Here is a 57671-nt window from a genome sequence, read left to right as displayed (position 1 = left end):
CGTAGCCGAGGATTTCCTCGTGCGGTTCCAGCAGGATGGCGATGACATTCGTCCGGCCGGTCTTCAGGCGCTGGGCGGCGCGATCAGGGGAGTACCCGACCTCAATCGCGATCTCGCGGACGCGCTTGCGGGTTTCGTGATTGATCACCGGGTCGTCGGACAACGCCCGCGATACCGTGGTTACGGCAAGGCCAGCCATATCGGCGATGGTGCGCAGCGTCGGCTTGCCGCTCCTGCGGGTCGATGTGGTCGTGGGCGGCATTGCGACGCGAGGCACGCTCGGCATTCCTCCAAAGGGCTCGAATGGCGGGACACTAACGCGACGGCGAAGCCGATGCAATGCTGGACTGGAAACGTTTTAAATTTCGGCGTCTATTCGGTTCGTCTTCTAGCTACTTCTAAAAATGAAGTAAAAACAGGTGTTAACGTGCCGTTGTGCTGACGTGGAAAGGTAACGCGGGTGACTTGACTTGGTCAAGTTTATAACGTTTTAAATAACTTACGCGGCGTTCGCGCCGTGGTAACCAAAGCCTTCGTGCGGGGAGTGTGCGCGGGCTTTTGAACGCGGATATTCCGCTTTTGTAAACTTGCAATCCGGGAGGAAAACGATGCGCAAGTTTTTGATGACGACTGCATTGGTGACGATGACCGTTGCCGGCCTTGGTGCTGCCAAGGCTGCTGACGTGAAGGAAGTACAGATGCTGCATTGGTGGACGTCGGGCGGCGAAGCTGCGGCCCTCAACGTCCTCAAGGAAGATCTGTCCAAGGAAGGATTTGCCTGGAAAGACGTGCCGGTCGCCGGCGGTGGTGGTGATGCGGCAATGACCGCGCTCAAGGCCATGGTTGCTGCGGGCACCTATCCGACGGCTTCGCAGATGCTCGGCTACACCGTTCTCGACTATGCGCAGGCTGGCGTCATGGGCGACCTAACGGAGACGGCAAAGAAGGAAGGCTGGGACAAGTCCGTTCCGGCAGCGCTGCAGAAGTTCTCCGTCTACGACGGCAAGTGGGTTGCTGCCCCTGTTAACGTTCACTCGGTCAATTGGCTGTGGATCAACAAGGCCGTCATGGAAAAGATCGGCGGCACCGAGCCGAAGACCTTCGACGACCTGATCGCTTTGCTCGACAAGGCCAAGGCAGCTGGTGTCACTCCGCTGGCGCTGGGTGGGCAGAACTGGCAGGAAGCCACAATGTTCGACTCGATTGTGCTGTCGACTGGCGGCCCCGAGTTTTACAAGAAGGCTATGAACGACCTCGACGAGGAGTCGCTGAAGTCGGACACGATGAAGAAGTCGTTCGACAATCTGCAGAAGATCGTCCAGTACGTCGACCCGAACTTCTCCGGACGTGACTGGAACCTCGCAACCGCCATGGTCATCAAGGGCGATGCACTCGTTCAGGTCATGGGCGACTGGGCAAAGGGCGAATTCGTAGCAGCCAAGAAGACCCCGAACACGGACTTCCTCTGCTACCGCTTCCCGGGCACTGACGGCAGCGTGATCTACAACTCCGACATGTTCGGCATGTTCAACGTGCCGGATGATCGCAAGGCGGCTCAGGTTGCGCTTGCAACGGCGACGCTCTCCAAGAGCTTCCAGTCTGCATTCAACGTCGTCAAGGGCTCGGTTCCGGCCCGTACAGACGTTCCTGATACCGACTTTGACGCTTGCGGCAAGAAGGGTATCGCCGACCTGAAGGCTGCCAACGAAGGCGGCACGCTGTTCGGCTCGCTGGCACAGGGCTACGGCGCTCCTCCGGCAGTTGCCAACGCCTATAAGGACGTCGTCTCCAAGTTCGTGCATGGCCAGATCAAGACCTCCGATCAGGCGGTCGAAGAACTCGTCAAGGCAATTGAAGACGCCAAGTAACTAAGGCCTCCCGCGGTCTTCCCCGCCTTCGTGGCGGGGAAGATTCCGCAACGGACGACATCGTCGGAGGAGATGACACCCCATGAGCACCATCGCTACAGATAAAACCGTTCTCACCTCGCATCGTGGAACGCCCATTTCAATCCGCGCGCGCCTGCAGGACGCGCTGCCGAAGATCGTGCTCGCGCCGAGTTTCGCAATCACGCTTGTTTTCGTCTACGGCTTCATCATCTGGACGGTCTATCTGTCCTTCACCAATTCCAAGACCTTCCCATCCTACGCACTAACCGGGCCGCGCGCCTATCAACGGCTCTGGCGCTGGACGTTTGAAAGCGATCCGCCCTCCAGCTGGTACACCTCGATCACCAACATGGGCATTTTCGGTTTCCTCTACATCGGCATCTGCCTGGCGCTCGGCCTGTTTCTGGCGATCCTGCTGGATCAGAAAATTCGAGGCGAGGGCATATTGCGGCCCATCTTCCTCTATCCGATGGCGCTGTCGTTCATCGTGACAGGCGTTGCCTGGAAATGGTTCCTCGATCCGGGTCTCGGCCTGGAGCAGACACTTCATCAGTTCGGCTGGACGAGCTTCCACTTCGACTGGATCAAGAACAAGGATTTCGTGATCTATACCGTGGTGATCGCCGGCGTTTGGCAGGCCTCCGGTTTCGTCATGGCGATGTTCCTCGCTGGCCTCCGCGGCATCGATAGCGAGATCATGAAGGCGGCACAGATCGACGGCGCAACGACGGTACAGCTCTATCGGCGCATCATTATTCCATTGCTGCGGCCGATCTTCCTCTCGGCCTTCATCGTGCTCGCCCACATGGCGATCAAGTCCTATGACCTTGTCGTGGCGCTGACCTCAGGCGGCCCCGGTGGCTCGGCCTGGCTGCCATCCAACTTCATGTACGAATACACCTTCAAGCGGAACGAGATGGCGGTTGGTTCAGCCAGCGCCGTGATCATGTTGATGACGATCTCGGCAATCATCGTTCCCTATCTCTATTCGGAACTGCGGGAGAAATCGCGATGAGCGCTGTCACCTCGACTCTTCCAAGCGCGGCCAGCGCGTCACGCTCCAAAATGTTCAGCCGGATCTTCATCTACGGTCTGTTGGTCATCTTCGCGATCATCTACCTGATGCCGCTGTTCGTCATGCTGGTGACCTCGTTCAAGACGATGGACGAGATCCAAAGTGGCAATATGCTGGCGCTGCCGAAGGCGCCGACCATCGAACCCTGGTTCAAGGCCTGGGGAGAGGCCTGCGTCGGTCTCACCTGCGCCGGCATCAAGGGCTACTTCTGGAACTCGATCAAGATGGTGGTTCCGGCGGTGGCGATCTCCACGATCATGGGGGCGCTGAATGGCTATGTGCTGACGAAATGGCGCTTTCCTGGCCACACTCTGGTCTTCGGGTTGATGCTGTTTGCCTGCTTCATTCCGTTCCAGTCGGTGCTTCTGCCGATGGCGACGATTCTCGGCAGCCTCGGTCGGTTTGGGGCGACGTTGCGCGACCAAATCGGCATGTCGCTGGGCTTTGGCAATCCGACCGTCAATCTCGTCACCGTTCACGTGATTTACGGCCTCGGCTTCACGACGCTGTTCTTCCGCAACTACTATGAGGCCTTTCCGACCGAGTTAGTGAAGGCGGCGCAGGTGGACGGTGCAAGCTTCTTCCAGATCTTCCGCCGCATCATGCTGCCCAATTCACTGCCGATCATCGTCGTCACTGTGATCTACCAGTTCACCAACATCTGGAACGACTTCCTGTTTGCTTCGGCCTATGCGGGAACGGGCGATTCCATGCCGATGACGGTGGCGTTGAACAACGTCGTCAACACCTCCACCGGCGTCGTCGAATACAACGTCAACATGGCGGCGGCGATGATCGCAGCCCTTCCGACACTCCTCGTCTACATTCTCGCCGGCCGCTACTTCGTGCGTGGCCTGATGGCGGGCGCGGTTAAAGGATAATCCAATGGCTTTCCTCGAAATTTCCGGTCTCAAGAAGCGTTTCGGCTCATTGGAGATCCTCAAGGGCATCAACGTTGAGCTGGAGAAAGGTGGCTTCCTCGTGCTGGTCGGTCCGTCCGGGTGCGGCAAGTCGACCTTGCTCAACACGATCGCCGGTTTGGAATCGATCACCGAGGGTGACATCCGCGTCGATGGCCGGAGCATCGCCGACCTGCATCCGTCGAAGCGCGATATCGCCATGGTGTTCCAGAGCTACGCGCTCTATCCGAACATGACGGTCGCCGGAAACATCTCCTTCGGCATGGAGATGCGCGGCGTACCGGTGGAAGAGCGCAACAAGGCCATCGACAAGGTCGCCAAGGTGCTGCAGATCGGCCACCTGCTCAATCGCAAGCCGAGCCAGCTGTCGGGCGGCCAGCGGCAGCGCGTCGCCATGGGGCGCGCGCTCGTGCGGGATCCCAAGCTGTTCCTGTTCGATGAACCGCTTTCGAACCTGGACGCCAAGCTGCGTGTCGACATGCGCATCGAGATCAAGCGTCTGCACCAGGCGACCGGCACGACGATCGTCTATGTCACCCATGACCAGATCGAGGCGATGACGCTTGCCACCAAGATCGCGGTCATGCGGGATGGCGAAGTACAGCAGTTTGGAACGCCCGCAGAAATCTACAACAACCCGGCAAACATGTTCGTCGCCGACTTCATGGGTTCGCCGGCCATGAACCTTCTGTCGGGCACGATCGAGAAGGCCGCCTCGGGATTGACCGTGTCACTGGCTCGGCCTCATGGAGAACCGATCAAGCTTCCAGTTTCGTCGGGCAATGGTGCGCTTGAGGCACATGCGGGCCGGGAGATTGTCTTCGGCATCCGCCCGGAGGCGCTGACCGACCCGGATGGTGCAGACCGCAACGCCAAGGCTCTTGCCGAGAGCGACTGCCTGATCGAAGTGGTTGAACCGGCGGGATCGGACACGTTCGCCGTCACCAAGCTCGGTGGTAAAGAGGTTGTCGCGCGCCTGCGTGCGGACGCTCGCATTCAGGCCGGCCAGAATGCCCGCCTTGCGTTCAATCTCGATAAGGCCGTGTTCTTCGATCCGCAAAGCCAGACGCGCATCGCGTAGTCCGGTCTGGATTTTTGAGATGAACAGCACTCCTGATATCGTCATCATAGGCTCGGGCGTGGGTGGGTCGACTGTTGCCGCCGGACTGGCGGCGACCGGGGCCGAGATCCTGATCCTCGAGGCCGGCGACTTCATCGCCGATCGCCCGGAGAACCGCGACCAGCGGGCCATCTTCCAGCGCGGGCACTTTCGCCCGAAGGAGATGTGGTACGAGGCGGACGGCACGGCGTTCAATCCAGGCAACTACTACAATGTCGGCGGCAACTCGAAGTTCTACGGTGCGGTCCTTTCACGCTATCGCCGCGAGGATTTCACGGAGATCCGCCATAGGGAAGGTGTCTCGCCTGCGTGGCCATTTCCCTATGAGGTGCTTGAGCCGTGGTACAGCCGCGCGGAACGGATGTACGAGGTTCGGGGCAACCTCGGAGATGACCCCACAGAGCCCGCCCACTCAAGCGGTTATGAGTATCCGCCGGTGCCCGACGAGCCGCCGGTTGCCGATGTCAGAGCAAGACTGAAGGCGAAGGGGCTGCACCCATTTTCGCTGCCGTTGGGCGTGAACATCGACGCCTGGATAGCCAAGGCCAGGACGCCCTGGGACGCGCACCCGAACTCTCGCGATGGGAAAATGGATGCGGAGACCGCCGCGCTGCTCAAGGCGTTGAAATTTCCGAACGTTCGTCTCGAGACGAACGCCAAGGTGACGAGGCTCGAGGCAGGAGAAAACGGGAATATCGAGCGGGTCCGCTACCGCAAGAACGACGAGGATCTTGCTGTCGCTCCGAAGCTGGTCATTCTATCGGCCGGTGCCGTTCAGTCCGCCGTCCTGCTGCTGCGTTCGGCTGACGCGCGCCACCCGAAGGGGCTTGCAAATTCGTCCGATCAGGTCGGGCGGAATTTCATGAACCACAATTCGTCAGCGGTAATCGCCGTGTCGCCAACCTATCGGAACACGTCGGTCTACCAGAAAACGTTCGGGTTCAACGATTTCTACCTATCGGACGGCAACGGCGGGCCGCCGCTCGGGAACGTTCAGTTGCTGGGCAGGATCTCGGCTCAGGTGTTGAAGGGCTCGCTGTCCTGGGCCCCGGAATGGCTGCTCCAAAACATCACCGGCCATGCCATCGATTTCTATGCGATGAGCGAGGATATACCTCACCCGGAAAGTCGCGTGCGCGTGGACGGAGACCGTATCGTCCTGCAGTGGCAGCGGACAAATTGGGATGCGCATCTCGAACTGGTTTCGAAGCTGAAGGCCGTTCTCAAGTCGATCGGCTTCCCGATCGTCCTCTCGAAGCCGTTCGACAAGCGCACGCCTTCCCACCAGTGCGGTACCGTCAGGATCGGCAATGACCCCGCCAGCGCGCCGCTAGATCCTTATTGCCGTTCCTACGATCACCAGAACCTCTTTGTGGTGGATGCCAGCTTCCTGCCGACCTCGGCTGCGGTAAACCCCGCCCTCACGGTCGCCAGTCAGGCATTGCGGGTCGCCGACCACATTGCTTCGAAGGACCTGCGAGCATGACGGAAGGTGTCGAAAGGCCAGTCGCAATTGTAACCGGCGGACGACGCGGCATCGGTCTTGGGATCGCGAGCGCGCTGGCCAAAAGCGGCCACAACATCGTGATTACAGGTGTCGGAGCGGCGGAGGAGAGCAGGGACGTCATCGACGGGCTTCGCGGCTTCGGGATCGATGCGGTCTATCTGCAGGCGGATGTCTCGGACGTTTCCAGACATGATGAAACGGTCCGCGCGGTCCTTTCGAACTTTGGCCGTATCGATTGCCTCGTCAACAACGCCGGCATGGCAGCGGTCGTCCGTGGCGACTTCCTAAGTCTGCTTCCGGAAAATTTCGACACGATCATGGCGACGAACCTCAAGGGCACGGTGTTTTTCACGCAGGCCGTCGTGAAGGCAATGCTCGTGACGGGTGCCGTTCCCCATCCGAGATCGATCATCAACATCACGTCTGTCTCAGCCGAAGCCAGCTCGCCGGAGCGACTGGACTATTGCATCAGCAAGGCCGGTCTTGCCGCCTTCTCGCAGGGACTAGCACTGCGGCTCGCCGACTCGGGAATTGCCGTCTTCGAAGTGCGCCCCGGGATCATCCGGACCGACATGACGGCCGGCGTGACGTCGAAATACGACGCCCTCATCGACAGCGGCCTCGTCCCGATGAAACGATGGGGCGAGGCGGATGACCTCGGAAAAATCTGTGCGGCGCTGGCATCCGGTGACTTCGGTTTTGCCACCGGCACCGTGATCGACGCCGATGGCGGCCTGTCCATTCCTCGCTTGTAACGGGATAGAAATATGCGTTTCGACTACATCATTACCGGCGCCGGCCCTGCGGGATGCGTGCTTGCCAATCGCCTCAGCGAAGATCCCAACGTCAACGTCTTGCTGCTTGAGGCGGGTGGAGGCGACTGGAATCCGTTGTTCCATATGCCTGCGGGCTTTGCGAAAATGACGAAGGGTGTTGCGAGCTGGGGCTGGGAGACCGTGCCGCAGAAACACATGAAGGGCAGGGTGCTTCGCTATACACAGGCGAAGGTGATCGGCGGCGGCTCATCGATCAATGCCCAGCTTTATACGCGGGGTAACGCTGCAGACTACGACCTCTGGGCAAGCGAGGACGGATGTGAGGGCTGGGACTACCGCTCGATCTTGCCCTACTTCAAGCGCGCCGAAGACAATCAGCGCTTCGCCGATGACTATCATTCCTACGGCGGCCCGCTCGGTGTCTCGATGCCTGCCTCTCCGCTGCCGATCTGCGACGCCTATATCCGGGCCGGGCAGGAACTCGGCATTCCCTACAATCATGACTTCAATGGCCGGCAGCAGGCGGGTGTCGGTTTCTATCAGTTGACGCAGCGGGACCGCCGCCGATCATCGGCATCGTTGGCGTATCTTTCTCCGATTAAGGCCCGAAAGAACCTGGTAGTCCGGACAGGCGCAAGAGTTGCGCGCATCGTCCTCGAGGGCCATCGTGCCGTCGGTGTCGAGATCGCGACGGAGCGCGGCTCCGAGATCGTCCGTGCCGAACGCGAGGTGCTTGTGTCGTCCGGTGCGATTGGGTCGCCCAAGTTGCTGCTTCAATCGGGGATCGGTCCGGCCGACCACCTTAAGTCGGTCGGGGTCAAGGTCCGCCACGATCTGCCGGGCGTCGGTGGCAACCTTCAGGATCACCTTGATCTATTCGTCATTGCCGAGTGCACGGGCGACCACACCTATGACGGGGTTGCGAAACTTCACCGAACGATCTGGGCGGGCGTTCAGTATGTGCTGTTCCGAACCGGCCCGGTCGCCTCCTCTCTCTTTGAGACCGGCGGCTTCTGGTATGCCGACCCGGATGCGCGGTCGCCGGATATCCAGTTCCATCTTGGCTTGGGATCCGGGATCGAGGCTGGGGTTGAGCGCCTGAAGAACGCTGGTGTCACTCTGAATTCGGCTTATCTTCATCCTCGCTCTCGGGGAACCGTGCGACTTTCCTCGGCTGATCCGGGCGCTGCGCCGCTGATCGATCCGAACTACTGGTCCGACCCACATGACAAGGTTATGTCCCTCGAAGGGTTGAAGATTGCTCGCGAGATCATGCAGCAGGCGGCGCTCAAGCCGTATGTTCTGGCCGAGCGGCTGCCTGGACCGAAGGTCATGACCGATGAGCAGCTCTTCGACTATGGCTGTGCGAACGCGAAGACCGATCATCATCCGGTCGGCACCTGCAAGATGGGAACGGGACCGGAAGCTGTTGTCGGTCTCGATCTCAAGGTCCATGGTCTCGAGGGGCTTCGGGTATGCGATTCGTCGGTCATGCCGCGGGTCCCATCGTGTAACACCAACGCACCGACCATCATGGTTGGCGAACGAGGCTCCGACCTTATCCGTGGACTGCCGCCGTTGCCTGCAGCGATTTTTGCTCATGAGCGCAACGAGACGCGGCCGAGGGCAAGAGCGACCGTCCGCTAGACCGGGCATTCGGACGGCGAACTTTGAAAATGGGAGTAGGGTTTGATTTCCGATCCACGAGCGTTTTTGCAAACCCTGTTTCATGAGGCGGTCAAGGCCGCGGACCCCTACGAGGCACTGGTTCGTCATCTGCCGGATCCGCCGAAAGGCAGGACGATCGTCGTCGGGGCGGGCAAGGCAGCGAGCCAAATGGCGGCCGCATTTGAGCGGGCCTGGTCTCATCCATTTGAGGGCCTCGTCGTGGCCAGGCATGGGCCGATCGCCGAATGCCAATCGACCAAAATTCTTCAGGCGGCCCATCCCGTTCCAGATAGGGCCGGGCTTGTCGCGGCAGAAGCTCTTATAAACCACGTGCATGGGCTGACCTCCGACGATCTGGTCATTGCGCTGATATCCGGCGGCGGCTCGGCGCTTCTCCCAGCACCGCCGACCGGCTTCACCCTCGCCGACGAAAGCGCCCTCAACGAAGCGCTGCTGGCCTCCGGGGCTCCCATCTCAGGCATGAACGTGGTGCGGAAGCATTTCTCCCGCATCAAGGGAGGACGGCTTGCTGCTCTTGCCCACCCCGCCAGGGTCGTCAGCCTTGTTGTATCCGATGTTCCCGGAGACAATCCGGCCTTTGTTGCGTCAGGGCCGACCGTTCCGGACAACAGCGATGCGGAGGAGGCGCTGCGAGTGATCCGGGACTATCGGATAGATCTTTCGGCGCGCGTCATCGATTGTATTCGAAATGCCAGAGCGCCACGCGCCGGCGACGGTGTCTTCGCCAACAACGAGGTTCATGTGATTGCCTCGGCGCGGGTGTCTCTGGAGGCGGCGGCCGACCGGGCGAGGTCTTTGGGCGTGCAACCTCTTATTCTCTCGGATTCGATCGAAGGGGAGGCGAAGGATATCGGCCGGATGCATGCGGCACTCGCCCGCGAGTTTTTGGCAAGGCCTCCCGCTTCCAAGCCGCTCGTGCTGCTTTCCGGCGGCGAGACAACCGTGAGTATCGGAGCCGGAACGTACGGCAAGGGCGGGCGAAACTCCGAACTGCTTCTCTCTGCGGCGATCGATCTACAGGGGTTCGAGGGGGTCGTGGCGATGGCTGCGGATACCGACGGCATCGACGGTTCGGAAGACAATGCCGGCGCGTTTTGCGACGGCGGAACAGTGGCGCGGATCAGAAGTGCGGGCGGCGATGCGCGCGCGTTCCTGGCGGGTCATGACGCATGGTCGGCCTTCAACCTTGCCGGCGATCTTTTTGTGCCGGGGCCGACCGGTACCAACGTGAATGACTTCCGCGCGTTTCTTTTAGCTTAGGGTTATAGGAAGACATCAGCCTTAGCGTGTGCCGGCTCTGAACGCGTTGCGTGACGCGTCCGGACAATCAAATCAGCGCGCCGCAAGCAAGCACGCGAGATGCATTCGACGCTAAGTCTTTGTTGTGTTTAAGAAGCCCGCCCCAGGCCCCTCGGGGGCGGGCTCTACCGATCCGGACCCCTTCCGGACCGCGGCTGATGGTGAGCCGCTGGAAATACAAATGCCCGGTGTTGCGCGATGAGACAACCGAAAGCTGTTCTGTTGGTTATTTGGTAAGGTTACCGACAGAGTCCTGTGTGTGGACATCCGGCGGGACTCTCTTCAACACTGCGTACGGGCGCGCTCCTCGACGGCGAGCGAGCGACGACGGAACAAAGGGAACAAGGGATAGGTCATGGTCGATCGGCTAAAGGGGAAAGTCGCAATCATCTCAGGTGGCGCAACGGGCATGGGCGGGGCGGCATCGCGGCTCTTCGCTGCCGAGGGCGCCAAAGTAGCGATCATCGACCGAAATGAAGCCGCGGCACGGCAAACGGCGGAGGAAATCCGCGCAGTTGGCCATGTGGCGGACTATTGGGTCGCCGATGTGTCCGAAGAGGCTGCCGTGATCCAGGCGGTGAAGGGCGTAGAGGAAAAGTTCGGCGCGGTCACCGTGCTCTTCAATCACGCCGGCACGATTGTCATCAAGCCGTTTCTGGAAACGACGCTCGACGAGTGGGAGTGGCTCCATGCGGTCAATGTGCGTTCGATGTTTCTGATGACGCGGGCCGTTCTGCCGGGGATGATCGCCGCGGGCGGCGGCTCCATCGTCTGCACGTCATCGATCTCGGCCGTGGCTGCGACGCCGATGGAAGTGCTTTACGACACCACGAAGGGAGCGGTGCATATGTTCGCGCGCGCGATCGGAGTGGAGTTCAGGGACCGGAACATTCGCTGCAATGCCGTCTGCCCCGGGTTCATCCGCACGCCGCACGGATTGCGCGAGGTGAGCGAATTGCAGAAGCTTGGCGTCGATGTGTCGGACGCTGCTATCGCCGCTCAGCAGGGTCGGATCGGCGAGCCAGAGGACGTGGCGCGCGCCGCGCTCTACCTCGCCAGTGACGAGTCGATGTTCGTCAATGGCGCGCACCTCTTTGTCGATAATGGGTTCACCGCTATCTAGGTGTGGGTGACTTGCCAGCGCAAAGATTAAGGGCCGAGATCGTCATCTCGGCCCTTGTCATTCGTGTGCTGCGTGAACTCGCTTACTCGGCCGTTTTCGCGGCGTGGCGGCGGCCCTTGCCGATATCGGGTAGGAAGATGGTCAGCAGGCCAAGCAGCGGCAAATACGAGCAGATCTTGTAGACGAACTCGATGCCCATATGGTCAGCCACCATGCCGAGGCCCGCGGCACCAATGCCCCCGATTCCGAAGGCAAAGCCGAAGAACAGACCGGCGATCATGCCAACGCGACCGGGCACCAACTCCTGCGCAAAGACAACAATGGCAGAGAAGGCGGAGGCCAGGATGACGCCGATCAGGAAGGTCAGGAAGACCGTCCAGTTGTAGTCGGCATAGGGCAGGGCAAGTGTAAAGGGCAGCGCGCCGAGGATTGAGAACCAGATCACAAACTTGGTGCCGAACCAGTCAACGATGGGACCCCCAGCAACGGTGCCGATAGCGACTGCGCCGAGAAACACGAACAGCAGAATCTGCGCGTGCTGCACGGAGACGCCGAAGCGCTCGATCATGTAGAAGGTGTAGTAGCTCGACAGGCTTGTCATGTAGACGTATTTCGAGAACACCAGCAGCGCGAGGATGCCGATCGCCGTGATGACCTTCGCGCGCGGGAGGTGTAAAGCAGGTACCGCTGCCTTGCGGCCGGCATTGCTTCTGCGGTGGTCGGCATACCAGGCACCGACGCGCCACAGGATGATAATGCCCGTCAAGGCGATGAGCGAGAACCATGCGACGCTATGCTGGCCGCGCGGCAACACGATGAATGCCGCGAGAAGCGGCCCGATCGCGGTACCGAAGTTGCCGCCAACCTGGAACAGCGATTGGGCAAGACCATGGCGTCCGCCCGATGCCAGCCGAGCGACACGCGAAGATTCCGGATGGAATACCGCCGAGCCGAGCCCGACCACACCCGCACCGATGAGAAGCACCCAATAGGCGTGCGCGTAGGCGAGCAGCACCAGGCCGATCAGCGTGAAGCCCATGCCGACGGCCAAGGAATAAGGCAACGGGCGCTTGTCGGTGTAGATACCGATCAGCGGCTGTAGGAGCGATGCCGTGACCTGGAACACGAGGCCAAGGAAGCCGATCTGCGTGAAGTCGAGGCCGTAGCCATCCTTGATCATCGGATAGAGGGCAGGGATCAGCGACTGCATGGTATCGTTGAGGAGATGGCAGAAGCTCACGGCCATGATGATGCCGAAAACTGTCTGTTCCGCAGAGTGCCGCTCTGCCGTCATTGCGCTGTCTGTCACGATTCTGCTCCGTCCTTTGACGATCTGGAGATAGACGACTTGCCGATGTCCCGCTTTCGTGTTTTGGTCTTGTTGTTTCGCGAGTGGGCCAAAAATGACAAAATCTGGACAGAGGTTGGCGATGAGCGAGCTGGCCAAGCTCCACGTAGAGCGCCTTGCGGCTATTGAGGCCGCCTCGGAGCCGGTCTACGCGATCCCCTCGGAATATCCGGCCGGTTATCATGTGAAGGCTCACAGGCATAGCCGCGCGCAGTTTGTCTATGCCAGCGCGGGCGTCCTGATGGTGTCCTCTGTGCAGGGGCGCTGGATGGTGCCGCCAGAGCATGCGTTATGGATTCCGGCAGGGCTCGTCCATACCGTCGATATGCTGGGTGACGTCGCGATGCTCTCGGCCTATGTCGCGCCGAGTGAGCTGGCGGATCCTCCAACGGCCATCCGCGTCGTCGCTCTGACAGATCTTGCCCGAGCTTTGATCATCGAAGCCGTTGCGCCGGCGGATGGCAGGAGCAGTCGGCACGATCTTGTCATGGCGCTACTGCTCGAGGAGGTCCTGCGGCTACCTGATCGCCCGCTGGGACTGCCGTTTCCGTCCGATGCGCGTCTGGCGGCGCTTTGCCGCGGCTTCATGGAAAATCCGAGTGCTCGGCTGGTGATCGACGACTGGGCCGAGCGTCTTGCGATGAGCCGGCGGGCGTTTACGCGATTCTTTCGGAAGGAAACGGGAATCAGTCTGTCGACGTGGCGGCAGCAGGCGGCCGTATTTACCGCTTTACCACGCCTCGCAGCCGGGGAGGCGGTCACCGCCGTCGCACTCGATCTTGGCTACGAGAGTGTCGCCGCCTTCATCACGATGTTCAGGCGCATGCTGGGGACCGCCCCGCGAGGCTATTTCAAAACGCCTGAAAACCCCTGATTTGCGGGCCGGAATGTGCACCTATCACCCGCAGTCCTTTCCGGGTATTACGTTTACGTCCACGGCAGATCTGTGGGTTTCCGAAATTCGGATAACATTCGTTTGACATTCGAATAATCTTCGTTTTAACTGCATTTACTTTCGCAACTGCGCAGGCATGTTGCGTTGCGGCATATTGTGGCTTGGAGGGGGAACGTGAGCCGTCAGATTCACGATCTTTTCATTATCGGTGGTGGCATCAACGGCTGCGGAATCGCGCGAGACGCGATCGGGCGCGGCTATTCGGTCGCGCTTGCCGAAATGAACGATTTCGCCTCCGGCACGTCCTCCGGGGCGACCAAGCTCATTCATGGCGGCTTGCGGTATCTCGAGCATTACGAGTTTCGTCTGGTACGCGAATCGCTGATGGAGCGCGAAGTGCTCTGGGCGATGGCGCCGCACATCATCTGGCCGATGCGCTTCGTGCTGCCCTATCATAAGGGCGGTATCCGCCCGGCATGGCTCATTCGGCTTGGACTGTTTCTCTATGACCATCTCGGCGGTCGCAAGCTGCTCCCGCCCACGGCGGTCCTCGACATGCGACGGGATCCGGCCGGAAAGCCGCTGAAGGCGCTTTTCACCAAGGCCTTCGAGTATTCGGATGGCTGGGTTGATGATGCGCGCATGGTCGTTCTCAATGCGCGAGACGCTGCCGACCGCGGTGCGCTGATCATGCCTCGGACGAAGGTCGTCTCGGCGCGGCGCGAGAACGGCTTGTGGTCCATCGAAACGACAGACACCGTGAGCGGGCAGGCGAGCAGCTTCCAGGCGCGGATGCTGGTGAATGCCGCCGGGCCCTGGGTCGATCACGTTATTCGTGCGGCCTTCGGGCAGAACGAGGCGCATCATGTGCGGCTCGTGCAGGGCAGCCATATCATCGTGAAGAAGAAGTTCGACGATCCGCGGGCCTATTTCTTCCAGAATCCTGATAACCGCATCATCTTCGCGATCCCCTACGAGCAGGACTTCACGCTGATCGGCACCACCGACCGCGACTACTCGGCCGATCCGAAGGATGTGAAAATATCCGAGGAAGAGACGACCTATCTCTGCAACGCGGCAAGCGAATATTTCAAAGAACCGGTGCGGCCGGACGACATCGTCTGGACCTATTCGGCGGTGCGCCCGCTATTCGACGACGGCGCCTCGAAGGCGCAAGAGGCAACCCGCGACTACGTTCTGAAAGTCGAAGGCGAGGGTGAAAGCGCCCCGCTGCTCAACGTCTTTGGCGGCAAGCTCACCACTTACCGGCGCCTTTCCGAGCATGCTTTGGAAAAGATCGCGTCGGCGATCGGTTCGAAAGGCGCGCCATGGACAGCGAAGAGCCATCTACCCGGCGGCGATTTTCCCGCAACCGGCTATGAGGCGGAGGTGACGAAGCTGAAGGGGCGTTATGGCTTCCTGGCCGACCGCCACGCGCGCCGACTGGTGCGCCGCTACGGTACGAAGGCGTCGGTCCTGCTTGGGCAAGCGGCCAGCACCGAGGATCTCGGGCACTGTTTTGGTGGCGATCTCTACGAGGCAGAGGTTCGCTATCTCATTGAACACGAATGGGCCAGAAGCGCAGACGATGTGCTCTGGCGGAGAACGAAAGACGGCCTGCGTCTAACCAAGGAACAGGCTGTGCTGTTGGAGGAGTACATGGCCGCACGACCGGCACAGATGGCTGGTTGAAACGGCAATGTCCCCGCTGTTGAGGAGGCACGGGAACCGGAATGCTTGAGTTGCGGAACGCCGCGAAGATGGTGGGTGGGGAATATCATATCCACGCGACCGATCTTACGTTTGAAAAAGGCACGTTGAATGTGCTGCTGGGACCGACGCTGTCCGGCAAGACGTCGCTGATGCGACTGATGGCCGGGCTCGACCGACCGACCAGCGGTTCGGTCCATTTCGATGGCGTTGATGTGACCGGCATGCCGGTGCAGAAGCGCAATGTCGCGATGGTCTACCAGCAGTTCATCAACTACCCGGCTCTGACAGTCTACGAGAACATCGCCTCGCCGATGCGCATTGCCGGCAAGGATACGACGACGATCGATCGCGAGGTGCGCAAAGCCGCCGACCTGATGCGTCTCACGCCGTATCTCGACCGGACGCCGCTTAATCTGTCCGGTGGCCAGCAGCAGCGTACGGCGCTTGCCCGTGCTCTCGTCAAGAACGCCAGCCTGGTTCTGATGGACGAACCGCTCGCTAACCTTGACTACAAGCTTCGCGAGGAGTTGCGGGCCGAACTGCCGCGTATCTTTGCGCAATCCGGTGCCATCTTTGTCTACGCGACGACGGAACCTTCCGAGGCGCTTCTGCTCGGCGGCAATACGGCGACGCTTTCCGAAGGACGTGTGACACAGTTCGGGCCGACGATCTCCGTCTATCGAAACCCGCGCGATCTCGTGACCGCGAAAACATTCGCCGATCCGCCGCTCAATTTCATCGATGTCGTCAAGGCTGGCAGTGTGTTTCGGCGGAAGGAGGTCGATATCCTGCCCGTGCCTGCGCATCTGGCCGGAATGGCTGACGGGTCCGTCACCATTGCTTTCCACCCGCACCACCTCGGTCTTTCACCGCAGACGTCAGCCGCGGCAAGGTTGCAGGCTCGCACGCAGGTTTCGGAGATCACCGGTTCCGAAAGCTTCGTGCATCTGGATTTCGATGGCATCCGCTGGGTGATGCTCGCCCACGGCATCCACAACATCGATCCGGATACCGAGGTCGACATCTATCTCGACACACGTCACGTCATGGCCTTCGGCACCGATGGCCATGCCATTGCAAGCGGCGTTCAGGCGTAAGGGAGAAGGACATGGCACGCATCACGCTCGACCACATCCGTCACGCCTATGGACCGAACCCGACGTCGGACAAAGATTACGCACTTCGCGAAGTCGATCACGAATGGCGGGACGGTGGCGCCTACGCGCTCCTCGGACCGTCCGGTTGCGGAAAGACGACGCTGCTCAACATCATTTCCGGCCTGCTGCAGCCATCGCATGGCCGCATCCTGTTCGATGGAAACGATGTGACGAACCTCTCAACACAGGCGCGCAATATCGCGCAGGTGTTCCAGTTCCCTGTCATCTACGACACGATGACCGTTTACGACAATCTGGCCTTTCCGCTGCGCAACCGTGGTGTTGCCGAGCCGGAAGTCGATCGCCGCGTACGTGAGATTCTCGAGATGATCGACCTCGGGGGGATGGCCAAGCGCAAGGCGCAGGGCTTGACCGCCGACCAGAAGCAGAAGATCTCGCTCGGCCGTGGACTGGTACGCAACGACGTCAATGCGATCCTGTTCGACGAGCCTTTGACGGTTATTGACCCGCATATGAAGTGGGTGCTGCGTTCGCAGTTGAAGCGACTGCACAAGCAGTTCGGCTTCACGATGGTCTATGTGACGCACGACCAGACGGAGGCGCTGACCTTCGCCGACAAGGTCGTCGTCATGTACGAGGGCGAAATCGTCCAGATCGGCACGCCGGCGGAGCTTTTCGAGCGTCCCAGCCACACCTTCGTTGGCTATTTCATCGGCTCGCCGGGCATGAATGTGCTGCCCGTGCAATTGCAGGGCAATGCGGTTCGCATCGGTAACGAAACGCTGTCGCTAGACTATGCGCCGCAAACAGCTGCCGGTGCGAAGACGGAGCTCGGCATCCGTCCGGAGTTCATCAATATTGGCCGCGAAGGAATGTCGGTGACCGTCAACAGGGTTGAAGATATCGGCCGACAGAAGATCGTGCGCGCGACCTTTGCGGGGCAACCCATCGCTATCGTCGTGACGGAAGACTCGGAAATCCCGGCGGATGCGCGGGTGACCTTCGATGCGGCTGCAATCAATATTTACGCCAATTCCTGGCGCGTCGGCAGGGAGGGCTGAACCATGGAAAAGACCTGGAACAACAAGGCTTGGTTTCTGGTTCTGCCGGTCCTGGTGCTGGTCGCCTTCTCGGCCGTCATCCCGCTGATGACGGTTGTGAACTACTCGGTACAGGATACGTTCGGCAACAACGAGTTCTTCTGGGCCGGTACCGACTGGTTCGTGCAGACGCTCCATTCCGACCGCTTCTGGGCGGCACTGCAGCGAAACCTGATCTTCTCTCTGATCATCCTGGCGCTCGAAATCCCGCTTGGCATCTTCATCGCGCTCAACATGCCGAAGAAGGGCCTCGGAGTTCCCGTCTGCCTCGTGCTGATGGCGCTGCCGCTGCTCATTCCGTGGAACGTGGTCGGTACGATCTGGCAGGTTTTCGGTCGCGTCGACATCGGCCTGCTCGGCCATACGCTCGAGGCGATGGGTTTCGACTATAACTATGTTCGCGATCCGCTCGATGCCTGGATCACGGTTATCCTTATGGACGTCTGGCACTGGACGAGCCTCGTTGTGCTCTTGTGCTATGCTGGCCTGGTCTCGATCCCTGACGCCTACTATCAGGCGGCGAAGATCGACGGTGCGTCGCGCTGGTCCGTGTTCCGCTACATCCAGCTGCCGAAGATGAACCGCGTGCTTCTCATCGCCGTGCTGTTGCGCTTCATGGACAGTTTCATGATCTATACCGAACCCTTCGTCGTCACCGGCGGCGGCCCCGGCAACTCGACGACCTTCTTGTCGATCGACCTCGTGAAGATGGCCGTCGGCCAGTTCGACCTCGGTCCCGCTGCGGCAATGTCGATCATCTACTTCCTGATCATCCTGCTGCTGTCGTGGATCTTCTACACCGTCATGACCAGCAGCGACGCGAACGCCTGAGAAAGGAGAGGACCATGGCTCAGACAATGAAATACAAGCCTGCGGGCAACTTCTCCTGGGTCGTTTCGACGATCTACATCATCTTCCTGCTGCTGCCGATCTACTGGCTCGTCAACATGAGCTTCAAGGAGAATGCCGAGATCACCGGTGCCTTCTCGCTCTGGCCGAAGAACCCGACGCTCGGGAATTATATGGTGATCTTCACCGATCCGTCCTGGTACAACGGCTACATCAATTCGATCATCTACGTGGTGATGAACACGGTGATCTCAGTGCTGGCAGCGCTGCCGGCGGCCTACGCCTTCTCGCGCTACCGGTTCCTCGGCGACAAGCACCTGTTCTTCTGGCTGCTGACGAACCGGATGGCACCGCCCGCGGTCTTCGCGCTGCCGTTCTTCCAGCTCTACTCGGCCTTCGGCCTGATCGACACGCATATAGCGGTCGCGCTTGCCCACTGCCTGTTCAACGTCCCGCTGGCGGTCTGGATCCTCGAAGGCTTCATGTCCGGCGTGCCGAAGGAAATCGACGAGACCGCCTATATCGACGGCTATTCCTTCCCGCGCTTCTTCGTGAAGATCTTCATGCCGCTGATCGCATCGGGCATCGGTGTCGCCGCCTTCTTCTGCTTCATGTTCTCGTGGGTTGAATTGCTTCTGGCACGTACGCTGACGACGACCGCGGCCAAGCCGATCTCGGCAATCATGACGCGTACCGTGTCGGCTGCCGGCATGGACTGGGGCGTGCTGGCGGCGGCCGGCGTGCTGACCATCGTTCCGGGCGCGCTCGTCATCTACTTCGTCCGCAATTACATCGCCAAGGGCTTCGCGCTCGGTCGCGTCTGACAAGGGAGAACCACTCATGAACTTTTCCTGGATGGCGTGGACGCTGCCGACCGCATTGTTTTTCCTGACGATCCTCGCGCTGCTGGTGGGCATGAGCATCTGGGAATATTTCGCGCCGGGGGGTTCACCACGCGTCGGCGTCCTCCGGTTCGAAACCACGCGTGGCGACCGGCTCTTCGTATCGCTGCTTGGCGCAGCATTCATTCATCTCGCATGGCTGGGCCTCGTCGGGCCCAACCTGTGGTGGGCTCTTGCCCTCTCCGTAGTCTACGCCATCGGCGTCTTCCGCTACGTGTGACGGCAGGAAAAGACAGATGGCCGGGGGTACTGGCCGCCTGAAACGTGAAGACTGCAATCGCAACCCTGGGAGGATATCATGCGAAGGCACTTACTAACGACAACAGCAGGCATCTTGCTGGCCATGGCGGGCGCCGCCTATGCCGGCATGGATGAAGCAAAGACTTTTCTGGACAAGGAAGTCGGCGATCTCTCGACGCTTTCCCGCGCCGACCAGGAAAAGGAAATGCAGTGGTTCATCGATGCCGGGAAGCCTTTCGCCGGCATGGACATCAAGGTCGTTTCCGAAACCCTGACGACGCACGAGTATGAATCGAAGGTTCTTGCGCCAGCCTTCACGGCAATCACCGGCATCAAGGTCACGCACGACCTGATCGGCGAAGGTGACGTCGTCGAAAAGCTGCAGACGCAGATGCAGTCGGGCGAAAACATCTACGATGCCTATGTCAACGACTCTGACCTGATCGGTACGCATTGGCGCTACCAGCAGGCCCGCTCGCTGACCGACTGGATGGCGAACGAAGGCAAGGATGTCACCAACCCGGGACTCGACATCAACGACTTCATCGGCACCAAGTTCACGACCGCGCCGGACAAGAAGCTCTATCAGCTTCCTGACCAGCAGTTCGCGAACCTCTACTGGTTCCGGTACGACTGGTTCAACGACGAGAAGAACAAGGCCGACTTCAAGGCGAAGTACGGGTACGATCTCGGCGTTCCGGTCAACTGGTCTGCCTATGAAGATATCGCCGAGTTCTTCACCGGCCGTGAAGTGAACGGCAAGAAGGTCTTCGGCCACATGGACTACGGCAAGAAGGACCCGTCGCTCGGATGGCGCTTCACCGACGCCTGGCTCTCGATGGCCGGCAACGGCGACAAGGGTCTTCCGAACGGCCTTCCGGTCGATGAGTGGGGCATCAAGGTTGATGAGAACTCGCGTCCGGTCGGTTCGTGCGTCGCGCGCGGCGGCGACACGAACGGCCCGGCTGCCGTCTATTCGATCCAGAAGTACCTGGATTGGTTGAAGGCCTATGCACCGCCGGCAGCGCAGGGCATGAACTTCTCCGAATCCGGCCCCGTGCCGGCGCAGGGCGAAGTGGCTCAGCAGATCTTCTGGTACACCGCCTTTACGGCTGATGCCGTCAAGCCGGGCCTGCCCGTCGTCAACGAGGACGGCACGCCAAAGTGGCGCATGGCTCCGAGCCCGCACGGGGTCTACTGGAAGGACGGCATGAAGCTCGGCTATCAGGACGTCGGTTCCTGGACGCTGATGAAGTCGACGCCTGACGACCGTGCCAAGGCCGCATGGCTCTATGCGCAGTTCGTCACCTCGAAGACGGTCGACGTGAAGAAGAGCCATGTCGGTCTCACCTTCATCCGCGAATCCACCATTCGCGACAAGAGCTTCACGGAGCGCGCTCCGAAGCTCGGCGGTCTGATCGAGTTCTATCGCTCGCCGGCCCGCGTCCAGTGGTCGCCGACCGGCACCAACGTTCCTGACTATCCGAAGCTGGCACAGCTTTGGTGGCAGGCCGTCGGCGATGCATCCTCCGGTGCCAAGACCGCGCAGGAAGCCATGGATTCGCTTTGCGCCGAGCAGGAAAAGGTCCTGCAGCGCCTGGAGCGTGCCAAGGTGCAGGGCGATATCGGTCCGAAGCTCGCTGAAGAGCACGATCTCGAATACTGGAACAAGGATGCGGTCGCCAAGGGCAACCTCGCTCCCCAGCTGAAGATCGAGAACGAGAAGGAAAAGCCGGTTACCGTCAACTACGACGAACTGGTCAAGAGCTGGCAGTCGAACTGATCAGCGCTCGGTCGGGTACGAGGCGGCCAATAGCAATGCCGACGGCGCTGAGCCGCCGTCGGCACCCACCACGATAAGAAAACGACCTATTAGGCTGGCGCGTTTGCGGCGGCAAGGCGAACTATTGCGCCGGAGAAGAGCATGAGCGGCCATATTCTCGCGATCGACCAAGGCACGACGTCCTCGCGCGCGATCGTCTTCGACGCCGGGATGAAGATGATCTCGTCAGCACAGGAGGAGATCAAGCAATCCTATCCTCAACCGGGCTGGGTCGAACACGACCCGGACGAAATTTGGACCACGGTAGTCAATACGGCCCGGCAAGCTTTGGGAAGTGCCAATGTTCCGGTCACCGATATCGCTGCGATCGGGATTACCAACCAACGCGAGACGACTGTCGTCTGGGAACGCAGGTCGGGTAGGGCGCTCTACAAGGCCATTGTATGGCAGGACCGGCGCACGGCTGAAGTCTGCGACAGTCTCAAGGCTGACGGCTACGAGAAGCTTTTCAACGCGAAGACCGGCCTGCTGCTTGACCCCTATTTTTCCGGGACGAAGCTGCGCTGGCTGCTCGACAACGTCGAAGGACTGCGGGACCGCGCCGAAGCCGGCGAAGTGTGCTTTGGCACCGTCGATAGCTGGCTGATCTTCAATCTAACCAGCGGGCGGGTTCATGCGACCGATGCCACCAACGCGTCCCGAACGCTGCTTTTCAATATCACCGAGGGTCGGTGGGACGAGGAGCTTCTCGGCCTTCTCCGGATCCCGGCATCGATGCTTCCGGAGGTCAAGGATTGTGCCGACGATTTCGGCGTCACCGATCGCGAGATCTTCGGAGCGTCCATTCGGATCCTTGGGGTCGCCGGTGACCAGCAGGCGGCGACCATCGGCAATGCCTGCTTCAAGCCCGGCATGATGAAATCAACTTATGGCACCGGTTGCTTTGCTCTCCTCAATACCGGCCAAGACTGCGTGGCCTCCAGCAACAGGATGATTACGACGGTCGCTTACCGGCTTGCCGGCAAGACGACCTATGCGCTGGAAGGCTCGATTTTTATCGCTGGCGCAGCGGTGCAATGGCTGCGCGACGGCCTTGGTCTTATTTCGCACGCCTCGGAGAGTGGTGCACTGGCGACGCGCTCGGACCCAAGCCAGCAGGTCTATGTCGTGCCGGCCTTTACGGGGCTCGGCGCACCGTATTGGGATCCGGAGGCGCGTGGCGCGATTTTTGGTTTGACCCGAAACAGCGGCCCGGCGGAACTGACGCATGCGGTGCTCGAATCCGTCGCCTACCAGACGCTCGATCTCCTGATCGCGATGCGGAAAGATTGGGGCGGCCATCACATCGAGACGGTCTTGCGGGTCGATGGCGGCATGGCAAGTTCCGACTGGACGATGCAGCGTGTTGCCGATGTTGTCGGCAATCTGGTGGACCGGTCCGCCGTTGTCGAGACAACGGCGCTGGGCGCCGCCTGGCTCGCCGGTTCCAGAGCCGCGGTCTGGCCGGATCAGGAGCAATTTGGAAAGGCCTGGGCTTGCAACCGCCGATTCCAGCCGTCGATGCAAGAGACAGAGAGGCAGACGAAAATCGCGGGCTGGCGCAACGCTGTGTCTCGTACGCTGTCGGGCGCGCAATATGGCAGTCCGCTGGCCTGAATTGTAGTTATGCGCCTTCATTGTGGGCACCGCCTCGCCATGAAGTCTTCAGGTGGCTGTCAGAAAATCCGGCCATGGCTGGCGAATATTGTCGACAGCCATGAATTATTTCTGATCCAATCCTGGTTTCGTCGACGCCAAATTTTGACGCGGAGACGACCAATTGAACGAGAATGCCACCAAGGTCCGCCTGATCGACCGGCGACCTGAAATCGGCAGCGTGACGCTTTGCTTTGCCACCACTCTCTACCTGCTCTTTGTGACAAACCGCTCGTTTTGGAGTACGGCCTACGGCGATTTCGCGACTGATCACCTGTCGTTTGTACTTTTTGTCATCGGGATTTCTGCAGTCTGCATGGCAATCGTGACTGCCTTCTCCGCCAAGTACCTCACCAAACCTTTCTTGATCTTTTTTGTGCTCGCAGCCGCCGCCGGTTCTTGGTTTACCGATCAGTTCGGTGTGATCGTCGACAAGGAGATGATCCGCAACGCTGCGGTGTCAACGGGCGCGGAGGCGGGGCATCTGATAACGGTGCGGTTTGCGTTGCATATGCTGCTGGCCGGAGTGTTGCCGTCGCTGGTGATTAGCTGGGTGCGTATTCGGCATCGACCGGTGCTGTCCAAGCTTGCTCATAATACGGGCGTGATCCTGGCCTGCCTGGCGGTTTTCGCCGTCGTCGGCTTCGGCGATTACAGGGCCTTTGCCGGGGTCGGGCGTGCGCACCGGGACATCCTCGATCGACTGAACCCATTTTTGCCGATTACCAGCACCATTCGCTATGCCGTTTCGTCGGAAGAGGATGCGCGGGTCGTCGCGGCGCCGCTTGGTACGGATGCACACAGGATCAACACAGCCGGTCTCAACAAGCCACGTGTGACAATCATAGTCGCGGGCGAGACGGCCCGCGCCGACGATTTCTCGCTGGGCGGCTACCAGCGCAAGACGAATCCTGAACTTGAAAAGCAGAATGTCGTCTATTTTCCGAATACGACCAGCTGCGGGACGGCGACGGCGGTCTCCATCCCGTGCATGTTCTCCGTCTATCCGCGCACTGCCTATACGCATCGGAAGAGCCTTGCGACCGAGAACCTGCTCGACGTGCTGAGCCACGCAAAGGTTGACGTCTCCTGGATGGACAATGATACCGGCAGCTACCACGTTACTGACCGGGTTGCCTACACCTCACTGCCGAAGTCCGCCGACCCACGCTTTTGCAAGGACGGTGAGTGCCTCGATGGTATCCTGCTCGACCAGGTCGACGATTGGCTCGATCATGTGAAGGGCGACAGTGTATTGGTCCTGCACCAACTCGGTAGCCACGGGCCGGCCTACTTTGCTCGTTATCCCGACGAGTATAGGCGTTTCGTTCCCGACTGCAGGGCCAACGACTTTGGCAGCTGCACGGCCCAAGAGATTACCAATGCCTACGACAATACGATCCTCTACACGGATCACGTGGTTTCAAGTGTCATCGATAGGCTGAAGCAACATTCCGACAAAGTTGCTGGTGCGGCGATCTACCTTTCGGACCATGGGGAATCGCTTGGCGAGAACGGGATCTACCTCCATGGCGCGCCCTATATCGTGGCGCCGTCGCAGCAGACCCATGTGCCGTTCCTCGTATGGGTCGGCGACGATCTCGCGAAATCCGCCGGCTTCGATATGAGTTGCATGGCCAAGCAAGCAGACGAAGGCCGTTCGCACGACAACTTCTTCCACAGCGTGCTCGGGCTCATGGACGTGACGACCAAGATCTATGATCCACACCTGGACGTGTTCGCCGCGTGCCGGCGGACGGACAAGGTCGCGAGCATCCGATAATGACCACGTGGCGTAGGCAGGAGTGCCTGCTGAGCTAATCACGCTCGGATGGCCGCTCCTTCAGGCGGCCAGTTCACGTCTCAGTGCTTGCAGTTTGCCGCCTTCATGCGCTCGGAAAGCTCCGAGAGCCCGAAGGGCTTCACCAGGAAATCGTCCGCGCCGCTCCGGAGGCCCTCGATCTGGTCAGAGGCCTGGTCGTGCGCGGTGAGAATGATGACAGGAACGGAGTTTGCCTTTCTCCGGAGGGCCTTCAACAGCGTTAGGCCGTTGCCGTCGGGCAGGCGCAGATCGAGCAGGATCACGCCGTAGTTGCCCGTTTCGGCGGCTTGCGTCGCCTCCGCGAGATTGAGACACCAGTCGACTGAATGACCGTCGGCTGCGATGTGATCACGCACCGCGTCGCCCAACAGGATGTTGTCCTCGACCAACAATACGTTCACGCGCTGTCTCCACTACTGCATGCCTGCTGTGCGACAGCGTGCGCAGTCACCATGAGGGTTCGTTTGGCGTCGCTTTTTTTGCGCCGCAAGGATTTCTAATGGGATCGTTAGCTGACAGCGGCCTTAAACATGCGTGCCGAAATGGGTTGTTGAAGTATGAACTTCAAAAACAGCATCTTCAGCAGGACCGTCGAGCCAAACATAAGTTCTGGTCCTCAGCCGGGTGTTTTGACGTCCGAGCCGGCGAGCAACGAAAGCTCGCTGGCCGTCTTCATCACCATTGTTATCGTTTGGCTGATGTCCGGTGCAGCAGGCGCGTTGACCAGCGCGATATAGGGGCAGGTGAGGGCCGCTATGCAGCGCCCATCCGGGCCAAGAATCGGTGCCGATAGGTTGTGTACGCCTGCCGTTTGGGCGCTGGCCATCATTTCGTAGCCGCGTTCGCGAATAAGGGCGAGATGCTGGTAGAAACCCGGTTCGAGCTTCACCTCGTCGCGGCTGCGCGCGTGTTCCGCGATCATCATCTGGCGCTCCTCGTTACTTTTGAAGGCGAGAAGCACGTGGCCGGAACCGGTATCGAAAAGACTCATATGCGAGCCGACGCGGATCGAGATACCCCAATAGTCCGGTGCCTCGTGTTGGGCGATCACAACTGCCGCGCCGCGATCAAAGACGACGAGGTGGTTCGCCTGTTTTGTCCGCTGCGCGAGTTCGCGCATCAGCGGCGTGGCGAAGGACGCCAGTCGACGCGTTGGCGCATGCAACTGCGACAGGCCGAATAGCTTGAGGGTGAGGGTGAATCGGTCGCCCTCGAGCTTTGTCACGTAGCCGCGTCGGACGAGCCGGTCGAGCATTCGATAGAATTCGTTGGGGCTGCGATCGAGACGCTTGGCGATTTCTGCCTGGGTCAGGCCTTGCTCGACGCCCGCCAAAAGCTCAAGGATATCGAGCCCTTTATCCAGCGCCGGTGCGCGGTACCGATCAGCGTCGTCTGCTTGCATCAACTTCTCCTGTGAATGCTACTTTACATATACAAATGCACAGACGCGGGAAAGCGAGGAAAGGCGGATGCAGTGTCGCGCGGCCGGTTCTGTCGACTATGGATGTCGAAGAGGCTAGGTTCGTTGCCGTTCCATCTCGCTTCACGTGTTGCCAGGATTTTCGACGATGTTTCTGACGGATGAAGAGTTCAGTGTAATCAAGGCGTTTCGGCGGGAGCTTCACCGTCATCCGGAGATATCCGGCAAAGAGGCACAAACGGCGTTGCGTGTGGAAGAAGCACTTGGACTCACTGGACCCGACGGCATCGTTACCGGCATCGGCGGACACGGCCTGGCAGCTGTCTTCGAAGGAACGAAGCCAGGCCCGACCGTCTTGATCCGTGCGGAGCTGGACGGCCTGCCGATCGAGGAAATCTCTGACGCGGCGCATCGCTCTGCCATACCCGGCCGGGGGCACCTCTGCGGTCATGACGGTCACATGGCGATCCTTATGGCGGTTGCGAAGGGGTTGGGGCAGATGCGGCCAGCCCGCGGGCGCGCAATCCTGATGTTCCAACCGGCCGAAGAAAACGGCGCGGGCGCAGCGGCCGTGCTTGCGGATCCCAAGTTTGCCGCCTTAAAGCCGGATCTATCGCTGTCACTTCATAATTTCCCAGGTGTTCGGCTTGGCCATGTCCTTCTCAAGGAGGGGCCCGTCAACTGCGCCTCGCGCGGAATGAAGATCGCTTTGAAAGGCAAGACGTCGCACGCTTCCTATCCGGAGCAGGGCATCGCACCGACTTTCGCGATGGCGCGCTTGCTCGGTGATTTGACGTCGCTCGGCAACAATGGTCCGCTGGGGCCGGATTACTCGCTGGTTACGGTCACGCATGCGCGTCTCGGTGAACCGGCCTTTGGCATCAGTCCTGGAGAGGCGCAGATCTGGGCAACCCTACGGACATTGACCGATGAAGCCATGGCCGCCCTGGTTTCACGCGCGGAGGAACTGGTTCGGACTGAGGCAGATACTGGACACCTGCAGGTGGAGATCAGCTACGAGGACGTGTTCCATCAATGCTACAACTCTGCCGAAGCGGTGGCGGAGTTGCGGCGAGCGCTGGATGACGAGGGCGTGAGCCATGACGCAACAAGCAGTATGTTGCCGATGAAGGCATCCGAAGATTTCGGTCTGTTCCGAACCGTGGCACCGGCCGCGATGTTCTTTCTCGGCGCCGGCGAAGCTCATCCGCGCCTACACAACCCGGATTACGATTTTCCCGATGAATTGATTGCCACTGGTTCGGGCGTTTTCATGCGAGCCATCAGAAACATACTGGGATGACCTGAAACCTCGCCTGAAGGAGCACAGCGACAAGGAGCACATCAGCGACCGGCGGGAACCGGATGCCGAGAGTCGTCGGATGATCCTGTCGGATTGCCGAGTCAAAAGCGTCTTAGGAAACTAATCTCTCAGGTTGAAATTAGGTTCGCGATCATTGATCGACAGCCGCGTGGAATTGCGCAATATTCGCAGCATCAGGCGTGCCTCTAGCAAAGCGAGGCCGCGCGCCGGCACCATTCGACTTCCTCCAGAGCGCAATGGGATTGACATGTTTGCTCAAGACATCATGAACACTGACATCACGACGATCAGCGCCGACAGCAGCGTGCATCAGGCAATCGACCTCATGGTGGCCAAGGACATCAGTGGCCTGCCCGTCATCGACAATGATGGCAACCTGTGTGGCCTCCTGACGGAGGGCGACCTGATGCGGCGGATCGAGTTTGGTGGCGGTCGATCGGCCGGCAACTCCGATAACGCATCGCTCGTCGATTTCGACGACTATATTCGTAGCCGCAGTTGGCGCGTATCCGATGTCATGTCCGCAAGCGTCATCAGCGTTGCACCGGATGCGCCGGCCGCTGCCATTGCTGAACTGATGTTCCAGCACAAGATCAAGCGTGTTCCCGTCGTCAGCGACAAGCGGCTCCTTGGCATCGTCAGTCGCGTCGATCTTCTCAAGGCCATCGTTGCAGCGCCGAAAGAGAGAACGGCAAGTGGTGACGATGCACTTGCGCGTGCCATTCGCGCTCGATTGCAGGGCGATCTCGGTCTCGAGACAGATGCGATCAAGGTATCGGTTCAGGATTCCAGAGCCATCCTGGAAGGAACTGTATCCAGCGAGCTGGAACGTCGTGCGATCCGGGTGCTGGTTGAGAACGTCAAGGGTGTCGATGGCTTCATCGACAAGCTGAACCTAACCTGATCTGACGTCCTCAGGCTGCGGAGCGGAGCAGCTTTTTCGCGTGCGTCGCCATCACGCGTTCCTCGTTCGTCGGGATCACCAGTACCTTGAAATCACCGAGGAAGCGCAGCCTTGCAAGGATCGCTTCGCGAACGGAAGCGGCGTGCTCGCCAATCCCACCCGTGAAGACGACCGCGTCGATCCCTCCCATGGAGACGGCCATCATGGCTGCGTATTGGGCAGCTTTCAGCGCAAAGTATTCGAGTGCGAACGTCGCCTGCGGATCCTCGCTTTGAAGCAGCGCTTCGACGTCGTTGGTGAGGCCGGACAATCCTTTCAGGCCGGAGCGTTCATAGAGGATGTCCTGGACGGTTTCGACGCCAAGATTCAGGTCGTGAAGCATATAGAGGATGGCGCCGGGGTCCATTGCCCCGCTTCGCGTCCCCATCGGAATGCCGTCGAGCGCGGTCATGCTCATTGTCGTATCGACGCTGACGCCTGCCTTTAGCGCACAGAGGCTGGCGCCGTTGCCGAGGTGTCCGATGACAACTCGACCCGCATGCAGACCCGGATGGTCTCTAGCCAGCACCTGCGAGATCCATTCATACGAAAGCCCGTGGAAGCCGTAGCGGCGAATGCCCTTGTCGCGCATATCCTGTGGCAGCGCGAAGCTACTTGCCAATTTGTCGTGCCCCGCGTGAAAGGCGGTGTCGAAGCAGGCAATATCCGGCGCGCCGCTCCCCAATCGGGCCGAAGCGGTGATGCCGGCGAGATTGTGTGGTTGGTGAAGCGGCGCCAACGGGATGAGTGCTTCTAGGCGGCGCATCACCTCCGGGGTGACGATAACGGGTTCTGCGAAATCTTGCCCACCGTGAACGACGCGATGAACAACTGCGGCCGTCCGCCAGGCATGATCATGGTCGCGGATAAGGTTCATCACGGCGCTTAGGGCTGTGTTGTGATCGGTGTCCGCGGGCAAGGAGTTTTTCGTCTCCCGCCCGTTGGGCAGTTTGGCGCGCATTTCGGGCGTGTCGCCGATGCCGGTGACCTTGCCGCTCATCAGCACGGTGAGATCCCGTTCCTCGAAGATCTGGAACTTCAGGCTCGACGAGCCGGTGTTGAGAACAAGCAGCGTTTCGTTCATCGACTTGTGCCCCAATCGGGTGAAGATAATACGGCGCCAGGCTGCCCCCGTTGTTTCGCTACGGTGGCTGCAGAAGCAATAGCTGTCAAATTGTTTCTGTTTCGAAATTTCGCGCGCAGCGTGTTGCTTGCGGCGTGCTCGGATGGGCTCCGGAGAGCAAAATCCTTTGAGATTTCAGGATTTTCTCTTTCCGTGCTGCGCCGATCGGCCTATCTAGCAGAAGTGCCGTTCGGCACGTGTCGGACGCCGCCTCCCGCGCTCCGTCCGGATGTTCAGGTTCCACATCGGCAGATCAATGACAACTATGCAGACGACAGAGAAGGACGATGTGGAGAGTATCCGCAAGGCGAAAATCGTTGCGCTGGTCGTCGCCGTTTCGTTTTTCATGCAGATTCTCGATGGCACGATAGTCACGACGTCACTGCCGCAGATGGCTGCGAGTTTCGGCGTTCAGCCGGTATCGATGAGTATTGGCATTACGGTCTACATGCTGACGATGGCGGCCTTCATTCCGCTTTCGGGATGGCTTGGGGACCGATACGGCGCAAGGCGCATCTTCCTGGCGTCGATTGCCGTCTTCACCATTGCCTCGCTGTTCTGCGGTTTGGCCAGTGGTCTGGGCGAGTTCGTCGTCGCGCGTGCCGTCCAAGGCGCGGGCAGCGCGTTGATGACGCCGGTCGGACGGATCATCGTCCTGAAGAATGCTCGAAAGTCGGAGCTCGTTCAGGCGATCGCACTCATTACCTGGCCGGCGCTGACAGCTCCGGTTATCGGGCCGCTGCTCGGCAGCTTCATCACGACATATGCCAGCTGGCACTGGAATTTCCTCATCAACCTGCCGATCGGCGTTCTCGGCATGGCGCTGGTTCTTCGTTTCGTGCCGGAGCAACGCGAAGAGGATGCCGGCCGGCTGGATGTGCTGGGGTTTATCCTCAGCGCAGGCGGGCTGACCTTTCTGCTCGCAGCGCTGGAACTCTCCGTGAAATGGGATGGCGGCGTGCTTCCGATCCTTTTGATGCTCGCGGCGGGCATCGTGCTGTCGGTCATGGCGACACGACACTTCCTACGGGTTACCAATCCGCTCCTGGAGCTCTCCGCTTTCAAGGTACAGACCTATGCGATAGCGACGCTTTCAGCCGGGACGGCAAGCCGCGTCGCGATCAATGCGACGCCGTTTCTCCTGCCGCTGCTCTTCCAGCTCGGCTTTGGATTGAGTTCAATCGAGGCTGGCGCCTACCTGCTGGTCTACTTTCTCGGAAATCTCGGCATGAAAGCCGTAACGACGCCGCTGCTCGCGAAGCTTGGGTTTCGCACGGTGCTCTTCGGCAATGGCTTGATTGCCGCTCTGTCGATTGCGGCCTGCGGCTTTCTCGTTCCGGCGACACCACGCCTCATCATCTATGCATTGCTGATGATTGCCGGCCTCTCGCGGTCGATGGAATTTACGGCGCTGAATACTCTAGCCTTTGCCGATATCAATCCCGCGCAACGCAGTTCGGCGTCCACGCTGTCGAGCATGTTGCAGCAGGTTGCCATGCTGCTTGGCGTCGCGATCGCGGCAGCGGCGCTCAACGTCTCCGTCTCTTTGCGCGGTGTCGAGGGGCCGGGGCTGGTCGATTTTCGCTGGGCGTTTCTTGTCGTCGGTACGATCGGCATCATATCGTCTCTGCGCTTCTTGCAACTGGCGCCGGATGCCGGCGCCGAAGTGTCGGGTCACAAGATCGGCACGAAATAGCTTGTGCCTTGCAATCGGTCGGTGTTCGTCGGGAGGAAATATGGAGCTCGGATATGTCTGTACGCCGCAGGAGGTCTTCGACTTCTGGTTCGAGGAGTGCGGGCGAGACCAATGGTTCGCCACGACAACGGAGCTTGATCGGGATATCCGCCACCGTTTCCGCGACACCCATCTCGCACTCTCTCGTGGCGTGACCGAGGAATGGCGTGCGACGCCAAACAGCAGGCTTGCCGCCGTCATCGTACTCGACCAGTTTCCGCGCAATATTTATCGTGCGACACCGTTCGCCTTCGCGACCGACGGGCTTGCACTGCGCGAGGCAAAGCTCGCACTGGAAGTTGGCGCCGATATGCAGGTCAGCCCGGAGTGCAGGACGTTCTTCTACATGCCTTTCGAGCATTGTGAAGATCTGGAAGAACAGGAGCGCGCGGTCGCGTTGTTCAGGGCGCTTGGCGATGAGGAATATATCGACTATGCGCTTCGCCACCGGGACGTGATTGCAGCCTACGGGCGGTTTCCGCACCGGAACGCCATCGTCGGGCGGCAGTCGAGTGCGGCAGAACTGGAGTATCTGGCGCAGCCGGGCGCAGGCTTCTGATCGCGTCGCCTTTCTGTCGCCTTTCTTTCTTATGAAAAGCTGGATTTCAATTTGATCCAGCAAACCCGAGCGGGGACATTTTGCGGCCGACACAATTCTTGCTTCGCATTCTCCTTGTCGCAACGCTGGCGGTAGTCGGCGCGAACCTTGCGGGCGCCCAGACGGCTGCACCGCAGGCCGCGCAGCCGACGCAAGCGACTGAGCAGCCGTCTGTCGTCGACAGCCCAGTCGAGCAGGCCGCGAAGGCGATCGAGAAGGCAAAGCAGGATCTCGCCTCGCTGGAGGACGGTGTCAAACAGAAGAGCGACGATGACGACGCGCTGGTGGCTTTTGCCGGAAAGACCGATGAACTCGGACGCACGGTCCTCAACGTTTCCGTCGGCCTGAGGCCACGGCTCGACCAGATCAAGAACCGCCTCGCCGAACTGGGCGATCCGCCGAAGGAAGGTCAACCGGCAGAGGCTGAGATCGTCACGACCGAGCGTAACGCCTTGACCTCGGAGCGTGCGCAGATCAACGCCGTCACCGGCGATGCCGAAACCCTTTCTGCCGCCATTGGCAAGCTTGGCAACCGCATTGCCGAGACCCGCCGTCAGCTCTTCGCCGCTACTCTGCTACGGCGCACGGACATTTCGTTTTCTGTCCTCGACGATGCGGGACGCGCCTTCGTTCAGGAAGGCTCGGAGTTCATCCAGGCCCTGAGCAGCTGGCTCGGCTTCGTCTTGAAGTTCAAGGCTTTCGCCTTCTTTGCCGCCATCTTCATGTCCCTGGCGACAGCCCTTGTGCTTCTATCCGGCGGCTATCGAGTCTTCGGCCGCTACCTGCAGCGCAAGGAGACGGACGAGCAACCTTCCTACATAAACCGTCTCTCCATTGCTTTCTGGTCGACGCTCATCAGGACGCTCGCGCTCGCCGCCCTGCTGGTCACGTCCTACTTCTTCCTCAACAGTTTCAACGTTTTGAGGCCTGATATCGCGCCCATCATCGGCGCTCTCTTCGGGTCGATAGGGCTGATCTATTTCGTCAGGCGCTTCACCAATGCAGTGTTCGCGCCCAAGGAGCCGCATTGGCGCCTTGTCAAGCTTTCCAACCGCGGCGCGAGCTCGATTGGCGCTTGCCTGCTTGCGATGGCCGTCGTCAACGCGCTCGATTATCTCCTCGGCAGCATCAGCGAGGAGCTCGGATCTCCACTGGTCCTGACCGTCGTCAAGAGTCTGATCGCGGCCCTGATCATCGGCCTCATCCTGATCGCAGCCTCTTTCGGTCGTCCAATGCTGGCGCGAAACGGTGATCCGGACGCGCCGGGACGGCATTGGCCACGCGGCATGGCGATCATCTTGCGCGTGCTTGGTGCAGGTTTGATCATAACAGCTTTGACCGGCTACGTCGGGCTTGCCCGCTTCGTTGCCACCCAGTTGATCATCACCGGCGCGATCATCGTTACGACCTATATCGGTCTTTTGTCGGGGAAGGCCATTTCTCGCAGCGAGACCTTCGGCGAGACGTCGTTTGGCCGCTTCCTTCAGCGACGCTTCAAACTCGGCCCGGTCGCCATCGACCAAGCGGGATTGTTGGTCGGGATGTGCATCTCGGCGATTGCGCTGATGGTCGGCATTCCGCTGGTGCTGCTGCTGTGGGGCTTCCATATCCAGGACCTCCAGCTCATCGCCTATCGCCTTCTTACGGAGGTCCGGCTGGGCGGTATCAGTATTTCGCTGGTCGGCATCATGACCGGTATCCTGCTCTTTGCCGGCGGTTACCTGCTGACCCGTTGGATCCAGCGCTGGCTTGACGGCAACGTCATGGCCCGCAGCCATGTCGATCTCGGCGTTCGGAATTCGGTCAAGACGGGCATCGGTTATCTCGGCGTCGGCCTTGCGGCGATTGTCGGCGTTTCAGCAGCGGGCATTGACCTCTCGAGCTTCGCGCTCGTTGCCTCCGCGCTTTCGGTTGGTATCGGTTTCGGTCTCCAGAACATCGTGTCGAACTTCGTGTCCGGCCTGATCCTGCTTGTCGAGCGGCCGTTCAAGGTGGGCGACCACGTAGTCTCCGGCACCGCCGAAGGCATCGTGAAGCGGATTTCCGTGCGCGCGACTGAGATCGAGACGTTCCGCAAGCAGTCGATCATCGTGCCGAATTCCGAATTGATCAACGCATCTGTCGGCAACTGGACGCACCGCAACAAGATGGGGCGGTCCGAAATTCCGGTTTCGGTAAGCTACGAGTCCGACCCGCAAAAGGTGATGGATATTCTGTTGGAACTCGTCAACGCCGTACCCGTGGTGCTCCGCAATCCTGAGCCACACGTGGAGTTCCTGCGGTTCGGGCCGTATTCGCTGGACTTCGAGCTTCGTTTCATGCTTGCGGACATGGGTGACGGCCTGAAGGTCAGGAATGATCTGCGTATCGCGATCCTCAAGAGGTTCCGGGAGGAGGGCGTCGAAATTCCCCTCCCGCAGAGCGATGTCGTGTTCCATCGTCAGGCGGACCACGTCGGAACGGCAACTGCCGCCGGCAAACCACCAGCGAAGATCGAAGACGCCTCCGAGGCGAGTGAAGTGGACGAAGAAGCCGGTACGGTGCGCCGGTTGCGCGGCAAATCGGCAGATGGCAATCTCAAGGGGTAAAGGCGTTGTTCAGCGATCGTTCAGAGCGGTCGCTATATAACGTCGGCAATCGGGTTTTCGTTGCTGGGGGCAGCAGCGCCGAGACGCTCCAAGGGAGGGCGCTTCATCCGCGCCGCACTGCATGGCAAAATTTGCCGTCGTACTGTTTCTGTCACTCATGGCCGCAGGCCAAACTTACGCAGCTTCCATCACCAACACCGACAGCGCCGCTGTTGTGATCGTCCTTACCGAGGGCGGCAACAAGATGCAGCTTGTGCTCGATCCCGGCGCGTCGCAAACGTTCTGCCCGGCGGGCTGCTTCATCACTGCGCCTGATGGCGATCGGATTGGTCTCAGCGGCGGTGAAACGATCGACATCATCAAGGGTTCGGCCGTCGTAAAGTGAATGACGCGACACTCTGACTGCCATTTCTGTTCACGGATTTTCGGCCAAAGGCCTCTTGCGGCTTGCCTATTTGCATGTCGGCCAGGTCCACAAGTACCAATCGATCGCTGGCCTTGGCGATGCTGCGGCCCGACTATGCCAAGGAAGGCACAAGGCTGAGGATCAAGATTCTCGGAACGACGTACAACGCCACCCTTGTCGGCGAGAGCCAGTTCGATCCTGACAATGCGGCTGCGCGCATAGTCTTTTAAGCATGTTTTGAAGAATGCCAAGGCGGCCCTTGTGGTCGCCTTTTTGTTGGTCAGTGGCGATGGCCGATTAATACTTATTCAAACCGGGTGTTGTACCGATTTCAGCCGGGGACAGGAGTTTCATCAAAAGGTTTGGAAATGGCGTTTTTGGGTATTTCGGGAATGCAATATTCCGGAGGCATGTTTGCTGATGCGCGCATTATTCTGGCGGAGGATTCCAACGTATTTACGTCGATGATCGGCAAACGGCTGAAAGAGCTCTTCGATATCGACGTGGAAATCTGCCGGAGTTTCGAAGAGCTGCAACTGTCCTATGACAAATCCACGGACCCGATCACGCTTGCCATTTCCAACATCAATCTGCCGGGCGCCGAAAATGGCGAGGCGCTGGAATACCTGATCGATCTCAGCATCCCGACCATCGTCTTCACCGGCACCTTCCAGGAGGGTATGCGCGACAAGCTGATGGCTAAGGACATCGTCGATTACATTCTCAAGGACAATGTCTTCGCCGTTGATCTGCTTGCAGAATCGATCTGCCGTTTCCTCACCAATCACCGTCACCACGTCCTGATTGTCGATGACAGCCCGACGGCTCGCGCTCTGCTGTCGAGCCGCCTCAAGCGCTACAATTTCCGTGTGAGCACGGCTGATAGCGGCGCCAAGGCGCTCGAGATCCTCAAGACAAACCGCGACATCGGCTTGATGATCACCGATTACAACATGCCCGACATTGATGGGTTCGAGCTCACCCGGCGCATCCGCGCCAGCATTGGTTCGCATGAGTTGCGCATCATCGGCGTATCGTCATCGTCGAACCGGTTGCTGTCCGCACGGTTCCTCAAGGCGGGCGGCAATGACTTCATGCTGCGGCCGTTCATCGACGAAGAGTTCTACTGCCGCGTCAACCAGAACCTTGACACACTGTTGCAGATCCAGTCGATGCGTAAGGAACGGGCCGTTGCCTGACACACGGCCTCCGCCCGGCGATGTTAGGCGGAGGCCCGCTCACCCTTCTGAGATTGAGATTTTTGCAATTTCAAGTGTTGCCAAGTCTCGATATCTTCTCACGCGTGTTTCTGTGAGTTATCTTCACAAAAGTCGAAAAGATGGTCGATTCGAACCGCGGCGACTTTCTGGGGGATAAGGGTGAATGGCTTTCCGGGAGGATCTCCATCGGGATGGATCCGGGCCACGCTTTGGTGGCCAGTGGGTACTTCTGGTTGAGGATTCCCGGATGTTTTCCGCGGTCTTGTGCCATCGGCTTCATGCGGAACTTGGTTTGAACGTCAAACCGTGCTCCTCTCTAAGGATACTGAACGAGACCATCGCCCAGTCGCCGAACGACTATATGATGGCGATCGTCGACCTCAATCTGCCGGATGCGCCTTATGGCGAGGCGCTCGACTGCACCATCGAGGCAGGTGTGCCAACCATCGTCTTCACCGCCACCTTCGATCTTGATACGCGCAACCGCATCATGGAGCGCCGTGTTGTCGACTATGTACTGAAGGACAACGAGTTCGCGCTCGACAACGTGGTCGCCAGCGCCAGACGTGTATTGTCGAACAGGAAGACACGGATCCTCGTGGTCGATGATGTGGCTTCCGCACGCCAGATCCTTGTCGGATTGCTGGAAGCACAGCAATACATGGTTATCGAAGCGGTTTCCGGGCTCGAGGCTTTCGCCGCGCTGGAGGCCTACGACGACATCGAGGTCGTCATCACCGATCACCATATGCCCGATATGAGCGGTTACGAGTTGACCCGGCGGATACGTCGGCACTATGGCTCAGACAGGTTGCGGATCATTGGTGTTTCATCCTCGAGCGACCGCATGCTTTCTGCGAGTTTCTTGAAGGCCGGCGCATCCGATTTTCTCTACAGGCCGTTCGTGGCCGAAGAACTGCAGTGCCGTATCGCTAACAACGTCGAGACCTTGGCGCAGCTGAAGCAACTTCGGGCGGCCGCGGCCTGCGACTATCTCACGGGCCTCTATAACAGACGCTATTTCTACGACCTCGGACCGAAGCTGGTGAATGATTGCCTGCGTCACAAGGCTGCGGCCGCGGTGGCGATTCTCGATATCGATCATTTCAAGCGGCTGAACGACACCTATGGACATGAGATCGGAGACGAGGTGCTGAAGGCGGTCGCGGATCGACTGGCGACAATCTTCGAGGGAAGCGACAACCTTCTTTCACGCCTTGGCGGCGAGGAGTTTGCGATCCTGTTTCCGATGATGGATTCGAGCGCCGCGAGCAAACTGTGTGACGAGATCCGGTCGGATATCTCACGCCTGAAGGTGATGGCGGACGACGAGGAACTTTCCGTCACCGTGTCGATCGGCGTTGCCGAAGTTTCCGACTACGAAACCTTCGACAACTATCTCAATGCCGCCGACCAGTTTCTGTATATGGCCAAGCACAAAGGGCGCAATCAGGTCTATTCCGACGCGCGGATGACGGAGGAGGCGGCTCAATAGCCGCCCCGGCGTCATTTAGGCTGCGATGGCTTGGCGCGCCGTTGCCATCGTCATCTTGCGCTCTGCGCGCTCCTGCTGCGGCGAACGGTGGTAGAGTTCGCGATAACACTTGGAGAAGTGCGAGGCCGAAACGAAGCCGCAGGCGACGGCGACTTCGACGACCGGCATAGAGGACTGTACCAGCAGATGGCGGGCGCGATCTAGCCGTATTTCCAGATAGTAGCGGGCGGGAGAACGCCCCATTTCCTGGCGGAATAACCGTTCGATCTGGCGGCGTGACAGGTCGACGCCATCCGCGATCTCAAGCAGCGATAGCGGCTCCGAGAGATTGCCCTCCATCAATTCGATGATCGAAAGAACCTTGGCATTCTGGACGCCGAGGCGCGCGCGGAGCGGCAGCCGCTGGCGATCGTTCGGGCTGCGGACGCGGTCGGTCAGGTGCTGCTCGCAGACCCGGTTGACAAGTGTTTCGCCGAAGTCCTGGCCGATCAGGTTCAGCATCATGTCGAGCGACGCGGTGCCGCCGGCACAGGTATAAAGGTTGCTGTCGACCTCATAGAGATCGGCATAGACCTCGGCCTGCGGAAAGGCTTCCGAAAAACCCGGCAGGTTTTCCCAGTGGATCGCACAGCGCTTGCCATTCAGCAGGCCCGCCTGCGCGAGGATATGTGCGCCCGTACAGAGGCTGCCGACGGCGACGCCGCGATTGTAGGATTCGCGCAGCCAGGCACTGACGGACTTGTTGTTGAAGTCCTCGACGTCGATGCCGGAACAGACCAGCACCATGTTCGGGCGATGCTCGCCACCGAGGTTGCGGCGCTCGTCAGAAAGCGACGTGTTTGCCTCGACGCCGATGCCGCAGGAAGAATAGACCTTCTGGCCGTCAACCGAGGTCAGTCGCCACGTGTAGGCCTGGTAGCCGAGCATGCGGTTGGCGATGCGCAGCGTATCGATTGCCGCCGAAAACGGCAGCATCGTAAACTGCGGAACCATGAAGAAGACGAGAGAGCGTTGCTTATGCGACATCTTGTTCATGAGACAAATCCGTGCTGGAGGTGCGAATGCACTATTCGTTGCTTGGAATACGTCGTTTCGATATCCTGAAAGCGACATTCTCATGGATAAATGCGGCCGCAAAGAGCAAATTTGCGACATTGCTGAAATTGACGATGATCAAATGACGATTGCCGTCTTCAAAAGTTCACAAAAGCCGGCTTCAGCAAAAATATGTGTATGAAATTCAAGATTTAATTGGGTGGCCCTAAAAACGGAGAAAGCGGCGCTGCTCGAAAGCAAGGCGCCGCTTTCACACGGGGAGGAATGTCGGATTCATTACATAACCTTGCGCTCATCCGCGCCATCCGCCGACGGCCAACCAATGTCCTTCCGCATATCGAAAGACATGGATTCGATCTCGCGAGCAGCCTGCCACTGGTGCCATGCATGAACCAGCTTACGGGCGTAGTCGGCAATATGCAAATGGGCTTCGGTTGAAGGCGTCTTGGTGTGCCTGAAGGTAATCGTCGTCATTTCCGTTTCCTTTCATCGTCGGATGACGCTTGTTTGATGTATGGAATATGGGTGTTCTGCTCCCATCAATCAAACGAATAGAGTTTATGGATACCATCAGCATTTTTGAATGATGGGCACGCCCGCCGCGCACCGTTCCGCTCGCGAGTTGATTGATGAAACCACTGTCGGTTCGTCGAGGGGCTCGGCCGCCTTGCTCACGATTGTGGAGCCGTAGGGCCTGTAAGTGTGGACCGGCGCAGCCCTTGCGGTGAGGCCACGGAGGAACTGGTATGGTCCGTCCCTAGCATTCGGTACGCATCATTATATCTTCAGCTGCCTTCAGATCCTCCGTGTTCTGGCCCTCGTCGAACCCAACAACGATTGGTTGAAGAATTGCCGCGGCTTCCTCTTTTTTCCCGTATTCCGTTTCAAGAGCGGCGAGATCGCAGGAAGCGCGCAATTCCCACCCGCGTGCGCCCATCTTTCGACTTGCGTCGATGGCCGCTCTAATGCATCTGCGCGCCTCCTCCGAAGGAGAAGTCGATCGCAAAAGGTTCCCCTTTATTCGCAAGAGTTCAGGGCTGTAGCAGAAGTCTCCGTTGGCTTCGACCGATTGGAGGGCTTTCTCGACCCGTTCCAACCCTTCGTAGGCTTTGCCCGACAACGCCAGCCCTTTGATAAGCGAGAGTTCCAGCATGGTGGTGAAGACCTCATAGGTCGCCCCATGCAGTCTTTCGACGCAGCTTCGGAGGCTACGGACACCTGCGCTGGGGTCGCCCCGCCGGATGGCGATTTCTCCCTCAAAGCCTCTCGCCACCGATACGTATGGCGACAGGGAGTGCAGCCCCGCACGGGATATGAGCCAATCAATGTGCTGCTGCGCACTCTCTAGGTCGCCGCGCCAAAGAAAAACCGCGATGCCACCGAGCAGCGCGATGCAAAGCGTCAACGAATGGTCCGCTTCAGCCGCTTCCTTGATCGTTTGCCGTGCCCTGAATTCAGCTTGGTCAGGAAGGCCTTGTAGCCAAAGGTTTCTCGCGAGTATTCCGCCTGCCAGCCCGCGACCCTGGAAACCGACATAGCTTCCGGGCGCGCGGCCCGGGAGCGGGTCGCTCGATAGCGCGGCCTCCAGTTCGACCCTGGCGCGGCTAAGTTCGCCGCTGAAGTGCAATGAATTGCCGAGGAAGAAGTGCCCAAGCGAAATCGCGGACGCCTCTCCGGTTGCCTCAGCGACGGAAGAACACCGAAAGGCGCACTGGAGCGCCGATTTGAAATCTCCCGTCCGGAGATGAAACATGTTCAATGGGCCGAGAACCTTTAGCTGATCGACCGCGTCTCCTCGTCCCTCTGCTATCTCGAGGCTCCTGGTGAGGGCGGGGAGCGTGTCACGGCCGCCGTGAAGATACATGCGGGAAATGCCGCGGCCGGCCTGAAGATGCATCTCCTCACGGCTTCCCCGATGGCGATCGTCCATTGCAGAAAGAGCCTGCTCGGACCAGCGCTGGCATTCCGGAAAGAGCGACATCGCCTGAAATACAGGAACCGCCGCAGCGGCCAGGCCGATGCCGACGTCGGCGTTGCCGTTGTTGCCGAACGCCCATTCCAAGGCAGCCCGGACGTTGTTGATTCCAAGGAAATAGGGTAGTCGCTCGGGTCCGCTGGAGAGCGTTGGCCAATCTGGGCCAAACTGCTCAAGCCAACGTCGGTAGTATGAGGCGTGGCTTGCAGCCAGTTCCGCGCGATCATCTTCGGTCTGCCCATGGAGCGCGTAGGCTCGCGTGGTATCGAGCAATCGATAGCGCATCATCGCGCCGAAGGAATTCGCGCTCAGCAGGGACTTGGCAACAAGACTATCGACGGCACCAAAAAGCGCAGGTCGATCAAGGGGAGGTGTCGCGATCACTTCCCAGGCGGCATCAAGCGTGAAATCGCCAACGAAGATCGCCAGTCTCCGAAGAACGGTGCGATCCAGTTCCGGCAGCAGCCCGTAGCTCCAGTCGAGTGTCGCCTGCAGGGTCTTCTGACGAGGCGGCGCGTTGCGTGATCCCACCCATGCGAGGGCAAGATGCTGATCGAGTAGGGCAGCCGTCTGGGAAAGGCCATAGGCCTCGACCCGTCGCGCGGCCAGTTCCAGCGCGAGCGCCATACCGTCGAGCTTACGGCAGATCGCTGCAATGATATGCGCGTCCTCGTCAGTTATGGCCAACGCGGCGCCGCTTGCGGCAGTTCGTTCGACAAACAATTGGGAAGCCGGATAGGAGAGAATGGTTTCGGCTGTAATTTCCGGATCGTCCGGTGCGCAGGCAAGGGTGTCGAGCTTGTAGATGCTTTCGCCTTCGATCCTGAGAGCTTCGCGGCTCGTGACCACGATGCGGACCTGCGGCGCGGCGTCGATTATGCTAGCTGCAAGGTCTGCCACGGTATCGACCACGTGCTCGCAGGTATCGAACACAAGAAGGATCCGCTTGTCACGGAGATAAGCGAGCAGGCTGGGGCGCACGTCATCGGAGCCGACGGGTATTCCAAGCATGGACGCGAGGGCGGGCGAAACAAGTGATGGATCGCTTAGCGTTCCGAAATCGGCAAGTACCGCGGCTCCATCGAACGTCGTCGCCAAATGATTGGCCAATGCAATCGCGACGGTGGTCTTGCCGACGCCTCCACTCCCTACGATGGATACGACGGGAAACCTCGACAGTCTCTCCGAGAGGTCGAGGATATCACCCTCGCGCCCGACCATGCGTTCCAAGCGGTTGGGGAGATTGGCATGCCTGAATTTCGCCGCGCCATCATCAGTCACCAGCACGTGGGCCGAGCCTGTGATGGGCGCGACGAAGCAGTAGCCGCGGCCGGGGATCGTGGTGATATAGCGAGCACCGTCCTGCCCATCGCCAAGGGCTTTGCGCAGCCCGGTCATGTGGAAGCGCAGATTACCCTCTTCAACGATAACGTCCGGCCAAATCCGGGACATCAAATCACTTTTGCTCAAGAGGGTGTTCGGAGCGGATACCAGCGCGATCAAAAGATCCAGGGCGCGGGCGCCAAGCTCGACCGGAACCCCTTCCTTCGCAAGCAGCCGCTGACCGACATTCAAACAAAAGGGGCCGAAGGACAGGTCACCTGCTGCATCGCCACCAGCCCGCGTCATGGCATTCCCCCTGACCACCTCCACCGCCCTCGTTATACTCCAACGCCTTCTTCGGAGCCATGGCGGCTCAACATTCGGTTTGCGCACTTCGAGTACTCAGACGAGATTGTAGAAGGCACGGATGTTGCCGTGTGTTGCCCGGCAGTATGGGCACTCATGCCGAGCCGCCTCAATCAAAAGTGATGCACTCTCGCGATCCAGCCCTGGCAGGTAGATGTCTAGGCGGACGCCGACGACGTATCCCTGGTCGTCCGAGGATAACTCCACATTGGCGTATATCCTGACATCTGCGTGGAGCTTGATCCGCCTAAGGTCGGCGACATGCTTCAGCGAACTTGCGAAACTCGCCGACCAGGCGATCGCGACAAGCTGCTCCGGGTTCGTACCGAGCCGATTGCCGGCAGGATTGGAAAGTCTGATATCGAGAGCACCGTCCGAGCTGCGGGCGAAGCCGTTCTCTCGGCTGCCAATCGTCTCTGTCCTGGCAGTATGCACATGTTGCATGATCGTACCCCGGGGAAGGAGGGAGGCGCGCGCCGTGCACGTGGTCAGCCAGATTTCCGCAAGCTGCGGAACCCGGTCCGCACTTCATCGACAAAGAGCTTGGGCTGTTCCCAGGCCGCGAAATGGCCGCCCTTTGCCACCTTGTTGTAGTGGATGAGGTTGGGGTAGGCGGCCTCGGCCCACTTGCGCGGCGTCTGATAAAGCTCATCCGGGAAGACACTCACCGCGACAGGTACCTTGACGCCCTTGGGCGCAAAGAAGGCGAGCTTGTTTTCCCAGTAGAGACGAGCGGCCGACACACCTGTGTTGGTCAGCCAGAACAGCGTGACGTTGTCGAGTACGTCGTCGGGGCTCAGACCTTCTTTCTGGCCGTCAAAGGAGCGGGCGATCAGTTCAAGGCTCCGGGCATCGTGGTCGAGCATGTATGTCGCAAGGGCGATCGGAGAGTCGGCCAATCCAGTCAGCGTCTGCGGTCGCGTTCCCATCAGGAAGGCGTAGTACACGTGCTTGTAGAAGAAGACGAGCTGGTCGTACGTGCTCCGCTCTTCGTCGGACAAGCCCTCCGGAGCAGGAGCGCCGGCAAAGGATGCGCTGTTGATCTCCACGGGAATTGCTCCGGGCATGTTGGTGTGGATGCCGAGCAGTTCGGGTGGGGCTTGTACGCCGATCATGTCGGTGACCACTGCACCCCAGTCGCCGCCCTGGGCAACGAAGTTCTTGTATCCCAACCGACGCATCAGGGTAGTCCATGCGGCCGCCACGCGCTCCGGTCCCCAGCCGGTGGCGTCGGGCTTTCCGGAAAAGCCATAGCCTGGCATGGACGGGATGACGACGTGGAACGCGTCGGAGGCATCACCTCCATAGGCAGTCGGGTCGGTCAGAGGGCCAATGATCTTCAGCTGCTCGACGATCGAGCCCGGCCAACCGTGCGTCACGACCAGCGGCAGTGCGTTTTCGTGCTTCGAACGAACGTGGATGAAGTGGATATCCAGGCCATCGATCTCCGTGAGGAAGTTCGGCACGGCATTGATCCGGGCTTCGACCTTGCGCCAATCATACTGGGTCTGCCAGTGCCGCAAGACCTGCTTGATGGTCTTCAGCGGCACCCCTTGCGAGAAGTCGCTCACCGTTTCTTTCTCCGGCAAGCGGGTTCGGGCCAGCCGATAACGTAGGTCATCAAGATCAGCTTCTGGAACGTTGACCCGGAACGGGCGGATCGCTTCGGGATCGCTCGCTGCAATAGAGCGGTCGGGGAACAGGTTTGCGATGCCGAGTGCGGCGGCGCCAGTTGCGGCCGCGCCTAAAAGCCGGCGTCGGTTCACGTCGATAACTTCGGTTCTGGTGGTGGTCATGGTCTCTCTCCTCGAGAAATGGCGATTGAGAGTCTGCACCGTTGTGCTGCCCTAAAAGCTACGCCGAGGAGGTCCGACGCTCACGTTAGGCGTTGTTAATCCTTGTTTGTTGGAGCGCCGCATCAATCAACGTCTAACAACGCCTAACGTGCGATTTCGGTCGTGCGGCAGTACCTCTGTTGGCAGCACAACGGTGCAGACACTCAACCAACACAGAGGAGTTTCGCCATGACACACAAGGTTCTTTTCACCGGTAAGACCCACAACACAAACGGTCGCGATGGCGGCGCACGCAGCAGCGATGGCCATCTGGACATCAAGATGAAGCAGCCACATCCGGCAGCCGAAAACCTGTTCGGTGCCGCCTGGTCCGCCTGCTACATGGGCGCTATCGAGTATGCGGCGTCGCTGAAGCACATCAAGCTTCCGGCCGGAGTCGCGGTTGACGCCGAGATTGACCTGAATCTGGAGGAAGGTTCGTACTTCCTTAGTGCTCGCCTCAACGTAAGCGTTCCTGGCATCGACCCCGCAGTGGCAACCGAGCTGCTGGATGACGCCCACAACATCTGCCCGTACTCGAAGGCAACACACGGCAATGTCGATGTCGTGACGACCCTTATGTGAACGGAAACCCGCCTGGTCTGCCGCTTTGGTGGGCCAGGTGGGCAAACCTTTGATGTAGGAGGATTCAATGGACAAGGCATTCCGACGACCCGAAGCCAGCCGTGATTTCGCCGAACTGCTGGACACGACAAGCTACACGCCCTTACCCGATGACTGGCTGATCGGAATCACCGACGTCGTCGATTCAACCTCGGCTATTGCCCGAGGGCACTATAAGGATGTGAATTTCGCCGGTGCGTCGGCGATTGCGGCGTTGGGCAATGCTTTCGGCAACTTCGACTTTCCATTCGTGTTTCGCGGCGACGGTGCAGCATTTGCCTTCGACCCTGGTGCAAGAGGCACCGCGATCGGCGTCCTGCGCCGCGTCGCGGGCTATGCGCGCGATCAACTGCGGCTCGACCTCAGAATCGGCTTGGTGGAAGTCAAGGACATACGAGCGGCTGGAAGTGACGTGAAGGTCGCGCAATTCGCCGCATCGGAAACAGCCACATATACCATGTTTGCGGGCGGCGGGCTGAACTGGGCTGACAGGGAAATCAAGGCTGGAAATCACGCGCTCCTGCCATGCGAGGACTACACACCCCCCGATCTGAAAGGATTGACTTGCGAGTGGGCACCCATCCCAAGTCAGCGTGGAGATATCGTCTCCCTTCTTGTTGAGCCGCAGGATCATACGCGGCAGGAAGCCTTCACCGTGCTGGCAAGGCAATTGCTCACTGCGCTCGGTGCGAGGGACGGCTCATCGCGCCCCGTTCCCAACGATGTCGTGATCACGGACGACGTCGCTGACTATCTTGGCGGAAAGGGATGGGAAGACGTCGTTCTGAACTCGGACTACAGGAGGTACGACGATGTCCTTCGCCTGACCCTGGACTGTACGCCAGAGCAGATTGAGGACATTGAAGCGCTCCTGGCCTCGGCGAAAGATCGCGGTGAGGTCTATTTCGGAGTGCATCGTCAGTCTCACGCGCTGATGACCTGCCTCGTGCCGACCGGTGCTCCGGGCGCCCATTTGCACTTCCTGGACGGGATGAGCGGTGGGTACACGGCCGCTGCCGCATTGCTCGAGGCACAAAAGCATACTCATCAACCGCGCTGAAGTGAGCGTCAAAAATCGGCTTTAGACGCCGAAAATCCAAAGATTTATGACCACCAACGTTTCTCGAACATTAGAGATATTTATGACCCTTGACCGTTTCGCGCCAGCCATTTTTGTATTCCTTTGGTCGACTGGCTGGATCATCGCCAAGTACGCGGCGCTTCACTCCGAGCCCTTCACATTTCTCACGATCCGCTATGCGCTGTCGGCGGTCGCCTTCTTCACCATCTGCCTCGCCATCAGGACCAAATGGCCCAGTGGCGCATTGGCGTGGCGGGCAGTCTATTCCGGCGTTTTCCTACACGGCTGCTATCTCGGGGGCGTCTGGTGGGCGGTGGCGCACGGCGTTCCTGCCGGCATCTCTGGCATCATTGCCGCAATGCAGCCGCTCCTGACGGCCATGGCAGCCAGCTTCCTCATCGGCGAACTGTTACGGTCGTCACAAACGGCGGGTCTGGCGCTCGGCTTCATTGGTATCGCTGTGGCCATCTCGCCAAAGCTCATGCAACCCGGCGTGTCCGATCTCCTTCATGCTGGCATTCCGCTCGCCGTCAACCTGGCTGCGATGTTCTCTGTCACCTACGGGACAATCTACCAGAAGAAGCACCTTCAAAATGGTGACCTGACCGCCATCGCGACGTTGCAATATCTGGGGGCATTGGCCCTTACCGTTCCCTTTGCGCTCACCTTCGAGACGTTTCGGTTCGACGGTGCCGTAGAGACCTATCTTGCTCTTGCCTGGTCGGTGTTCGGAATATCGGTGGGCGGCATTGCCTTGCTTCTCTATTTGATCCGCCGGGGCCAGGTTTCGCGCGCTGCGTCCCTGATCTACCTCTGCCCGCCTACGGTGGCGGTCCAGGCCTTCATCGCATTTGGAGAACCTCTTACCCCTCCACTGATCGTTGGCACGGCAATAGTGGTTGCCGGGGTCTACCTTACCAATCGGAAGGCACCTCGCGCCGTGAAGGCATGACCTGTTCTGCGCGCAGCGGCTATGGGCCACTACGCGCAGAGAATTTTCAGCTAGCTTTCCGCAGGCTTCGCAATCCTGTCCGAACCTCGTCCGTGAAGAGCTTCGGCTGTCCCCAAGCCGCTAAATGTCCGCCCGAAGGCGTAGTAGACATGCTTATAGAAGAGCGCGAGCTGTTCGTAGGTTGCCTTCTCCTTGCCAGATAGATCGGTCAATTGCTCGTCCGAGCTTTGAATCGGAAAGGTCTGATGGCCCCGCTGTCCGCGGCGGACACGGCACTTTTTCGAATGCCGACGAAAGGCCACTAGCCATCCGCAACTCCAGGATCGTTGTATTGACGAAACTCGCCGCCTAGAATCCCGGCCCATGTTTCAGGGGTATGGGGCGTGATCACGGAATTCGCAGGTCATGTCAGGGAGAGAAACCGGAGCATCATGGTCGAGCGCGAAGTTGAACGCCCTGGTTCGCCGGACGGCGGAAGCTTCTGGCGGCACCACCGGGCTCGGCCGTAACCGGGATCGCGATGAACTTCGGGTTTTTCGAGCTCGGCCGATTTGCTGTGTACTATCGGCAGCAGTTGGGGAAGCCCCCTCGACTGCGTTCGCGCGAGTGAGGGGTATCGGTTCTCTCAGGAGAAAGTGTCCTCAGGTGACGGTCGACCCGCCCGCGTAAAGTAGGTGTGTCGCCCAAAAACGCCCCAGAGCTGTCGGGACATATGCGCTCTTGCAGCTCATCCAACCAAGGAGACTCCACATGAGTAATACCGAGGTTCGTAGCGAGACTTCACAGCCTACCGTGGTGCGCGGCGTCGACATGAAGCTGGAAGTGGTCGTAATCCCCGTTGCCGACGTCGATCGAGCCAAGAGCTTTTACGCCGGCCTTGGCTGGCGGCTAGACGGCGACTTCGTCGCAGGTAACGACTGGCGCGTGATCCAGTTCACGCCGCCCGGTTCGGGATGTTCGGTCATCTTCGGCAAGAATGTTACATCGGCTGCGGCCGGCTCCGCGCGGGGCCTATACCTGATAGTCTCCGACATCACCGCGGCGCGCGAGGAACTGGTGGCACGCGGTGTGCGGGTCAGCGAAGTGTTTCATGCAGGACAAGAGCAAACGGGCAGCGACGAGCCGTACCTTTTCGGGAGCCGGAGAGTACGCGGCCGTGATCCGGAGCGCCGCACCTACCGGACCTACGCTTCGTTCAGTGATCCTGACGGAAACGGTTGGTTGTTACAGGAGGTCACCAATCGCTTGCCGGGACGCATAGACAAGGGCGGGGCGACCTTCGTCTCCTCTGGCGAACTCGAGGCCGCGCTGCGACGGGCATCGGAGGCGCATGGCGAACACGAGAAACTGACCGGGCAACACGACGAAGGCTGGCCAAGCTGGTATGCGGAATACATGGTGCGGGAACAAACAGGGGAGCCTTTGCCGACCTAAGCTCGGTCGATCTTTCTCTGTCCTGACGGTCTGATGTTCGGCTGTTCCGGCTTTGCGCGGAGGCCTTGTCGCGAATCGGCCTCCGCGCCATGTTTGTGCAATGGAACAGCCGGATAGATATTTCTCAAAGCTGACGCCTTATGCGTACAGGGTTTTCCAAGGCGACTTGGTGGAGCAGGTTGGGGCGCTTTGCTACCGGAAATCTCTCCGCGGTATCGAGATCCTTCTCATCACAACCCGTGAAACAAAGCGATGGACCATCCCCAAGGGATGGCCAGTTGACGGCACAAAGCCGTACCAAGCTGCGGAGCGGGAGGCGTGGCAAGAGGCTGGCGTCAGGGGAAAGATCAGAAAAAAGACGTTTGGTCATTACAGGTATTCGAAGTATCTGAAGGGCGACGAGCCTGTCACTTCGGTCGTCGGCGTTTATCTGCTCGAGGTCAGGCGGGAGCGCTTGCAGTTTCCGGAGTGAGGCCAGCGAGAGCTGATTTGGCGGCATCCGAGAGAAGCGGCGATCCTGGTGAAAGAACCAGAACTCAAACATTTGATCTCCAAGTTGGGGCGAAAGTGGAAAGCCAGACTCGCTAGCACCTGATCAGCCGTCCTTGCCGGCCAGCGGTTCCGACCAAAGTGGCAGGACGCGCATGGCGAGCGAGAAACGCCCGATTTTGGTGTGACTTCGATGGCCTGGGCTGCGAAGTTAGGCTACATTTCCGACGCACCCTTGAACTTTGCCCTCCAATTCGGAATCGCCGGAACAGTCCTTCGGGGTCCTTCGTGGTGCATCAGCACGTTGCCTTGGCCAAAGGCAACGCTCAATTGCTCGCGCTCGGGCGAGCAATGAGCGAAGGAGGAGCGGAAAAATGTCTTTACGCAGGATTTCCACGATCGTCGCAGTATGTGTCGCCGCACAATTCGCGCATCCGCTTGTTGCCTCGGGTGGCGAACTTGAAGAAGTCGTCACCGTTTTCGAACACGAATTGCCCAATAGCCCTGGCAAAAAGCTCGTCGCTCTGGTCGTCAATTACGGACCCGGCGGCAAATCCGACGCGCATACTCATGCCAAGTCGGCGTTCATCTATGCACGCGTCCTGTCTGGCTCTATCCGCAGCAAGGTCAATGACGAAGACGAGAAGGTCTATAAGGTGGGGGAGCAGTTCTTCGAGCTACCTGGATCGAAGCACAAGGTAAGTGAGAACGCGAGCACGACTGAGCCTGCCTCGCTTCTCGCCGTTTTCATTGTTGAAGCAGGAGACGAGCCGCTGACGTCCGCCGAGAAGTGAGGTCCGGATCGCAGTAGGAAGTCGACGCTTTACGCATAGCGACCCGCAACCGGAGGACAGCCCAGATGTCAGATGGCCCGCAGCGCTTTTCGGGAGAAGTATGGCGCATTCACGAATTCGGCACGCCCGATGTGATGAAGCTGGAAGAAGTGGAGGTGTCCACGCCCGAAACGGACGAGGTGATCGTGAGGGTATATGCTGCGGGCGTCGGACCATGGGACGGATGGATTCGCTCTGGCAACAGTGCGCTTCCCCAGCCCCTCCCTCTCATTCTTGGCTCCGATATATCCGGGGCGATCGTCGCCGTCGGACGCGGCGTCGATCACTTGCAAATCGGCGATCAGGTCTACGGCGCGACGAACAAGCGGTTCTGCGGCGGGTATGCGCAATATGCGGTCGCCAAAGCCTCCATGCTTGACAAGAAGCCGGCATCGATCGCCCACGTGGCTGCAGCGTCGCTGCCAGTTATCGCTGTTACGGCGTGGCAAGCGTTGTTCGACCAAGCCGGTCTGGTGCAAGGTCAGACGGTATTGATCCATGGGGCGGGGGGAAACGTCGGAGCCTTTGCCGTCCAGTTCGCCAAACACGCTGGACTGAACTCGATCTGCACAGCTTCGTCGGAGGACATCGAGCGGGTTCGCTCATTGGGAGCAGGGCGCGTAATCGACTACACGGCAACACGCTTCGAGGAGGAGGTCCACGATGTAGATGCCGTGATGGATTTTGTGGGCGGAGAATCCCAAACGCGGTCGTTCAATGTGCTGAAACGCAGTGGAGCATTGATTTCGGCCGTGTCCATGCCGGACCAGGCTCTCGCGGAACGACATGGTGTGACAGCGAGGTTCTTTCTGGTCGATGTTTCCACCGAGAGCCTCCGGCGGATCTCTACCCTCATTGACGAAAACGCCCTCGAGGTAAACGTCGGCGTTAAAGTTCCATTCGAGCAAGCACGGGATGCCCATCTTATGCTTGAAGGCCAACTCCCTCGACCCAAAGGCAAGATCGTGCTCGTAGTCGATCCAACGTGAGCGCGAGGAGTGCCCCGAGCCAATGGAGGCCATCCGCCATGCATGTGGGCAGTGTGTCGAGAGACGACGTAGGCGATCTTGGCGCATTCGGCCAGAGCGAGAAATCGTGCGGGCCTGCGTTGTGACACCAGTTCGGTCGCAGCGATGAAGGTGCAGATCGATCCGTGGTTCATCGCGAACCCGAGGAGGAAGCCCAGCGCTCCAATCAATCCGAAAATCGCCCACGTCTCAAAGAGCGCGCCAATGCCGTGGGACAATTCGTTCACGGTACCAATCCTCCATACCATCAGTGAAGAAGATCGCGGTGGCACAATGGCGCGCATTTCAAGTTTATTGAATGGCGACGCCCCGAAGAGGGCGCTCGCTTTAAAGGCTGGTATTCAAAGCTCGTTGGCCCTCAGGTTCGCGTGAACCGGATTGCGATAAGGGAATCCATCGCAATCCAGAGCGACAGTGCTAGAAGACCGACGTCCTTGAGAAGGAACTGGCCTGGCGCGACCGAGATCGCGGGGAACCCGAGTTCCGGGACGACCACGCCTGGGGTTGTAATCATGAAACTGATCGTGGTGACGAACAGGCCAGATGACAGCACGCCTCCAACCAGCGAGTAAACCGGGCTGACAGGCCTCGCGGCTATAAGTGCTCCAATGCTGATTTCGAGTATGCCGAGGAAGCTCGAAAAACCTCGCACACTCAGGATTGAGTACATCCAGCTTACCAGCGGGTTGTTGCTGACCAGATCCACAAGGCCTTGCGCCTCGTAGGCGGTGAATTTCATGCCGCCGAACCAAGCGTATATGACAGTGATCGCTACATAAAGGCCAGCTGTCGTTGCCGTACGCGCGTAAGTCTCTGCTAAATGCTGGATGCTTTCGATGCGCTTCGATTTCGGCTGAATGCCGATGTGTTGAATAATTTCGGTCATTTTCTTCTCCCATTGGCTGATGATAGCGCCGAGCTTTCGTCTCGCTCGAGTTTAACGATACCGATTTGTATCGTTCGGAGACAAATACTACCGATCTGTTTCGGTAGCGAATCACGAATCCGCGACTAGGCCGGCGCCTGGAACGCCGCAACGGTATTGCGTCGGCTTCCACGAACGACTATTTAACGATACAGATCAGTTGTGAAAGGTAGGGCAATGCGGCGGTCGGAGATCAAGAACCATTTGCTGGAGACCGCTCTGCGGCTTTTCAATGAGTATGGATACCACGCGACTGGCATCGACTTGATTGTCTCGGAAAGCGGCGTCGCTAAAACCACCCTTTACCGGCACTTCGAAACAAAGGAGGAGCTGATCGTCGCGGCACTGGAGCGGCGCGACGAAGCAGATCGTCGTGAGATGCGCGAGTTCGTGGAAACGTGCGCAAAGGATCCCGTCGAGCGAATTCTGTCGACGTTCGACTTTCTGGAACAATGGTTCAAGGACAAAGAGTTTAGAGGTTGCGGCTTTATGGCTGCTGCGGGAGAACACAAGGACATCGCCGATCCCGTGTTTCGAGCTGCGGAGATGCACAAGCGTCTGTCACTCGCATACTTCGAGGAGCTCGCTCACGCGGCGCGATTCCGTGACCCTCGGCGTGTGGCGGACGAAATCAACCTTCTCCAGGAAGGAGCAACGGCCGTAGCCCAAATTACTCGCTCGGTGGAGCCTGCCCGCCAGGCGAAGCGGATGGCAACGGCGCTTACCGCGACGATAGAGCGCTGTTAGCCAGTACTCAGGAGCCGCGGCACATCGAGAGCGGGTGGTCGGTGATGGGGCGGCGTGAGCCCGATGTAGTCGGGTTAGCTTGTTCTAGCTGCATTTTCGAAATGAGCCGACCACTGTTCCGTTCGCGCTTCGTCGCGGGCTTTGTAGGCCTGGATTGCCCGTTCGAGGCCAAGGAAATCAGATGTTTCCGTGTTGGTGCCGATCTCAGCCAGCCGCATTGTGTACCATGCTGTAACCCCACCCTCCGGGGCATCCGAAAACTTTGGAAAGGCTGGCTCCGATTTCTTTTGTTCTTTCCAGAGATTGGGCAGCGAAGGTTCGAGGACGAGAGCACGCGCGAGACCGACCATATCAACTGCACCGCTCGCCACGGCGTCTTCGGCCTGCGCGCGCGTCTTGAAGCCTCCTGTCAGCATAAGAGGCTTCGTCATCATAGCGCGCGCACGTTTTGCGAATTCGAGGAAATAGGGTCCACGTCCGGACCTGTCGGAAGCGGACTTGGCTCCAGGAAAGTAGGTCCCACCGCTGATGTCGATCAGGTCGATCGAGGTTCGGTCCAACGCCGCCACGACCTTGAGCGCGTCTTCCTCGTCGAATCCTCCCTCCAGTTCGTCAGAAGAATTGAGCTTAACGGCAATCGGGAAGCTCGGTCCGACAGCGGCGCGGGTTGCATCGATGGCTTCCAGCAAGAGCCGCATACGGCTGGCGATCGCGCCCCCGTACCCGTCCGTCCGCTTGTTAAACAGAGGCGAAAGAAACTGACTGAGCAAAAACCCATGTGCCGCGTGAATCTGCACACCTCCAAAACCAGCCTCCTGCGCCAACCGGGCTGTGGCCGCAAATTGTGATGGCAGTTGACCTATTTCCTCGGATGTTATTTCCACGCAGCGCAGTCCCGGCAGGTCGAAAGCAGTCGGCCCCTTTGGTTTGCTGGTCGGTGCGTAGGCAAGCGCTCCTGCGTGGCCGAGCTGTAGCCATAAGCTTGTGCCGTTTTCGCTGCCATGAAGGGCAAGTTTCCGGAACCGTTCAAGGTCCGACGCTTCGTTAAGTACCAGGTTGCCAGGGTTCTCGGCGTAGCCGGAGGTGAGCTGCACTTCGCCGATTATCGAGACGGCCAACCCACCTTCGGCCCAGCGTTGATATAGCCGCGTCTGCGCAGCGGTCGGATGGCCAGTTCCGTCCCCTAGGGAGTCCGACATCGCGGATTTCGCAATTCGATTGTTCAGTGTCAAACCGCAAGGCAGCGGAAGCGGCTCGAACAGAGGTCCATTCGTTTGCGATAGAGGATCCACGACAAATTACTCCGGCGTTTATTAGTTATCGACGAAAACGAGTTGCACAACAACTTCGGTGCTGCGCTTTTGCTGGGAGGCGTAACCCCTACGCCTCCCGTCGTGCCAGCAATCAGAGCTCGTCCGGTCCTGCGCGGTAGACGAGAAACTTATTGCCCTCAGGATCACGGAAATAGGCACAGTAAGGGTCGGCGCCATTCTCGCCTCGCGGACCGGGAGCACCTTCGTCTTGGCCACCGAGTGCCAAGGCTGCCGCGTGGACTTCCTCAACCTGGGCGCGGGAACGGGCCTCGAAAGCCACCATGCCACCGTTGCCGACAGTCGCTGGTTGTCCGTCAAACGGCTTGATGACGCCGAACTCAAGGGTCCTGTGGCCGTAATAGACGGCACGACCAGGCTGGACCAGAACGCGCCCGATGCCGAACACGGAAAGCAGTTTGTCGTAGAATGAAGAAGCGGTTTCCAGATCGTTTGTGCCAACGGTCGAATGGCTTGGCAAGCCGCGCACTCTGTCCGTTTCGACGGCCGTTTTACTCTTTGCAGTGTCGTTCATTTCAGTTCTTCCTTTCACTCTTGGTCGAATGGCTGCATCTTTTGCGGCCGATGGCTCCAAGGCATCGACGGTCCTCCGAACCGGAAGAGACCAGGTCATTTTTGTCTGCCTTGGAGGGTCCAGCATCCATGCTCAGGTTGAAGATATGTTGCGTATACACTACATAAGTTACCTCTCGAGTTTGTGGAGGTTGAACGATGGATGATCGAATTGATCCCGAGTCGTATATCGTTGGCGAAGTCGTATCCGGATGCCTGATGACCAGGGCCAGGCGCATCTCCAGGGTGGTAACAAACATCTATGACCAGGAACTGCGGAACCATGGCCTGACCGCATCCCAGTTCTCCATGCTCATCATGATTGCAAAACTGGGAGGTGCCAGCCGCTCGGAAATCGGCCGTGCAAATTTCCAAGACCGGACGACGTTGACGCGCAGCCTCGCACCGCTCCTCAAGGAAGGCTGGATCGAGGAGCTTCCGACTAAGGGCGGCCGCAGCCGTCCGGTCGTCATTTCCTCTGCCGGGAAGAAGCTTCTCAGCGAGGCGGCTCCCGCTTGGCGCGAGGCGCAGCGCAAAGCAACCGCTCTTGTTGGCAACAATGGTGCAGAAGCAATCATTGACATAGCCGAAAACCTTCCAAGGGAGGACGAACCGACATAAGGCCGCTTGTGGCTGCGCTCTAATTCGCGGCGTGGATTTCCGCCACGACCATGCGGCGAAGCGTGATATCGGGGGTTAGGTCAATGTAACCGATCTCGGTGGGGTTGTCCGCGGAAGCAGCGCCGGCTCCGACGGTAGCGGTGAGCGCGACCGAGAAAAAGAGTGGTATAGAGCGTTTCAGCATCTCAAGGCTCCTTATGGTATGGGGTGGACGCCAGGCCAATTTCGATGCGTCCGTTATGATGCATATGCAACATAATATCAACATCGCAGGAACCTCCGCAGCGGACGATTTTGTATTGGATTGTATCCAAACGTGCGCCGGACGACGCTTCGTTACATTTCAGTCGCCTCGAAAAACAAACCGGATACCGAATGGCCTGATTTTGGGTTGCAAGCACGGTGCAGTCGCACGAGCTCATTATCAACCAAGGAGCAATCCAATGAACGCACGACGTATCGTTTCCGCGGCTCTGGTTATCGCCGCTTTCGCCTTCCAGATTGCAAGAGCCGATCAGCCTGAAATTCGACGGACGGACTTGGTAAAGGAGGACATCAGCATTTCCGGCAAGGAAGCCGTGCAGGTGCGGGTCGACTTTGATCCAGGCGCATTCGCGGTAAACCACCGGCACCCTGGCGAGGAGGTGGCCTACGTTCTTCAGGGAACACTCGAGTACAAGCTTGAGGGAAGGGAAGCCGTTACACTGAAGGCGGGGCAATCCCTGTTCATCCCGGATGGTGTTGCCCATTCCGCTCGAAACGTGGGGGATGGCAAGGCGTCGGAGCTGGCGACTTACATCGTCAGCCGGAATGCTAAGCTCGTTGAACCTGTGAAGTAATTCACCAGAAGGGAGGAAATGTCATGACCCTGATCGCAAAAACCGCTGCCACGGATCTGTCTCGCCGCGCTCTCTTGTTTGCGGGAACGGCTGCCGCTCTGTCCACTGCGATTTTACCGTCGTTTGCCAATGCGACGGAGCCCAGAATGGCCAAAGCAGGTTCCACAGGTGAAATACGACCGTTCAAGGCTGAGGTTCCGGAATCTGCGCTACTCGATTTGCGGCGGCGGCTTGCGGCAACGCGCTGGCCGGACGGGCAAACTGTCACCGACCGCTCCCAGGGCGTTCCGCCGACCAGACTGTGGGAACTCGTCGAATATTGGCAGACCGATTACGATTGGCGGGACGCCGAGACTAGGTTGAACGCATTCCCGCAATTTCTGACTGAAATCGACGGGCTTGATATCCATTTCATTCACGTTCGGTCCAAGCATCAGAACGCTTTGCCGTTGATCATGACACATGGCTGGCCAGGTTCGGTTTTCGAACTCCTCAATGTCATTGGACCGTTGACCGATCCGACTATGCACGGCGGCAAGGCCGAAGACGCCTTCCATCTCGTGCTGCCGTCCATCCCCGGTTTCGGTTTTTCGGAAAAGCCGAGCGTGACCGGATGGAACCCGCAGCGCATCGCGGGCGCATGGGACGTGCTCATGAGGCGTCTCGGTTATAGCAGCTACGTCTCCCAAGGCGGTGATTGGGGAGCAATTATCTCCGATGCGCTTGGTCGCCAGGCTCCTGAGGGCCTCCTCGGCATTCACGTCAATCGCATCGAACGGGCAACAACGTTCCCACCGGACGCTGCCCAGGCATTGAAGAGTGGTGCTCCAGCGCCGGCTGCTCTCTCTACCGACGAGAAAAAGATCTTCGGCGAAGCAAGGGATTTCCTGAACAACGGCTTCGGGTACGCGGCCATCATGAACACCCGTCCGGAGACTGTCGGTTACGGCATAGCCGACTCGCCAGTTGGGCTTGCTGCCTGGTTATACGACAAGATCGCCGACTGGGTATTCACCCGCGGTGAGCCAGAAAAAGCGCTGTCAAAGGACGCGATCCTCGACAATATCACCTTGTACTGGCTGACCAACACGGGGCCGTCCAGCGGCAAAATCTATTGGGAGAACACGGTCTCAGGCGCAAAGCTTACAGCTATTCAGGTGCCCGCTGGCGTGACCATCTTTCCCGGAGAGGTGTACAGGCCGCCGAAGGAGTGGCTGGTCAGGGCGTATCCGAAGCTGATCTACTACAACCGAGCCTCCAGGGGAGGTCATTTCGCGGCGTGGGAAGAACCCAACCTGTTCAGCCAGGAGATCAGGGCGGCATTTATTAGCCTGCGATCTTGAAGGGGGTCGCCAAACTGCGCCGCGCTCTCGGGCGACATTTATCGCTTCCTTGACTAACCTCGTCGCGAGCGGATTTCAGCGGGAAGGGGACATCGTGCATTCCGTAGCTGAACAGCTCTTAGATCTATCCGGTGACATGCTTTCAGATGTCATGCCATTCGATCCCAGACTACCGACATGCGCTTCATCTCGCATCCTCACACAACCAACCGCCGTTCCGTTCCGGTAAGCAACAACCCTTGGAACAAGCCTGGGGCGACAAGGGTTAATCCTTCGATAGGACAGTTCGGAGAAGACACCATGTCGTTCAATGTACTAATCGTCGAAGACCAACCGCTCGTGGCGCTCAACCTGCAGGACACGATAGAGGAACTCGGACATCGTCCTGTTGGGATCGCGAGCAACATGTATCAGGCACTCATGCTTGCCACCGACGCGGACATGGCGCTCGTGGACGTGAATCTCGAGGATGGCCCTACTGGACCCATTGTCGGGCGGACATTGGTGGAGGCCGACGTGACGGTGCTTTTCATGACCAGTGATCCAGGTGCGCTTCGAGGCGGAGTGCCAGGGGCGCTGGGAGTGATCCAGAAGCCGATTTT

Annotated in this window: 55 protein-coding genes (2 of these 55 only partly in view); 40 read left to right on the top strand and 15 right to left on the bottom strand. The window is 59.3% G+C overall.

Annotated features, from left to right (window positions below):
• Positions 1–286: the 5' portion of a LacI family transcriptional regulator gene (locus FHT97_RS14155; protein ID WP_246712627.1), read on the bottom strand. It extends 779 nt beyond the left edge of the window; the window shows 286 of its 1065 coding nt (coding positions 1–286); the start codon lies at positions 284–286; its stop codon lies beyond the left edge, outside the window.
• A 322-nt stretch (positions 287–608) separates the two neighbouring features.
• On the opposite strand from FHT97_RS14155, the gene FHT97_RS14150 reads away from it, so the two are divergent.
• From FHT97_RS14150 to FHT97_RS14110, 9 genes are all read left to right on the top strand, one after another.
• On the top strand, positions 609–1868 hold the full coding sequence (locus FHT97_RS14150; RefSeq protein ID WP_016554386.1) for an ABC transporter substrate-binding protein: 1260 nt from the start codon (positions 609–611) through the stop codon (positions 1866–1868).
• An 82-nt stretch (positions 1869–1950) separates the two neighbouring features.
• Entirely contained in the window at positions 1951–2904 is a 954-nt protein-coding gene (locus FHT97_RS14145; RefSeq protein ID WP_016554385.1) for a sugar ABC transporter permease, read from the top strand.
• A complete protein-coding gene (locus FHT97_RS14140) occupies positions 2901–3845 on the top strand; it encodes a carbohydrate ABC transporter permease (RefSeq protein ID WP_016554384.1) in 945 nt (314 codons plus the stop codon). Before FHT97_RS14145 ends, FHT97_RS14140 begins: the two co-directional genes overlap by 4 nt.
• Before the next feature lie 4 nt (positions 3846–3849).
• Positions 3850–4965, top strand: coding sequence for an ABC transporter ATP-binding protein (locus tag FHT97_RS14135; RefSeq protein ID WP_183756224.1), 1116 nt, complete (start codon positions 3850–3852; stop codon positions 4963–4965).
• 19 nt (positions 4966–4984) lie between these two features.
• The gene (locus FHT97_RS14130; RefSeq protein ID WP_183862971.1) at positions 4985–6490 is read left to right on the top strand and encodes a GMC family oxidoreductase; all 1506 of its coding nucleotides are present in this window, start codon (positions 4985–4987) and stop codon (positions 6488–6490) included.
• Positions 6487–7266: a 3-ketoacyl-ACP reductase gene (locus FHT97_RS14125; RefSeq protein WP_183862969.1), complete on the top strand. Its 780-nt coding sequence runs from the start codon at positions 6487–6489 to the stop codon at positions 7264–7266. The genes FHT97_RS14130 and FHT97_RS14125 overlap by 4 nt, the downstream gene beginning before the upstream one ends.
• 12 nt (positions 7267–7278) lie before the next feature.
• Entirely contained in the window at positions 7279–8934 is a 1656-nt protein-coding gene (locus tag FHT97_RS14120) for a GMC family oxidoreductase N-terminal domain-containing protein (protein ID WP_183862967.1), read from the top strand.
• Positions 8935–8976: 42 nt separating this feature from the next.
• Complete coding sequence (locus tag FHT97_RS14115; protein ID WP_183862965.1) at positions 8977–10236, top strand: glycerate kinase; 1260 nt, start codon at positions 8977–8979, stop codon at positions 10234–10236.
• Between the two features lie 394 nt (positions 10237–10630).
• Complete coding sequence (locus FHT97_RS14110; RefSeq protein WP_183862963.1) at positions 10631–11398, top strand: SDR family oxidoreductase; 768 nt, start codon at positions 10631–10633, stop codon at positions 11396–11398.
• A gap of 82 nt (positions 11399–11480) precedes the next feature.
• Here FHT97_RS14110 and FHT97_RS14105 read toward each other — a convergent pair whose 3' ends face one another.
• Positions 11481–12692: an MFS transporter gene (locus FHT97_RS14105; protein WP_183863036.1), complete on the bottom strand. Its 1212-nt coding sequence runs from the start codon at positions 12690–12692 to the stop codon at positions 11481–11483.
• Positions 12693–12801: 109 nt separating this feature from the next.
• Between FHT97_RS14105 and FHT97_RS14100 the strand changes: the two genes are divergently transcribed.
• From FHT97_RS14100 to FHT97_RS14055, 10 genes are all read left to right on the top strand, one after another.
• On the top strand, positions 12802–13620 hold the full coding sequence (locus FHT97_RS14100) for a helix-turn-helix transcriptional regulator (protein WP_183862961.1): 819 nt from the start codon (positions 12802–12804) through the stop codon (positions 13618–13620).
• Between the two features lie 195 nt (positions 13621–13815).
• Entirely contained in the window at positions 13816–15333 is a 1518-nt protein-coding gene (gene glpD, locus FHT97_RS14095; protein ID WP_183862959.1) for a glycerol-3-phosphate dehydrogenase, read from the top strand.
• Positions 15334–15374: 41 nt separating this feature from the next.
• Positions 15375–16451 (top strand): ABC transporter ATP-binding protein, encoded by a 1077-nt coding sequence (locus FHT97_RS14090; protein ID WP_183862957.1) that lies wholly within the window; start codon positions 15375–15377, stop codon positions 16449–16451.
• Between the two features lie 11 nt (positions 16452–16462).
• On the top strand, positions 16463–17533 hold the full coding sequence (locus FHT97_RS14085) for an ABC transporter ATP-binding protein (protein WP_183756233.1): 1071 nt from the start codon (positions 16463–16465) through the stop codon (positions 17531–17533).
• Between the two features lie 3 nt (positions 17534–17536).
• Positions 17537–18403, top strand: a complete 867-nt coding sequence (locus tag FHT97_RS14080) for a sugar ABC transporter permease (RefSeq protein ID WP_016554372.1) — start codon at positions 17537–17539, stop codon at positions 18401–18403.
• A 14-nt stretch (positions 18404–18417) separates the two neighbouring features.
• The gene (locus FHT97_RS14075) at positions 18418–19245 is read left to right on the top strand and encodes a carbohydrate ABC transporter permease (RefSeq protein WP_016554371.1); all 828 of its coding nucleotides are present in this window, start codon (positions 18418–18420) and stop codon (positions 19243–19245) included.
• 16 nt (positions 19246–19261) lie between these two features.
• The gene (locus FHT97_RS14070) at positions 19262–19543 is read left to right on the top strand and encodes a DUF2160 domain-containing protein (RefSeq protein ID WP_183756234.1); all 282 of its coding nucleotides are present in this window, start codon (positions 19262–19264) and stop codon (positions 19541–19543) included.
• Positions 19544–19621: 78 nt separating this feature from the next.
• Positions 19622–21346, top strand: a complete 1725-nt coding sequence (locus FHT97_RS14065) for an ABC transporter substrate-binding protein (protein ID WP_183756235.1) — start codon at positions 19622–19624, stop codon at positions 21344–21346.
• Positions 21347–21487: 141 nt separating this feature from the next.
• Positions 21488–23002, top strand: coding sequence for a glycerol kinase GlpK (gene glpK / locus FHT97_RS14060; protein WP_183862955.1), 1515 nt, complete (start codon positions 21488–21490; stop codon positions 23000–23002).
• A 163-nt stretch (positions 23003–23165) separates the two neighbouring features.
• Positions 23166–24824 carry a phosphoethanolamine--lipid A transferase gene (locus FHT97_RS14055; protein WP_183862952.1) on the top strand — a complete coding sequence of 553 codons (1659 nt, stop codon included), beginning with the start codon at positions 23166–23168 and terminating at the stop codon, positions 24822–24824.
• 80 nt (positions 24825–24904) lie between these two features.
• Here the strand turns inward: FHT97_RS14055 and FHT97_RS14050 are convergent, their stop codons facing one another.
• Together FHT97_RS14050 and FHT97_RS14045 are read right to left on the bottom strand one after the other, a co-directional pair.
• The gene (locus FHT97_RS14050) at positions 24905–25264 is read right to left on the bottom strand and encodes a response regulator (RefSeq protein ID WP_016554366.1); all 360 of its coding nucleotides are present in this window, start codon (positions 25262–25264) and stop codon (positions 24905–24907) included.
• Between the two features lie 215 nt (positions 25265–25479).
• Positions 25480–26265, bottom strand: coding sequence for an IclR family transcriptional regulator (locus FHT97_RS14045; protein ID WP_183756239.1), 786 nt, complete (start codon positions 26263–26265; stop codon positions 25480–25482).
• A 166-nt stretch (positions 26266–26431) separates the two neighbouring features.
• Here FHT97_RS14045 and FHT97_RS14040 point away from each other — a divergent pair, with 166 nt between their 5' ends.
• Both FHT97_RS14040 and FHT97_RS14035 read left to right on the top strand, forming a co-directional pair.
• A complete protein-coding gene (locus tag FHT97_RS14040) occupies positions 26432–27586 on the top strand; it encodes an amidohydrolase (protein ID WP_183862950.1) in 1155 nt (384 codons plus the stop codon).
• A 268-nt stretch (positions 27587–27854) separates the two neighbouring features.
• Positions 27855–28511 carry a CBS domain-containing protein gene (locus FHT97_RS14035; RefSeq protein WP_183756241.1) on the top strand — a complete coding sequence of 219 codons (657 nt, stop codon included), beginning with the start codon at positions 27855–27857 and terminating at the stop codon, positions 28509–28511.
• Between the two features lie 10 nt (positions 28512–28521).
• On the opposite strand, the gene FHT97_RS14030 is transcribed toward FHT97_RS14035, so the two are convergent.
• Entirely contained in the window at positions 28522–29634 is a 1113-nt protein-coding gene (locus FHT97_RS14030) for an acetate/propionate family kinase (protein WP_183862948.1), read from the bottom strand.
• A 295-nt stretch (positions 29635–29929) separates the two neighbouring features.
• On the opposite strand from FHT97_RS14030, the gene FHT97_RS14025 reads away from it, so the two are divergent.
• From FHT97_RS14025 to FHT97_RS13995, 7 genes are all read left to right on the top strand, one after another.
• Positions 29930–31369, top strand: a complete 1440-nt coding sequence (locus FHT97_RS14025; RefSeq protein WP_183862946.1) for an MFS transporter — start codon at positions 29930–29932, stop codon at positions 31367–31369.
• Positions 31370–31409: 40 nt separating this feature from the next.
• Positions 31410–31967 (top strand): DUF924 family protein, encoded by a 558-nt coding sequence (locus FHT97_RS14020; RefSeq protein WP_183862944.1) that lies wholly within the window; start codon positions 31410–31412, stop codon positions 31965–31967.
• A gap of 80 nt (positions 31968–32047) precedes the next feature.
• Positions 32048–34594, top strand: coding sequence for a mechanosensitive ion channel family protein (locus tag FHT97_RS14015; RefSeq protein WP_183756245.1), 2547 nt, complete (start codon positions 32048–32050; stop codon positions 34592–34594).
• Positions 34595–34715: 121 nt separating this feature from the next.
• Positions 34716–34979 carry a hypothetical protein gene (locus FHT97_RS14010; protein WP_183756246.1) on the top strand — a complete coding sequence of 88 codons (264 nt, stop codon included), beginning with the start codon at positions 34716–34718 and terminating at the stop codon, positions 34977–34979.
• Between the two features lie 62 nt (positions 34980–35041).
• Positions 35042–35230 carry a glycine cleavage T C-terminal barrel domain-containing protein gene (locus tag FHT97_RS14005; protein WP_259128021.1) on the top strand — a complete coding sequence of 63 codons (189 nt, stop codon included), beginning with the start codon at positions 35042–35044 and terminating at the stop codon, positions 35228–35230.
• A gap of 138 nt (positions 35231–35368) precedes the next feature.
• Positions 35369–36199 carry a response regulator gene (locus tag FHT97_RS14000; RefSeq protein ID WP_183756247.1) on the top strand — a complete coding sequence of 277 codons (831 nt, stop codon included), beginning with the start codon at positions 35369–35371 and terminating at the stop codon, positions 36197–36199.
• Between the two features lie 184 nt (positions 36200–36383).
• The gene (locus tag FHT97_RS13995; protein WP_183862942.1) at positions 36384–37715 is read left to right on the top strand and encodes a diguanylate cyclase; all 1332 of its coding nucleotides are present in this window, start codon (positions 36384–36386) and stop codon (positions 37713–37715) included.
• Positions 37716–37730: 15 nt separating this feature from the next.
• Here the strand turns inward: FHT97_RS13995 and FHT97_RS13990 are convergent, their stop codons facing one another.
• The 5 genes from FHT97_RS13990 to FHT97_RS13970 form a co-directional block, all read right to left on the bottom strand.
• Positions 37731–38750 carry a GlxA family transcriptional regulator gene (locus FHT97_RS13990; RefSeq protein ID WP_183862940.1) on the bottom strand — a complete coding sequence of 340 codons (1020 nt, stop codon included), beginning with the start codon at positions 38748–38750 and terminating at the stop codon, positions 37731–37733.
• 297 nt (positions 38751–39047) lie between these two features.
• On the bottom strand, positions 39048–39245 hold the full coding sequence (locus FHT97_RS13985; protein ID WP_183756250.1) for a hypothetical protein: 198 nt from the start codon (positions 39243–39245) through the stop codon (positions 39048–39050).
• 283 nt (positions 39246–39528) lie between these two features.
• Positions 39529–42375, bottom strand: coding sequence for a winged helix-turn-helix domain-containing protein (locus FHT97_RS13980; protein ID WP_183862938.1), 2847 nt, complete (start codon positions 42373–42375; stop codon positions 39529–39531).
• 96 nt (positions 42376–42471) lie between these two features.
• Positions 42472–42879: an Ohr family peroxiredoxin gene (locus FHT97_RS13975; RefSeq protein WP_183862936.1), complete on the bottom strand. Its 408-nt coding sequence runs from the start codon at positions 42877–42879 to the stop codon at positions 42472–42474.
• A 44-nt stretch (positions 42880–42923) separates the two neighbouring features.
• Positions 42924–44231: an epoxide hydrolase family protein gene (locus FHT97_RS13970; RefSeq protein ID WP_183862934.1), complete on the bottom strand. Its 1308-nt coding sequence runs from the start codon at positions 44229–44231 to the stop codon at positions 42924–42926.
• Positions 44232–44459: 228 nt separating this feature from the next.
• Between FHT97_RS13970 and FHT97_RS13965 the strand changes: the two genes are divergently transcribed.
• The 3 genes from FHT97_RS13965 (at position 44460) to FHT97_RS13955 (ending at position 46927) form a co-directional block, all read left to right on the top strand.
• Positions 44460–44855 (top strand): Ohr family peroxiredoxin, encoded by a 396-nt coding sequence (locus FHT97_RS13965; protein WP_183862932.1) that lies wholly within the window; start codon positions 44460–44462, stop codon positions 44853–44855.
• 67 nt (positions 44856–44922) lie between these two features.
• Entirely contained in the window at positions 44923–45954 is a 1032-nt protein-coding gene (locus FHT97_RS13960; RefSeq protein ID WP_183862930.1) for a DUF3095 family protein, read from the top strand.
• A gap of 82 nt (positions 45955–46036) precedes the next feature.
• Positions 46037–46927 (top strand): DMT family transporter, encoded by an 891-nt coding sequence (locus FHT97_RS13955; RefSeq protein WP_183862928.1) that lies wholly within the window; start codon positions 46037–46039, stop codon positions 46925–46927.
• Between the two features lie 50 nt (positions 46928–46977).
• On the opposite strand, the gene FHT97_RS13950 is transcribed toward FHT97_RS13955, so the two are convergent.
• Positions 46978–47139 (bottom strand): hypothetical protein, encoded by a 162-nt coding sequence (locus tag FHT97_RS13950; protein WP_183862926.1) that lies wholly within the window; start codon positions 47137–47139, stop codon positions 46978–46980.
• A gap of 538 nt (positions 47140–47677) precedes the next feature.
• Here FHT97_RS13950 and FHT97_RS13945 point away from each other — a divergent pair.
• The 4 genes from FHT97_RS13945 (at position 47678) to FHT97_RS13930 (ending at position 50672) form a co-directional block, all read left to right on the top strand.
• Positions 47678–48361 (top strand): VOC family protein, encoded by a 684-nt coding sequence (locus tag FHT97_RS13945; protein ID WP_183862924.1) that lies wholly within the window; start codon positions 47678–47680, stop codon positions 48359–48361.
• Between the two features lie 100 nt (positions 48362–48461).
• Positions 48462–48833 (top strand): NUDIX hydrolase, encoded by a 372-nt coding sequence (locus FHT97_RS13940; protein WP_246712625.1) that lies wholly within the window; start codon positions 48462–48464, stop codon positions 48831–48833.
• A 391-nt stretch (positions 48834–49224) separates the two neighbouring features.
• A complete protein-coding gene (locus FHT97_RS13935; RefSeq protein ID WP_183756260.1) occupies positions 49225–49644 on the top strand; it encodes a cupin domain-containing protein in 420 nt (139 codons plus the stop codon).
• A 65-nt stretch (positions 49645–49709) separates the two neighbouring features.
• A complete protein-coding gene (locus FHT97_RS13930) occupies positions 49710–50672 on the top strand; it encodes an NADP-dependent oxidoreductase (protein WP_183862922.1) in 963 nt (320 codons plus the stop codon).
• A gap of 397 nt (positions 50673–51069) precedes the next feature.
• On the opposite strand, the gene FHT97_RS13925 is transcribed toward FHT97_RS13930, so the two are convergent.
• A complete protein-coding gene (locus tag FHT97_RS13925; protein ID WP_183862920.1) occupies positions 51070–51597 on the bottom strand; it encodes a DUF417 family protein in 528 nt (175 codons plus the stop codon).
• 216 nt (positions 51598–51813) lie between these two features.
• Between FHT97_RS13925 and FHT97_RS13920 the strand changes: the two genes are divergently transcribed.
• Positions 51814–52383: a TetR/AcrR family transcriptional regulator gene (locus tag FHT97_RS13920; RefSeq protein WP_183862918.1), complete on the top strand. Its 570-nt coding sequence runs from the start codon at positions 51814–51816 to the stop codon at positions 52381–52383.
• A 74-nt stretch (positions 52384–52457) separates the two neighbouring features.
• Here the strand turns inward: FHT97_RS13920 and FHT97_RS13915 are convergent, their stop codons facing one another.
• Positions 52458–53675 carry an NADH:flavin oxidoreductase/NADH oxidase family protein gene (locus FHT97_RS13915; RefSeq protein WP_183862916.1) on the bottom strand — a complete coding sequence of 406 codons (1218 nt, stop codon included), beginning with the start codon at positions 53673–53675 and terminating at the stop codon, positions 52458–52460.
• A 112-nt stretch (positions 53676–53787) separates the two neighbouring features.
• The gene (locus FHT97_RS13910; protein WP_183756265.1) at positions 53788–54228 is read right to left on the bottom strand and encodes a VOC family protein; all 441 of its coding nucleotides are present in this window, start codon (positions 54226–54228) and stop codon (positions 53788–53790) included.
• A gap of 197 nt (positions 54229–54425) precedes the next feature.
• Between FHT97_RS13910 and FHT97_RS13905 the strand changes: the two genes are divergently transcribed.
• Positions 54426–54887, top strand: coding sequence for a MarR family transcriptional regulator (locus FHT97_RS13905; protein ID WP_183862914.1), 462 nt, complete (start codon positions 54426–54428; stop codon positions 54885–54887).
• A gap of 19 nt (positions 54888–54906) precedes the next feature.
• On the opposite strand, the gene FHT97_RS13900 is transcribed toward FHT97_RS13905, so the two are convergent.
• The gene (locus FHT97_RS13900; RefSeq protein ID WP_183862912.1) at positions 54907–55071 is read right to left on the bottom strand and encodes a hypothetical protein; all 165 of its coding nucleotides are present in this window, start codon (positions 55069–55071) and stop codon (positions 54907–54909) included.
• A 259-nt stretch (positions 55072–55330) separates the two neighbouring features.
• Between FHT97_RS13900 and FHT97_RS13895 the strand changes: the two genes are divergently transcribed.
• From FHT97_RS13895 to FHT97_RS13885, 3 genes are all read left to right on the top strand, one after another.
• Positions 55331–55726, top strand: a complete 396-nt coding sequence (locus tag FHT97_RS13895; RefSeq protein ID WP_183862910.1) for a cupin domain-containing protein — start codon at positions 55331–55333, stop codon at positions 55724–55726.
• Positions 55727–55749: 23 nt separating this feature from the next.
• Positions 55750–57069, top strand: a complete 1320-nt coding sequence (locus FHT97_RS13890) for an epoxide hydrolase (protein WP_183862908.1) — start codon at positions 55750–55752, stop codon at positions 57067–57069.
• A 300-nt stretch (positions 57070–57369) separates the two neighbouring features.
• Positions 57370–57671, top strand: partial view of a response regulator gene (locus FHT97_RS13885; protein ID WP_183756270.1) — the 5' portion only. It continues 103 nt past the right edge of the window; only the first 302 of its 405 coding nucleotides appear in the window; its start codon is at positions 57370–57372; the stop codon falls past the right edge of the window.

This window comes from Rhizobium sp. BK399 (assembly GCF_014194695.1).
GTDB lineage: Bacteria > Pseudomonadota > Alphaproteobacteria > Rhizobiales > Rhizobiaceae > Rhizobium.
The sequence above is the reverse complement of the archived record's forward strand: the minus strand, read 5'-3'. Positions and strand labels throughout refer to the sequence as shown.

Bases quoted from the DNA above. Each gene is read 5' to 3' on its own strand.
- FHT97_RS14150 (WP_016554386.1), top strand. From the start codon at position 609: ATGCGCAAGTTTTTGATGACGACTGCATTGGTGACGATGACCGTTGCC.
- FHT97_RS14145 (WP_016554385.1), top strand. From the start codon at position 1,951: ATGAGCACCATCGCTACAGATAAAACCGTTCTCACCTCGCATCGTGGA.
- FHT97_RS14140 (WP_016554384.1), top strand. From the start codon at position 2,901: ATGAGCGCTGTCACCTCGACTCTTCCAAGCGCGGCCAGCGCGTCACGC.
- FHT97_RS14135 (WP_183756224.1), top strand. From the start codon at position 3,850: ATGGCTTTCCTCGAAATTTCCGGTCTCAAGAAGCGTTTCGGCTCATTG.
- FHT97_RS14130 (WP_183862971.1), top strand. From the start codon at position 4,985: ATGAACAGCACTCCTGATATCGTCATCATAGGCTCGGGCGTGGGTGGG.
- FHT97_RS14125 (WP_183862969.1), top strand. From the start codon at position 6,487: ATGACGGAAGGTGTCGAAAGGCCAGTCGCAATTGTAACCGGCGGACGA.
- FHT97_RS14120 (WP_183862967.1), top strand. From the start codon at position 7,279: ATGCGTTTCGACTACATCATTACCGGCGCCGGCCCTGCGGGATGCGTG.
- FHT97_RS14110 (WP_183862963.1), top strand. From the start codon at position 10,631: ATGGTCGATCGGCTAAAGGGGAAAGTCGCAATCATCTCAGGTGGCGCA.
- FHT97_RS14105 (WP_183863036.1), bottom strand. From the start codon at position 12,692: ATGACGGCAGAGCGGCACTCTGCGGAACAGACAGTTTTCGGCATCATC.
- FHT97_RS14100 (WP_183862961.1), top strand. From the start codon at position 12,802: ATGACAAAATCTGGACAGAGGTTGGCGATGAGCGAGCTGGCCAAGCTC.
- FHT97_RS14090 (WP_183862957.1), top strand. From the start codon at position 15,375: ATGCTTGAGTTGCGGAACGCCGCGAAGATGGTGGGTGGGGAATATCAT.
- FHT97_RS14085 (WP_183756233.1), top strand. From the start codon at position 16,463: ATGGCACGCATCACGCTCGACCACATCCGTCACGCCTATGGACCGAAC.
- FHT97_RS14080 (WP_016554372.1), top strand. From the start codon at position 17,537: ATGGAAAAGACCTGGAACAACAAGGCTTGGTTTCTGGTTCTGCCGGTC.
- FHT97_RS14075 (WP_016554371.1), top strand. From the start codon at position 18,418: ATGGCTCAGACAATGAAATACAAGCCTGCGGGCAACTTCTCCTGGGTC.
- FHT97_RS14070 (WP_183756234.1), top strand. From the start codon at position 19,262: ATGAACTTTTCCTGGATGGCGTGGACGCTGCCGACCGCATTGTTTTTC.
- FHT97_RS14065 (WP_183756235.1), top strand. From the start codon at position 19,622: ATGCGAAGGCACTTACTAACGACAACAGCAGGCATCTTGCTGGCCATG.
- glpK (WP_183862955.1), top strand. From the start codon at position 21,488: ATGAGCGGCCATATTCTCGCGATCGACCAAGGCACGACGTCCTCGCGC.
- FHT97_RS14045 (WP_183756239.1), bottom strand. From the start codon at position 26,265: ATGCAAGCAGACGACGCTGATCGGTACCGCGCACCGGCGCTGGATAAA.
- FHT97_RS14040 (WP_183862950.1), top strand. From the start codon at position 26,432: ATGTTTCTGACGGATGAAGAGTTCAGTGTAATCAAGGCGTTTCGGCGG.
- FHT97_RS14035 (WP_183756241.1), top strand. From the start codon at position 27,855: ATGTTTGCTCAAGACATCATGAACACTGACATCACGACGATCAGCGCC.
- FHT97_RS14030 (WP_183862948.1), bottom strand. From the start codon at position 29,634: ATGAACGAAACGCTGCTTGTTCTCAACACCGGCTCGTCGAGCCTGAAG.
- FHT97_RS14025 (WP_183862946.1), top strand. From the start codon at position 29,930: ATGACAACTATGCAGACGACAGAGAAGGACGATGTGGAGAGTATCCGC.
- FHT97_RS14020 (WP_183862944.1), top strand. From the start codon at position 31,410: ATGGAGCTCGGATATGTCTGTACGCCGCAGGAGGTCTTCGACTTCTGG.
- FHT97_RS14010 (WP_183756246.1), top strand. From the start codon at position 34,716: ATGGCAAAATTTGCCGTCGTACTGTTTCTGTCACTCATGGCCGCAGGC.
- FHT97_RS14000 (WP_183756247.1), top strand. From the start codon at position 35,369: ATGGCGTTTTTGGGTATTTCGGGAATGCAATATTCCGGAGGCATGTTT.
- FHT97_RS13995 (WP_183862942.1), top strand. From the start codon at position 36,384: ATGGCTTTCCGGGAGGATCTCCATCGGGATGGATCCGGGCCACGCTTT.
- FHT97_RS13990 (WP_183862940.1), bottom strand. From the start codon at position 38,750: ATGAACAAGATGTCGCATAAGCAACGCTCTCTCGTCTTCTTCATGGTT.
- FHT97_RS13985 (WP_183756250.1), bottom strand. From the start codon at position 39,245: ATGACGACGATTACCTTCAGGCACACCAAGACGCCTTCAACCGAAGCC.
- FHT97_RS13980 (WP_183862938.1), bottom strand. From the start codon at position 42,375: ATGACGCGGGCTGGTGGCGATGCAGCAGGTGACCTGTCCTTCGGCCCC.
- FHT97_RS13975 (WP_183862936.1), bottom strand. From the start codon at position 42,879: ATGCAACATGTGCATACTGCCAGGACAGAGACGATTGGCAGCCGAGAG.
- FHT97_RS13970 (WP_183862934.1), bottom strand. From the start codon at position 44,231: ATGACCACCACCAGAACCGAAGTTATCGACGTGAACCGACGCCGGCTT.
- FHT97_RS13965 (WP_183862932.1), top strand. From the start codon at position 44,460: ATGACACACAAGGTTCTTTTCACCGGTAAGACCCACAACACAAACGGT.
- FHT97_RS13960 (WP_183862930.1), top strand. From the start codon at position 44,923: ATGGACAAGGCATTCCGACGACCCGAAGCCAGCCGTGATTTCGCCGAA.
- FHT97_RS13955 (WP_183862928.1), top strand. From the start codon at position 46,037: ATGACCCTTGACCGTTTCGCGCCAGCCATTTTTGTATTCCTTTGGTCG.
- FHT97_RS13945 (WP_183862924.1), top strand. From the start codon at position 47,678: ATGAGTAATACCGAGGTTCGTAGCGAGACTTCACAGCCTACCGTGGTG.
- FHT97_RS13940 (WP_246712625.1), top strand. From the start codon at position 48,462: ATGGAACAGCCGGATAGATATTTCTCAAAGCTGACGCCTTATGCGTAC.
- FHT97_RS13935 (WP_183756260.1), top strand. From the start codon at position 49,225: ATGTCTTTACGCAGGATTTCCACGATCGTCGCAGTATGTGTCGCCGCA.
- FHT97_RS13930 (WP_183862922.1), top strand. From the start codon at position 49,710: ATGTCAGATGGCCCGCAGCGCTTTTCGGGAGAAGTATGGCGCATTCAC.
- FHT97_RS13925 (WP_183862920.1), bottom strand. From the start codon at position 51,597: ATGACCGAAATTATTCAACACATCGGCATTCAGCCGAAATCGAAGCGC.
- FHT97_RS13920 (WP_183862918.1), top strand. From the start codon at position 51,814: ATGCGGCGGTCGGAGATCAAGAACCATTTGCTGGAGACCGCTCTGCGG.
- FHT97_RS13910 (WP_183756265.1), bottom strand. From the start codon at position 54,228: ATGAACGACACTGCAAAGAGTAAAACGGCCGTCGAAACGGACAGAGTG.
- FHT97_RS13905 (WP_183862914.1), top strand. From the start codon at position 54,426: ATGGATGATCGAATTGATCCCGAGTCGTATATCGTTGGCGAAGTCGTA.
- FHT97_RS13900 (WP_183862912.1), bottom strand. From the start codon at position 55,071: ATGCTGAAACGCTCTATACCACTCTTTTTCTCGGTCGCGCTCACCGCT.
- FHT97_RS13895 (WP_183862910.1), top strand. From the start codon at position 55,331: ATGAACGCACGACGTATCGTTTCCGCGGCTCTGGTTATCGCCGCTTTC.
- FHT97_RS13890 (WP_183862908.1), top strand. From the start codon at position 55,750: ATGACCCTGATCGCAAAAACCGCTGCCACGGATCTGTCTCGCCGCGCT.